General features: G+C 61.0%; 45 protein-coding genes, 1 pseudogene and 1 riboswitch (2 of these 47 running past the window's edge). Of the genes and pseudogenes, 33 read left to right on the top strand and 13 right to left on the bottom strand.

The genetic code is table 11. The features are described from left to right. The 4 genes and pseudogenes from putP to HDC30_RS14680 all read left to right on the top strand — a co-directional run. A protein-coding gene (gene putP / locus HDC30_RS14695; protein WP_027611355.1) for a sodium/proline symporter PutP crosses the window boundary here: on the top strand, positions 1-929 show its 3' portion. It extends 556 nt beyond the left edge of the window; only the last 929 of its 1,485 coding nucleotides appear in the window; its start codon lies beyond the left edge, outside the window; it ends in the stop codon at positions 927-929. A gap of 353 nt (positions 930-1,282) precedes the next feature. After that, positions 1,283-3,297: pseudogene (locus tag HDC30_RS14690) on the top strand (type VI secretion system tip protein VgrG). Further along, positions 3,287-3,991 (top strand): DUF4123 domain-containing protein, encoded by a 705-nt coding sequence (locus HDC30_RS14685; RefSeq protein WP_183783745.1) that lies wholly within the window; start codon positions 3,287-3,289, stop codon positions 3,989-3,991. The pseudogene HDC30_RS14690 and the gene HDC30_RS14685 overlap by 11 nt, the downstream one beginning before the upstream one ends. Before the next feature lie 320 nt (positions 3,992-4,311). Beyond that, complete coding sequence (locus HDC30_RS14680) at positions 4,312-5,151, top strand: 23S rRNA (adenine(2030)-N(6))-methyltransferase RlmJ (RefSeq protein ID WP_096794722.1); 840 nt, start codon at positions 4,312-4,314, stop codon at positions 5,149-5,151. 124 nt (positions 5,152-5,275) lie between these two features. Here HDC30_RS14680 and msrA read toward each other — a convergent pair whose 3' ends face one another. The 5 genes from msrA to aceE all read right to left on the bottom strand — a co-directional run bounded on the left by msrA (position 5,276) and on the right by aceE (position 15,324). Further along, positions 5,276-5,941 (bottom strand): peptide-methionine (S)-S-oxide reductase MsrA, encoded by a 666-nt coding sequence (gene msrA / locus HDC30_RS14675; protein WP_027611359.1) that lies wholly within the window; start codon positions 5,939-5,941, stop codon positions 5,276-5,278. 141 nt (positions 5,942-6,082) lie between these two features. Further along, positions 6,083-8,779 (bottom strand): bifunctional diguanylate cyclase/phosphodiesterase, encoded by a 2,697-nt coding sequence (locus HDC30_RS14670; protein ID WP_027611360.1) that lies wholly within the window; start codon positions 8,777-8,779, stop codon positions 6,083-6,085. 252 nt (positions 8,780-9,031) lie between these two features. After that, positions 9,032-10,429 (bottom strand): alkaline phosphatase D family protein, encoded by a 1,398-nt coding sequence (locus tag HDC30_RS14665; protein ID WP_183783743.1) that lies wholly within the window; start codon positions 10,427-10,429, stop codon positions 9,032-9,034. A gap of 279 nt (positions 10,430-10,708) precedes the next feature. After that, complete coding sequence (gene aceF, locus HDC30_RS14660; RefSeq protein ID WP_183783741.1) at positions 10,709-12,667, bottom strand: dihydrolipoyllysine-residue acetyltransferase; 1,959 nt, start codon at positions 12,665-12,667, stop codon at positions 10,709-10,711. Between the two features lie 11 nt (positions 12,668-12,678). Beyond that, entirely contained in the window at positions 12,679-15,324 is a 2,646-nt protein-coding gene (aceE, locus tag HDC30_RS14655) for a pyruvate dehydrogenase (acetyl-transferring), homodimeric type (RefSeq protein WP_003220999.1), read from the bottom strand. Positions 15,325-15,586: 262 nt separating this feature from the next. Between aceE and HDC30_RS29200 the strand changes: the two genes are divergently transcribed. The 17 genes from HDC30_RS29200 (at position 15,587) to HDC30_RS14575 (ending at position 34,814) form a co-directional block, all read left to right on the top strand. Next, entirely contained in the window at positions 15,587-15,712 is a 126-nt protein-coding gene (locus HDC30_RS29200; RefSeq protein ID WP_260319931.1) for a hypothetical protein, read from the top strand. Beyond that, positions 15,709-18,648 carry a bifunctional [glutamate--ammonia ligase]-adenylyl-L-tyrosine phosphorylase/[glutamate--ammonia-ligase] adenylyltransferase gene (gene glnE / locus HDC30_RS14650; RefSeq protein ID WP_183783739.1) on the top strand — a complete coding sequence of 980 codons (2,940 nt, stop codon included), beginning with the start codon at positions 15,709-15,711 and terminating at the stop codon, positions 18,646-18,648. The genes HDC30_RS29200 and glnE overlap by 4 nt, the downstream gene beginning before the upstream one ends. A 308-nt stretch (positions 18,649-18,956) precedes the next feature. Continuing rightward, on the top strand, positions 18,957-19,991 hold the full coding sequence (waaF, locus tag HDC30_RS14645) for a lipopolysaccharide heptosyltransferase II (RefSeq protein WP_047290935.1): 1,035 nt from the start codon (positions 18,957-18,959) through the stop codon (positions 19,989-19,991). A 1-nt stretch (position 19,992) separates the two neighbouring features. Beyond that, complete coding sequence (gene waaC, locus HDC30_RS14640; protein ID WP_183783738.1) at positions 19,993-21,054, top strand: lipopolysaccharide heptosyltransferase I; 1,062 nt, start codon at positions 19,993-19,995, stop codon at positions 21,052-21,054. After that, positions 21,054-22,175 (top strand): glycosyltransferase family 4 protein, encoded by a 1,122-nt coding sequence (locus HDC30_RS14635; RefSeq protein ID WP_183783736.1) that lies wholly within the window; start codon positions 21,054-21,056, stop codon positions 22,173-22,175. Before waaC ends, HDC30_RS14635 begins: the two co-directional genes overlap by 1 nt. After that, positions 22,176-22,982, top strand: coding sequence for a lipopolysaccharide core heptose(I) kinase RfaP (rfaP, locus tag HDC30_RS14630; RefSeq protein WP_098966890.1), 807 nt, complete (start codon positions 22,176-22,178; stop codon positions 22,980-22,982). It abuts the gene before it with no gap. Further along, a complete protein-coding gene (locus tag HDC30_RS14625; RefSeq protein ID WP_097087069.1) occupies positions 22,982-23,716 on the top strand; it encodes a lipopolysaccharide kinase InaA family protein in 735 nt (244 codons plus the stop codon). The genes rfaP and HDC30_RS14625 overlap by 1 nt, the downstream gene beginning before the upstream one ends. Next, positions 23,713-24,465 (top strand): lipopolysaccharide kinase InaA family protein, encoded by a 753-nt coding sequence (locus tag HDC30_RS14620; RefSeq protein WP_183783734.1) that lies wholly within the window; start codon positions 23,713-23,715, stop codon positions 24,463-24,465. The genes HDC30_RS14625 and HDC30_RS14620 overlap by 4 nt, the downstream gene beginning before the upstream one ends. After that, entirely contained in the window at positions 24,465-25,916 is a 1,452-nt protein-coding gene (locus HDC30_RS14615; protein WP_183783732.1) for a lipopolysaccharide kinase InaA family protein, read from the top strand. The genes HDC30_RS14620 and HDC30_RS14615 overlap by 1 nt, the downstream gene beginning before the upstream one ends. 213 nt (positions 25,917-26,129) lie before the next feature. Continuing rightward, a complete protein-coding gene (locus HDC30_RS14610; RefSeq protein ID WP_096794733.1) occupies positions 26,130-26,465 on the top strand; it encodes a YceK/YidQ family lipoprotein in 336 nt (111 codons plus the stop codon). Between the two features lie 6 nt (positions 26,466-26,471). Next, positions 26,472-27,326, top strand: coding sequence for a DUF3800 domain-containing protein (locus HDC30_RS14605; protein WP_150369514.1), 855 nt, complete (start codon positions 26,472-26,474; stop codon positions 27,324-27,326). A 225-nt stretch (positions 27,327-27,551) separates the two neighbouring features. Further along, positions 27,552-29,309 (top strand): carbamoyltransferase, encoded by a 1,758-nt coding sequence (locus tag HDC30_RS14600; protein ID WP_183783730.1) that lies wholly within the window; start codon positions 27,552-27,554, stop codon positions 29,307-29,309. Next, positions 29,293-30,423, top strand: coding sequence for a glycosyltransferase (locus tag HDC30_RS14595; RefSeq protein ID WP_027611372.1), 1,131 nt, complete (start codon positions 29,293-29,295; stop codon positions 30,421-30,423). The genes HDC30_RS14600 and HDC30_RS14595 overlap by 17 nt, the downstream gene beginning before the upstream one ends. Next, entirely contained in the window at positions 30,423-31,319 is an 897-nt protein-coding gene (locus HDC30_RS14590) for an antimicrobial resistance protein Mig-14 (RefSeq protein WP_183783728.1), read from the top strand. Before HDC30_RS14595 ends, HDC30_RS14590 begins: the two co-directional genes overlap by 1 nt. An 8-nt stretch (positions 31,320-31,327) precedes the next feature. Next, positions 31,328-32,764, top strand: coding sequence for a PIG-L deacetylase family protein (locus HDC30_RS14585; protein WP_096794736.1), 1,437 nt, complete (start codon positions 31,328-31,330; stop codon positions 32,762-32,764). After that, the gene (locus tag HDC30_RS14580) at positions 32,761-33,915 is read left to right on the top strand and encodes a glycosyltransferase family 4 protein (RefSeq protein ID WP_096794737.1); all 1,155 of its coding nucleotides are present in this window, start codon (positions 32,761-32,763) and stop codon (positions 33,913-33,915) included. The genes HDC30_RS14585 and HDC30_RS14580 overlap by 4 nt, the downstream gene beginning before the upstream one ends. A gap of 14 nt (positions 33,916-33,929) precedes the next feature. Continuing rightward, entirely contained in the window at positions 33,930-34,814 is an 885-nt protein-coding gene (locus tag HDC30_RS14575; RefSeq protein ID WP_027611376.1) for a glycosyltransferase, read from the top strand. 18 nt (positions 34,815-34,832) lie between these two features. Here the strand turns inward: HDC30_RS14575 and HDC30_RS14570 are convergent, their stop codons facing one another. Both HDC30_RS14570 and HDC30_RS14565 read right to left on the bottom strand, forming a co-directional pair. After that, the gene (locus tag HDC30_RS14570; protein ID WP_027611377.1) at positions 34,833-36,050 is read right to left on the bottom strand and encodes an acyltransferase; all 1,218 of its coding nucleotides are present in this window, start codon (positions 36,048-36,050) and stop codon (positions 34,833-34,835) included. Then, entirely contained in the window at positions 36,050-37,912 is a 1,863-nt protein-coding gene (locus tag HDC30_RS14565; RefSeq protein ID WP_097087081.1) for a bifunctional O-antigen ligase/aminoglycoside phosphotransferase family protein, read from the bottom strand. The genes HDC30_RS14570 and HDC30_RS14565 overlap by 1 nt, the downstream gene beginning before the upstream one ends. 153 nt (positions 37,913-38,065) lie before the next feature. On the opposite strand from HDC30_RS14565, the gene msbA reads away from it, so the two are divergent. The 4 genes from msbA to hldE all read left to right on the top strand — a co-directional run bounded on the left by msbA (position 38,066) and on the right by hldE (position 42,872). Beyond that, a complete protein-coding gene (gene msbA / locus HDC30_RS14560; RefSeq protein WP_027611379.1) occupies positions 38,066-39,868 on the top strand; it encodes a lipid A export permease/ATP-binding protein MsbA in 1,803 nt (600 codons plus the stop codon). A 171-nt stretch (positions 39,869-40,039) separates the two neighbouring features. Continuing rightward, positions 40,040-40,744, top strand: coding sequence for a sulfotransferase family 2 domain-containing protein (locus tag HDC30_RS14555; RefSeq protein WP_150369517.1), 705 nt, complete (start codon positions 40,040-40,042; stop codon positions 40,742-40,744). Further along, complete coding sequence (gene cysC, locus HDC30_RS14550; protein WP_150369518.1) at positions 40,737-41,348, top strand: adenylyl-sulfate kinase; 612 nt, start codon at positions 40,737-40,739, stop codon at positions 41,346-41,348. The genes HDC30_RS14555 and cysC overlap by 8 nt, the downstream gene beginning before the upstream one ends. A gap of 102 nt (positions 41,349-41,450) precedes the next feature. Continuing rightward, positions 41,451-42,872 (top strand): bifunctional D-glycero-beta-D-manno-heptose-7-phosphate kinase/D-glycero-beta-D-manno-heptose 1-phosphate adenylyltransferase HldE, encoded by a 1,422-nt coding sequence (gene hldE, locus HDC30_RS14545; RefSeq protein WP_103368225.1) that lies wholly within the window; start codon positions 41,451-41,453, stop codon positions 42,870-42,872. Between the two features lie 90 nt (positions 42,873-42,962). Here the strand turns inward: hldE and HDC30_RS14540 are convergent, their stop codons facing one another. The 4 genes from HDC30_RS14540 to HDC30_RS14525 form a co-directional block, all read right to left on the bottom strand. Beyond that, the gene (locus HDC30_RS14540; protein WP_027611383.1) at positions 42,963-43,931 is read right to left on the bottom strand and encodes a hypothetical protein; all 969 of its coding nucleotides are present in this window, start codon (positions 43,929-43,931) and stop codon (positions 42,963-42,965) included. Positions 43,932-43,962: 31 nt separating this feature from the next. Then, positions 43,963-44,775: an aldo/keto reductase gene (locus HDC30_RS14535; protein WP_183783726.1), complete on the bottom strand. Its 813-nt coding sequence runs from the start codon at positions 44,773-44,775 to the stop codon at positions 43,963-43,965. After that, positions 44,772-45,947: an FAD-binding oxidoreductase gene (locus HDC30_RS14530; protein ID WP_183783724.1), complete on the bottom strand. Its 1,176-nt coding sequence runs from the start codon at positions 45,945-45,947 to the stop codon at positions 44,772-44,774. The genes HDC30_RS14535 and HDC30_RS14530 overlap by 4 nt, the downstream gene beginning before the upstream one ends. Before the next feature lie 204 nt (positions 45,948-46,151). Then, positions 46,152-46,484, bottom strand: a complete 333-nt coding sequence (locus tag HDC30_RS14525) for a multidrug efflux SMR transporter (protein WP_003221050.1) — start codon at positions 46,482-46,484, stop codon at positions 46,152-46,154. 102 nt (positions 46,485-46,586) lie between these two features. On the opposite strand from HDC30_RS14525, the gene HDC30_RS14520 reads away from it, so the two are divergent. Continuing rightward, entirely contained in the window at positions 46,587-47,489 is a 903-nt protein-coding gene (locus HDC30_RS14520; protein ID WP_096794744.1) for a LysR family transcriptional regulator, read from the top strand. Positions 47,490-47,500: 11 nt separating this feature from the next. Then, entirely contained in the window at positions 47,501-48,775 is a 1,275-nt protein-coding gene (waaA, locus tag HDC30_RS14515) for a lipid IV(A) 3-deoxy-D-manno-octulosonic acid transferase (protein ID WP_183783722.1), read from the top strand. 168 nt (positions 48,776-48,943) lie between these two features. On the opposite strand, the gene HDC30_RS14510 is transcribed toward waaA, so the two are convergent. After that, a complete protein-coding gene (locus tag HDC30_RS14510; RefSeq protein ID WP_098966910.1) occupies positions 48,944-50,377 on the bottom strand; it encodes a TolC family outer membrane protein in 1,434 nt (477 codons plus the stop codon). A gap of 205 nt (positions 50,378-50,582) precedes the next feature. Next, positions 50,583-50,688, top strand: a riboswitch (TPP riboswitch). A 147-nt stretch (positions 50,689-50,835) separates the two neighbouring features. Between HDC30_RS14510 and thiC the strand changes: the two genes are divergently transcribed. Further along, complete coding sequence (gene thiC / locus HDC30_RS14505; protein ID WP_096794747.1) at positions 50,836-52,725, top strand: phosphomethylpyrimidine synthase ThiC; 1,890 nt, start codon at positions 50,836-50,838, stop codon at positions 52,723-52,725. Between the two features lie 201 nt (positions 52,726-52,926). Next, positions 52,927-54,219, top strand: a complete 1,293-nt coding sequence (cytX, locus tag HDC30_RS14500; protein ID WP_183783720.1) for a putative hydroxymethylpyrimidine transporter CytX — start codon at positions 52,927-52,929, stop codon at positions 54,217-54,219. On the opposite strand, the gene HDC30_RS14495 is transcribed toward cytX, so the two are convergent. Beyond that, complete coding sequence (locus HDC30_RS14495; RefSeq protein WP_096794749.1) at positions 54,188-54,934, bottom strand: RsiV family protein; 747 nt, start codon at positions 54,932-54,934, stop codon at positions 54,188-54,190. The two genes, cytX and HDC30_RS14495, sit on opposite strands and share 32 nt — an antisense overlap. Before the next feature lie 229 nt (positions 54,935-55,163). Between HDC30_RS14495 and HDC30_RS14490 the strand changes: the two genes are divergently transcribed. The 4 genes from HDC30_RS14490 to HDC30_RS14475 all read left to right on the top strand — a co-directional run. Next, positions 55,164-55,781, top strand: a complete 618-nt coding sequence (locus HDC30_RS14490) for an NUDIX domain-containing protein (RefSeq protein ID WP_027611392.1) — start codon at positions 55,164-55,166, stop codon at positions 55,779-55,781. Next, positions 55,772-56,224 carry a DUF1249 domain-containing protein gene (locus tag HDC30_RS14485; protein WP_007967395.1) on the top strand — a complete coding sequence of 151 codons (453 nt, stop codon included), beginning with the start codon at positions 55,772-55,774 and terminating at the stop codon, positions 56,222-56,224. The genes HDC30_RS14490 and HDC30_RS14485 overlap by 10 nt, the downstream gene beginning before the upstream one ends. A 99-nt stretch (positions 56,225-56,323) precedes the next feature. Beyond that, positions 56,324-57,139: a 3',5'-cyclic-AMP phosphodiesterase gene (gene cpdA, locus HDC30_RS14480; protein ID WP_183783718.1), complete on the top strand. Its 816-nt coding sequence runs from the start codon at positions 56,324-56,326 to the stop codon at positions 57,137-57,139. 241 nt (positions 57,140-57,380) lie between these two features. Next, positions 57,381-57,671, top strand: partial view of a YqiA/YcfP family alpha/beta fold hydrolase gene (locus tag HDC30_RS14475; RefSeq protein ID WP_096794752.1) — the start only. It continues 318 nt past the right edge of the window; only the first 291 of its 609 coding nucleotides appear in the window; the start codon lies at positions 57,381-57,383; the stop codon falls past the right edge of the window.

The following is a 57,671-nucleotide window of genomic DNA, read 5'->3' as shown; positions in this document are numbered from 1 at the left end:
CTGACACCGTACAAGCCACGCTGATGATCTTCGCGCTGCTGCTGACGCCGATCATCGTGCTGCTGGCCACCGGTGGTGTCGATACTACGTTCCTCGCCATCGAAGCTCAGGACCCGAGCAACTTCGACATGCTCAAGGGCACCACCTTCATCGGCATCATCTCGCTGATGGGCTGGGGTCTGGGTTACTTCGGTCAGCCGCACATCCTCGCGCGTTTCATGGCCGCTGACTCGGTGAAGTCGATTGCCAACGCCCGTCGCATCTCCATGACCTGGATGATCCTGTGCCTGGGCGGCACCGTCGCCGTGGGTTTCTTCGGTATCGCCTACTTCTCGGCGCACCCGGAAGTGGCCGGTCCAGTCACCGAGAACCACGAGCGGGTGTTCATCGAGCTGGCAAAAATTCTTTTCAACCCGTGGGTTGCCGGTGTCCTGCTGTCGGCGATTCTCGCCGCTGTGATGAGCACCCTGAGCTGCCAGCTGCTGGTTTGCTCGAGCGCCCTGACCGAAGACTTCTACAAAACCTTCCTGCGCAAATCCGCCTCCCAGGTTGAACTGGTCTGGGTCGGCCGCGCGATGGTGTTGCTGGTGGCGCTGATTGCTATCGCCATGGCCGCCAACCCGGAAAATCGCGTTCTGGGCCTGGTGTCCTACGCCTGGGCCGGTTTCGGTGCCGCGTTCGGTCCGGTGGTGCTGATCTCGGTGATCTGGAAGGACATGACCCGCAACGGCGCACTGGCCGGCATCTTGGTCGGCGCGATCACCGTAGTGGTCTGGAAGCATTTCGAACTGCTGGGTCTGTACGAAATCATCCCGGGCTTCATCTTCGCCAGCCTGGCGATCTACATCGTCAGCAAGCTCGGCGCGCCGACTGCTGGCATGGTGCAGCGCTTCCAGGCAGCGGAAAAAGATTTCCATCTGAACAAGTGATGCACTGAGCTGGGGCTCACCAGAAAACGGCCCGCTTCCTACAGGAGGTGGGCCGTTTTTTTATGCCTGTGATTTCTCGAGTCCTGTGGAGATCCAATGTGGGAGCGAGCCTGCTCGCGAATGCGATTGATCATTGAATGAATGTGTCGACTGACATGCCGCTTTCGCGAGCAGGCTCGCTCCCACAGGAGATCGGTGGTGAGTTTGAGAGGGTTGTCTGTAGTCGCATGCGCCGATTTTCGAAGGCTTTTTCGACAGGAAAAGTAGGGCAAATCTGATTTTCCCGTCACCCACCCAACACCTCTTGCCCCTCATGCAGAATCGCCCGCCCTCAATCTGCAGAGAGACATCGGATGTTCGCGCCTGCCAATCAACCGCGTTTCACGTTGACCCTCGAAGGCGCCCAAGTTGATCTCAAAGTCCTTGAGTTCACGGGCAAGGAAGCCATCAGCCAACCTTTCGTTTCGAGCTGGAACTGGTCAGTGAGCGTCCGGATCTGGACCTCGAAAGCCTGCTGCACCGTCAGGCGTTTCTGAGCTTCGATGCGGAAGGTTCCGGTGTCCATGGTCAGATTTATCAGGTCGGGCAGGGCGATTCCGGGAAACGTCTGACGCGCTACCACCTGAGCCTGGTGTCGCGTCTGACCTACCTCGGTCACCGCATCAACCAGCGGATTTTTCAGCATCAGACGGTTCCACAGATCGTCGCGCAGATCCTCAAGGATCACGCAATCCTGCGCGATGCCTTCGAGTTCCGCCTCGGCAGCGATTACCCGGTGCGGGAATATTGCGTGCAATACGCCGAGAGCGATCTGGCGTTCATCCAGCGCCTGTGTGCCGAGGTCGGCATTCATTACCACTTTCAGCACAGTCCCGAAGGCCATCTGTTGGTGTTCGGCGACGATCAAACGGTGTTTCCGCGCCTGGCCGAGCCGACGCTGTATCTGCCGGGCAGCGGCATGGCGTCGACGGCGCCGGCCATCAAGCGCTTCAATGTCCGAGTGGAAACCCGTACCAGCGTGGTGACCCGGCGCGACTACAACTTCGAAAAGCCGCGACTGCAACTGCAAAGCCGCAGCGACAGTGAGCAGCGCCCGGTGCTGGAGGACTATCACTTTCCCGGCCAATTCAACGATCGAGAAACCGGCAGGCAACTGGCGCAACGTACGCTGGAAAGGCATGTCGCCGACTACCGTCAGGCTGAGGGCATCAGCGACGTATCCGCACTGGTTTGCGGACATTTCCTGCAACTGAGCGAGCATCCGCGCCAGGACTGGAATGACCTTTGGCTGCTCACCGCCATCGAGCATCATGGCCGACAGCCGCAAGTGCTGGAGGAATCGGTGACCAGCGATGGGGAAACATTCCAGGGTTACCGTAATACCTTTCTTGCCACGCCGTGGGAGGTGTTCTTTCGCCCGGCGTTGGGGCCGGAAAAACCGCGCATGCCCGGTTATCAGCCTGCCGTGGTCACCGGGCCGCAAGACACGGAAATCCATTGCGACGAGTACGGCCGGGTCAAGGTGCAACTGGCCTGGGATCGTGACGGCGAGCTCAACGAGCATTCCAGTTGCTGGCTGCGCGTTGCCACGGGCTGGGCGCATGATCATTACGGCAGCGTGCTGATCCCGCGGGTCGGCATGGAAGTGCTGGTCGGTTTCATCGATGCCGATGCCGACAAACCGTTGGTGATGGGTTGCCTGCCAAACGCCGCAACTCCGCTGCCGCTGGACCTGCCCACCGACCAGACCCGCAGCATCTTCCGCAGCCAGAGCAGCCCCGGTGGTGGCGGTTACAACGAGCTGCGCATCGAGGACAAAAAGGGCGCCGAAGAAATCTACCTGCGCGCCCAGCGCAACTGGACGCAGCATGTCCTGCACGACCAGCAGGTGCAGGTCGACAACCAGCGCAGCATTGTCGTCACTGGCCTTGCCAGCCATGAACTCAAGGCTGACGAGCAGCGCATCACCCACGGCCAGCGCCAGACCGAAGTGAAACAGGACGATCACCTCACGGTTATTGGTGATCGGCATATTCGGGTGAGTAGTCAGGCAACCAGTGCGAGCGCACAAATTCACGTCAGTGCCGGGCAACAAGTGGTGATCGACGGTGGCGCGAGCGCGACGATTCAGGCCGGCGGGCAATGGATCAACATCGGTCCCGGCGGGATTTTCAGTAGCGTGCCGATTGTCGTGGGTGGGGCGCCAATGGCGGCGATGAGTGCAGCGCCGGGAGTGCCGGGATTGCCGGCAAAACTTGCAGCAGCACCAGCGGCCATGCTCACTGCTGCGCAAATCATGAGCTTTAAAGGTGATGCACCATTCTGCGAAGAATGCGAGCGCTGCAAGGACGGTGTCTGTGCTGCCTGAGTGCCTCACACCTGCAGAGTGGTTGGCGCGTGAACCGCTGAAACCTGCGGAGCAACTGTTCGCGATTTTCAGTAATGCCAGCGACGCCAGGCCTCCGCTGGTTGCACCGAGCCCGATCTGGGCGGACACGATCTACGCCGAGTGGGACGCGGTGATGCCCTTCGTGGGAATTGTCGCGGCAGGCAGTGAGCTTCTCGATTGGGTGACCTCTACCGAGTCTCGCGACTGGGGTTGGCTGGCGGTGTCTTCCGCGAGCCTTGAAGTGCTGGTCGAGCACTTTCGCAGCCTGACTCAGGTGCTGATGCCGGACGGCACAGCGGTGTTTTTCCGGTTTTGGGATGGGCGGTTTTTGTTGCCGATCCTGCAGTCCGATGAAGTGCAATCTGCGCAGTTGATACCGGTGATCTCGCGCGGCTTGATCAATGGACAGGCCGTGGATATCGGGGGCAGGGCGCAGGTTTCAGGGCGGGTGTTTCCCTGGTGGAAAGTACCGGGATCGGTCTTGGCCGCAACAGCTGATGACATTCGCATCGGCAATGCTGTGCAGTGGCTGAGCGAGGAGCATCCTGCCGTGTTCGAGGCCTTTCCCGAGCCGGTTTTACGTTGCAAGGTCAGGCAGTTTTTTCAGGTTTCAGCGTCGGAAGAAACGTCGCAATCGGCGTTATTGGACCATTTGCAGGACGAAGCAGAATGAAATTTCCGGGCGAAGTCCTCGGATCAGCGATGTTCGCATCCTGGGTTTTGATAAAGCTTTCGATGGGTTGTCGAGGCAACTGAACTGTGGCGAGGGGATTCATCCCTGATGGGCAGCGAAGCGGCCCCAAGACCTGTCATCGCGGAGCAACAGATACAACATGTTGACAGAATAGGGGGCTGCTGCGCAGCCCATCGGGGATGAATCCCCTCGCCACAGGTATTGGGCCGAATCTTAAGGTGTAAGAGGGCCACTCGGCCGCCAACCCCTGACTTGCCGCCCGGTAAAAGGTAAACTTTACGGCCCTCGCAGGAGCAGCCATGAATTATCGTCACGCCTTCCATGCCGGCAATCACGCCGATGTGTTCAAACACCTGACCTTGACCCGCCTCATCGCCCTGATGTCGCGCAAGGAGCAACCGTTTGCCTATCTCGATACGCACGCCGGTATCGGTCTGTATGACTTGCAGGGTGATCAGGCCAACCGTACCGGCGAGTATCTGGAAGGCATTGCGCGTTTGTGGGATCAGCCGGATCTGCCGGCGCTGACCGCCGACTACATGAAGGTGCTGCACGAGATGAACCCGGATGGCCAGTTGCGCTACTACCCGGGTTCGCCGGAGCTGGCGCGGCGTCTGACCCGACCGCAGGACCGGGTGATGCTCAACGAGAAGCATCCGGAAGACGGCGTGCAGCTCAAAGAGAACATGTCCGGCGACCGTCGGGTCAAGGTGCATCTGGGCGAGGGCTGGCATGTGGCGCGGGCGATGCTGCCGGTGCAGGAGAAGCGTGCGGTGATGTTGATCGATCCGCCGTTCGAGCAGCTCGACGAGATGCAAAAGTGTGCGGCGTCGCTGAAAGAAGCGATTGGCCGGATGCGCCAAACCGTGGCGGCGATCTGGTACCCGGTAAAGGACCAGCGTGCGCTGCGACGTTTCTATCAGGATCTGGCTGGTACCGGTGCGCCGAAGTTGCTGCGCGTGGAACTGCTGGTGCATCCGCTGGATACGCCGAACAGCCTCAACGGCTCGGGGATGGCGATTGCCAATCCGCCGTGGGGGCTGGAGGAAGAATTGCGTGAGCTGCTGCCGTGGTTGTCGAAGAAGCTTGGGCAGACCCAGGGTGGGTGGCAGATGGATTGGTTGATCGCCGAAAGCTGATCAACTGTTTTAGCGGTGTCTGAACGGACGCCTTCGCGGGCAAGCCCGCTCCCACATAGTACTGCGCCATTTTGAAGTCGGCGCTAAACCTGTGGGAGCGGGCTTGCCCGCGATGCTTTGGGGTTCAGTTACCCGCCAGGCTCGGTGGCATGCACACGCCGGTGCCGCCAATCCCGCAATAGCCCTCAGGGTTCTTCGCCAGATATTGCTGGTGATACGCCTCGGCGAAGTACACGGTAGGCGCCTGCTCGATCTCGGTGCTGATTTCGCCCAGACCCGCCTTCGACAGTTCAGCCTGATACACCGCTTTGCTCTTCAGCGCAGCGTCCAGTTGCTCTGGCGAGGTGGCGTAGATCACCGAACGGTACTGAGTGCCGATGTCGTTGCCCTGACGCATGCCCTGCGTCGGGTTGTGCAGCTCCCAGAACATCGCCAGCAGCTCTTCGTAGCTGACTTTGTCCTTGTCATACACCACCAGCACTACTTCGGCGTGGCCGGTCAGGCCCGAGCAGACTTCTTCGTAGGTCGGGTTCGGCGTGTAGCCGCCGGCGTAGCCGACCACGGTGCTGACCACGCCTTCGCGCTGCCAGAAGCGGCGCTCCGCCCCCCAGAAGCAACCCAGACCGAAGATCGCAAAGTCGACGTCCTGGAAAAACGGGCCGAGCAGCGGAGTTTCTTCGAAGACGAAATGCTTTTCAGGCAGGGTCATCGCGGTTTCGCGGCCGGGCAGCGCTTGTTCTTTGGTCGGTAGCACGTTTTTGTTCACCAGAATTTCCGAGCGCAGAACCATGATCGTTCCTCTCAGTCAGGATGGGATGTAAAAAGTCAGACCGTCAGTGTGCCGAATGATGCCGGATTTCGCACTATTCAAATGTGGGCGCGAGCAAGCCCGCTCCCACAAGGGGAGTTCATCGACAGGGTATCTTTGGGTCTAGAGGCAGAGCGGGCCGCGCGGGTAGCGCTTGAGCGCCTGAATCAGCTCAGCGCCGGGGATCGGCCGGTCGAACAGGTAGCCCTGGCCGACGTCGCAGCGGTGGCGACGCAAAAACGCCAGTTGCTCGGCGGTCTCGATGCCTTCGGCCACGACTTTGAGTTTCAGGTTGTGGGCCATGGCGATCACCGCGGAGGTGATTTCCATGTCGTCCTGGTTGTCGGGGATTTCGTGGATGAAGCTGCGATCGATCTTGATGATGTCGATCGGGAATTTCTTCAGGTAGCTGAGCGACGAGTAACCGGTGCCGAAGTCGTCCATGGCCAGGGTCAGGCCCAGACGCTTGAGTTGATCGAGCTGCAAGTGAGTGTCTTCAGTGGCTTCCAGCAGCAGACCTTCGGTCAGCTCCAGTTCGAGCAGATTGGCCGGCAGCGCTTCTTCCTTGAGGATGTTGGCGATGGACGCGACCAGATCCGGGTCGGAGAACTGCTTCGGCGAAAGGTTGATCGCCACCTGCAGATTGCCCAGGCCAGCGGCGGTCAGGGCCTTGCTCATGCGGCAGGCCTGACGCGCGATCCACTTGCCGATCGGAATGATCAGACCGGTTTCTTCGGCGACGCTGATGAACTGGTCGGGGCGGATCATCCCGCGCTCCGGGTGGTTCCAGCGCAGCAGCGCTTCCATGCCCAGCAGACGACCGCTGCGCAGGCACAGCTTGGGCTGGTAGAACACGTCCAGCTCGTTCTGGGTCAGGGCGCGGCGCAGGTTGTTCTCGACGAACAGCTTGTAACTGGCCTCGGCGTTGAGTGCTTCGGTAAACACCTGCACCTGGTGTTTGCCGTTGGCCTTGGCCTTGTGCAGGGCCAGACCGGCGTTGCGCATCAGGGTCTGCGGATCGCGACCATGCAGCGGCGCACAGGCCAGGCCCACGGAGCCGGTGACACTGATCAACTGGTTGTCGACGAACATCGGTTTGTCGAGGGTCGCCAGTAATTGGTTGGCGATCTGTTGGCCGGTGGCGAGGTCGGTGTCGTCGAGCAGCACGGCGAATTCGTTACTGGCGAAGCGCGCGAGGCTGCCACTCGGGCTGAGGCTGTTGCGCAGGCGCCGGGCGAGGCTGATCAACAACTTGTCACCGGTCTGGTGCCCGAGGCTGTCGTTGATCCGTTTGAAGTTGTCGATGTCCACCAGCAGCAGGCTGATCGGCGTATCGCTGTCGCGGGCGAAGCGTTCGTCCAGATTGCGGATAAACGCCGGGCGGTTGCCAAGGTTGGTCAGGTTGTCGGTGTAGGCCAGACGCTCGATGCGCTGTTGTGCCAGTTTGGTCTGGGTGATGTCTTCGTAGATGCCGATGTAGTGCGTCAGCTCACGGTTGTCGCCATACACCTTGGAAATCGACAACTGGCCCCAGTACGGTTCGAGGTTTTTGCGCCGGCTCTTGAATTCGCCCTGCCAGCTGTTGCTCTTGGCCAGCGCCGAGGGTGCGTCGAACAGCAGCTCGCTGAGGTTTTCCAGCGCCGGCAGCTCCGACAGGCGCTGGCCGTGGACTTCCTCGGTGGAGTACTGGGTGATCGCGGTGAAGCTCGGGTTGACGTACTCGACCACGCCGTCGCAATTGACCAGCAGAAAGGCGTTGGCACTTTGCTCAACCGCACGCTGGAACAGGTGCAGGGCGCTGGTGGCGGTGCGGCGGTTGTGGTTGTTGATGACCTGGGCGAACTGGTCGGCCAGCTCACCGGCAAAGGCGATTTCGTCGGACTGCCAGGCGCGGGTGACGCCGGTCTGCTCCAGACAGAGCACGCCGACCACCTGGCCGTCGACGCGGATGCTGGCGTCGAGCATGGCGTTGACGTCACGCGGGCGCAGAGCTTCGGCCATCTCGCGGGTTCGTGGGTCGCGCATCGCATTATGCGCGTCGATGGCGCGGCTGCCGTGCAGCGCTTCCATGTAGTCGGGGAAACCGCTGATGTCGATCACCTCCGGCAGGATGTATTCCTGCGTCGCGCGGTGATACGCGGAAATCGGCACCAGCAGATTGCCTTCGAGGTTCCACAGGCTGGCGCAGTCGATTTCATAGATGTCGCAGGCGCAGCGGGTGATCAGTTCGGCGGCTTCCTGCAGCGAGTTGTGGCTGCTGTAGCGCTGGCGGGCGAGCAGCAGAATCAGATCCTGCTGGGCGCGCACGCGATCGAGGTGCTGCAGCTGTTCCTGCTGGGCACGTTGGTTGAGTTCGAGGGCGATCTGCAGGCGCGAGTTCTGGGTTTCGAGGTCAACGGACGGCAGCGTCGGCGCTTCGTCGAACACGTTATCGACTGCCAGCAGATAACCGCGCAGCAAGTGTCGATTGTGCTGTTTATAGGCTTCGCCGAGTTCGAGGATGCTAAGCACGCCCGCAGCGGTGTGCAGGGTGTAGCGCACCAGATAATGCGGGCTGTCGCGCAGTTGCTGCTGGATCGCGTCGTGCAACTGATAGCGCGCTTCAGGCTCCATCAGGCTGGCATACGGTGAACCGACCAGTGCACAGAGCTCAACGGCCGGCTGGCCGAACTGGCGTTCGCAGTTGGGATCGAGAAACAGCATCGCCCAACTGGCTTCATTCAAGCGCTCGAAACGCAGCATGCCGAGCCGCGAGGGCACAGGCAACTGCGTCACTACCTCGGCCGCCATACGGCTGGCGGCATCGGGTTGGCTCTTCATGAAGGAACTCGCTTGGAAATATGCTGAACGCGCCGGGCTCGCGCCCTCTTTACTGTTGCCTGCGGCAAGGTTGCATCATTGCGGCACCGACTGACAAGAGAGATGAAGGCCAAGTGCTATAAGAATGTGTCGGCCGCTCGGGGCATTTCTCCAGTGGGTGGTTGAAAAGAGCAAAAGATCGCAGCCTGCGGCAGCGCCTGCAGGGATATACGATGTCCTTCAGGAGCTGCCGAAGGCTGCGATCTTTTAGATTCAACGTAATTTCAGGCTGAGCGATTGCAACTTCTTGCCATCTCGATCATGGTAATTGATCAAAATCTGATCAGCCTCGACCACTGCATGGGCGAAGTTGTCTTCGCTGACCACAGTGCTGGTCAACTCATGTTGATAGTCACCCGCCGCAGTGCGTACCAGTGGCTGATCAAGGATGAACGTCGACGCCGTGGCATAGGGCAAAAGTTTGCTGTTACACAACGGCGAGGAGACGATGGTGTGGACTTCGAAGTCCGGGTCTTCGCTATGGGTCAGGCGCGAGGTCAGCGAGCCGTGCACGTCGCCCGAGACGAATACGACATTCCTGATCTGTCGGGTGCGAATGGTTTCCAGCAGACGCAGGCGCTGCTCCGGGAAGGCTTTCCAGGCATCGTCGCCGTGCAGTTTGCGATCCGGATAGAACATCACGCTGGTGACCACGAATTTGACCCGTGCCTTGCTGTTGCTCAGCCAGGCGACCAGGGCCTGTTCCTGCTCGCTGTCCAGGATGCGTCGATCATCAGCAGCCAGGTTGCGCCGAGTGCGGCTATCAGTGACAAACCATTCAATATCGCCATCGCTGAACTGATACCAGTAATGCGCCAGTTTTGAATGATCAATCTCGCCATCAACTGTTAGTTCATGCGCCGGACTATGACTGGCTTGATACAACTCATACGCCGCCATTGCATTGCGATATAACTCATGATCGGACTTGCTGGCGTTCGCCGGCCAGTTGTCTTCAATTTCGTGATCGTCGAGGATCATGTAAGTCGAAGTGCCGGACATCAGCCGCTGAATATTCGGTTGCGAGAAGGCCGCGCGGTATTTATCGAGGATGTCCTTGTACTCGCGATCCGGGGCAATCAGGTTGAGGTCGTCGACATAGATCTGGTCTCCGGTCATCAGGGTGGCGCTGATCGGCGGCTCGGCGCCTTCGATCAACTGATTGATCGAGGCGAATATACGGTCGCCAATTTGGGGCATGGAAGCAATGCCGGCGGTCATGCGCAAGTAGCGACAGGAGCCGATGATATAAGCGCGTGGCTGCGCGGCGTCGCTGGCACGGGTGCGAAAGCGGTAGATCTCGCGCGGCCATTGCAAAGGCAATTCGGCGATGCTCTCGACGGTATGCACCGGGCTCATGGGGCTGAACCAGCCCACTTGGTATTCATATTCGCAATGGCTCTCCAGGTCATTCAATGAAAAGACCTGGCAAAAATCGCGCAAAGCACTTAAACGGGAAAAAAGGCTATTTGACCATTGATTGCTGTCGCGCTTTCGATAACGCAGGCCGGCAAATGTGGTGGCGTTGTTTTGCGAGTCGCCGCGCATGAAGATGCGTGCGTGATTAGTTGTTGTATGGCCAATAATCGGGCCGACAGTTGCTTTTAACATGTTCGAATCCGTTCGAATTGATACTTGAATAACGGTCAGTGTTTAGCAAGTTATTCGTTTAACTTGTGCCGCCAAGGTTAGTTGTCGGCGGATAAAAAATATCGGCGCGAAGTGGACTGGGCTCGTGGCTTAAGTAGACCGAAGTTGTAGGAATAAAAGCGTTGTAACTTTTCTTCGGGCAAAAAAAGCCCCGTCAAACTGACGGGGTTGAGGTACGAGCGTGTGGCGCTCGAAAACGTGGAACGCAATCGGCCCTCCGTTGCCGGAGGGCCGAACGCTTTACAGCAGGATGGTGCGGATGTCGCCCAGCAGGCTGCCCAGACGCTGGGTGAAGCGTGCAGCAGCAGCGCCGTTGATCACGCGGTGATCGTAGGACAGCGACAGTGGCAGCATCAGTTTCGGCTGGAAGGCTTTGCCGTCCCAGACTGGCTGAATGGTTGCCTTGGAAACACCGAGGATCGCCACTTCCGGCGCGTTGACGATCGGCGTGAAGCCGGTGCCGCCAATGTGGCCGAGGCTGGAAATGGTGAAGCAGGCGCCTTGCATCTCGTCCGAAGAGAGCTTCTTGGTACGGGCTTTTTCAGCCAGCGAAGCAGCTTCTGCGGCCAGTTGCAGCAGGCTCTTCTGGTCGACGTTCTTGATGACCGGTACCAGCAGGCCATCCGGGGTGTCGACCGCGAAACCGATGTTGACGTACTTCTTGCGAATGATCGCCTTGCCGCTTGGCGCCAGCGAACTGTTGAAGTCCGGCAGCTCCTTGAGCAGGTGCGCGCAGGTCTTGAGCAGCAGCGGCAGAATGGTCAGCTTGACGCCGGCCTTCTCCGCGACGGCTTTTTGCGCAACACGGAAGGCTTCCAGCTCGGTGATATCCGCCGAGTCGAATTGCGTCACGTGCGGCACGTTCAGCCAGCTGCGGTGCAGGTTGGCGGCGCCGACCTGCATCAGACGGGTCATCGGCACTTCTTCGATTTCACCGAAGCGGCTGAAATCCACGACCGGGATCGGCGGGATGCCCGCGCCACCGGTTGCGCCGCCAGCGGCCGGTGCTTCCTTGGCCTTCTGCATCATCGCCTTGACGTAAACCTGCACGTCTTCCTTGAGGATGCGACCGTGCGGACCGCTGGCGCCAACGGCGCTCAGCTCGACGCCGAACTCGCGGGCCAGTTGACGCACGGCCGGGCCGGCGTGAACTTTGGCACCAGGCTTGGCCGGAGCAGCAACCGGAGCGGCAGCAGCAGGTGCAGCGGCAGCCGGAGCAGCAGCGGCCGGTGCCGGAGCACTTGACGCGGCGGCAGCTGGAGCCGGGGCAGCAGCAGGGGCTGCGCCTTTGACTTTCAGCTTGAGGATCAGGTCGCCGGTACCGACTTCATCGTCCAGCTTGATGGAAATGCTTTCCACCACGCCAGCGGCAGGCGATGGGATTTCCATGCTTGCCTTGTCGGATTCGAGGGTGATCAGCGACTGGTCGGCTTCAACGCTGTCACCCGCCTTGACCAACACTTCGATGATCTTGGCCTTGCCGGCCGAACCGATGTCCGGAACGTGGATGTCCTGAACGCTGTCAGCCACTGGAGCAGCCGGGGCTGCCGCAGGAGCAGGCGCAGCGGCAGCGGCCGGCGCAGCAGCCTGAGCCGGAGCGGCCGCAGCCGGGGCCGCAGCACCCGCCACTTCCAGATCCAGAATCAGGTCGCCAGTGCCGACTTCGTCGTTGAGCTTGACGCTGATGGCCTTGACCACGCCCGCGGCAGGCGACGGGATTTCCATGCTCGCCTTGTCGGATTCCAGGGTGATCAAAGATTGATCAGCCTCGACGGTGTCGCCGACCTTGACCTGGATCTCGATGATCTGCGCCTTGCCCGAGGAACCGATGTCCGGCACGTGCACTTGCTGCACCGAAGCGGCAGCAGGGGCAGCGGCTGGCGCGGCAGCAGCAGGAGCGGCAGCCGGTTTGGCTTCAGCTTTTGCAGCCGGTGCAGCAGCAGGGGCAGGGGCCGCTTGCGCGGCGCCCTCGACTTCCAGCTCAAGCAGTTCGTCGCCTTCTTTCAGACGGTCGCCCAGCTTGACTTTCAGGCTTTTGATGACGCCGGCTTTCGGGGCCGGCACTTCCATGCTGGCCTTGTCCGATTCCAGGGTCAGGATGCTCTGGTCGGCTTCGATACGGTCGCCGACCTTCACAAACAGTTCAATTACTTCACCTTCACCGCTGCCGATGTCAGGTACGCGAATGAGTTCGCTCACAAAATGTCTCCTCAGCAGTCCAGTGGGTTGCGTTTTTCCGGGTCGATGCCGAACTTGACGATGGCCTCGGCCACGACTTTAGGTTCGATATCACCACGGTCAGCCAGTGCTTCCAGGGCTGCCAACACCACGAAATGACGGTCGACTTCGAAGAAATGACGCAGTTTCTTGCGGCTGTCGCTGCGGCCGAAACCGTCGGTGCCCAGGACTTTGAATTCCTTGGACGGTACCCACTGACGGATCTGCTCGGCGAACAGCTTCATGTAGTCGGTAGAGGCAATGACCGGACCCTTACGGCCGCTCAGGCACTCTTCAACGTAGCTCTGCTTGGGCTTCTGGCCAGGCTTCAGACGGTTGCTGCGCTCTACGGCCAGGCCGTCGCGACGCAGTTCGTTGAAGCTGGTGACGCTCCATACGTCGGCGCCGATGTTGAACTCTTCACGCAGGATCTTCGCCGCTTCACGCACTTCACGCAGGATGGTGCCGGAGCCCATCAGCTGTACGTGATGCGCTGCATCGCGGGTGTCTTCTTCGAGCAGGTACATGCCTTTCTTGATGCCTTCTTCGGCACCGGCCGGCATGGCTGGCTGCTGGTACGACTCGTTCATCACGGTGATGTAGTAGAAGATGTCCTGTTGTTCTTCGGTCATCTTCTTCATGCCGTCCTGAATGATCACCGCCAGCTCGTAGCCGTAGGTCGGATCGTAGGTGCGGCAGTTCGGGATGGTCGCGGCCAGCAGGTGGCTGTGACCGTCTTCGTGCTGCAGGCCTTCACCGTTCAGGGTGGTACGGCCGGCGGTGCCGCCGATCAGGAAACCACGGGTACGGCTGTCGCCAGCGGCCCAGGCCAGGTCACCGATACGCTGGAAGCCGAACATCGAGTAGAAGATGTAGAACGGCAGCATCGGCTGGTTGTGGCTGGAGTACGAAGTACCGGCAGCGATGAAGGAGCTCATGGCGCCTGCTTCGTTGATGCCTTCTTCAAGGATCTGACCTTTCTGGTCTTCCTTGTAGAACATCACCTGGTCTTTATCGACTGGCTCGTAGAGCTGGCCGACGGAGGAGTAGATGCCCAGTTGGCGGAACATGCCTTCCATACCGAAGGTACGGGCTTCGTCCGGGATGATTGGCACGATGCGCGGGCCGATTTCCTTGTCCTTGACCAGTTGCGCGAGGATCCGCACGAAGGCCATGGTGGTGGAAATTTCACGGTCGCCCGAACCATCGAGGATGGCTTTCAGGGTGTCCAGGTCCGGAGTCGGTACGCTGAAGCTCTGCGCGCGGCGCTGCGGTACGAAACCGCCCAGTGCGGCACGGCGCTCGCTCAGGTAGCGGGCTTCGGCGCTGTTTGGCTCTGGCTTGAAGAACGGCAGGTTCTCCAGCTCTTCGTCCTTGACCGGGATGTCGAAGCGATCGCGGAACAACTTCAGGCTGTCGACGTCGACTTTCTTGGTGTTGTGCGCAGTGTTTTTCGCTTCGCCGGCACCGGTGCCATAACCCTTGATGGTCTTGGCGAGGATGACGGTTGGTTGTTCTTTGTGGTTGACCGCTTCGTGGTACGCCGCATAGACCTTGTACGGGTCGTGGCCGCCACGGTTGAGTTTCCAGATCTCGTCGTCGGACAGGTCGGCAACCATCGCCTTGAGTTCAGGCGTGTTGAAGAAGTGCTCGCGAACGAACGCACCGTCTTTGGCTTTGTAGTTCTGGTACTCGCCGTCGATGACTTCGTCCATGCGACGTTGCAGGATGCCGTCGACGTCTTTGGCCAGCAGTGGGTCCCAGAAACGGCCCCAGATGACTTTGGTCACGTTCCACTGTGCACCGCGGAACACGCCTTCGAGTTCCTGGATGATCTTGCCGTTGCCGCGAACCGGGCCGTCGAGGCGCTGCAGGTTGCAGTTGATGACGAAGATCAGGTTGTCCAGCTTCTCGCGGCCGGCCAGGGAGATCGCACCGAGGGATTCCGGCTCGTCGCACTCGCCGTCGCCCAGGAAGCACCAGACTTTCTGTTTGCCCGGCTGGATGAAGCCGCGGTGTTCCAGGTACTTCATGAAGCGTGCCTGGTAGATCGCCTGGATCGGACCCAGACCCATGGATACGGTCGGGAACTGCCAGAAGTCAGGCATCAGCCAAGGGTGCGGGTAGGACGACAGGCCCTGACCGTCGACTTCCTGGCGGAAGTTGTTCATCTGGTCTTCGGTGATGCGGCCTTCCATGAACGCACGGGCGTAAACGCCTGGCGAGGTGTGGCCCTGGAAGTAGATCAGGTCGCCGCCGTGTTCGTCGGTCGGGGCCTGGAAGAAGTAGTTGAAGCCGATGTCATACAGGGTCGCGCTGGAGGCGAAGCTGGAGATGTGACCACCCAGGTCAGAATCTTTCAGGTTCGTACGCATTACCATGGCCATCGCGTTCCAGCGCACCAGCGAGCGAATGCGGCGTTCCATGAACAGGTCGCCAGGCATGCGTGCTTCGTGGGTTACCGGGATGGTGTTGCGGTAAGGCGTGGTGATGGCGTAAGGGAGCTGCGAACCGCTGCGGGTCGCCAGTTCACCCATACGGGTCATCAGATAGTGAGCACGGTCTTCGCCTTCTTTGTCGAGAACCGATTCCAGGGCGTCCAGCCATTCCTGGGTTTCGACGGGATCGAGGTCTTGCATGGCTTGCTCCAGGGCGGAAAGGCTTCCAGAATCGGTTGCCTGAGTTTGCGACTGGCCTTGTGGGCAGACGATTTAAAATTCTTGGATTGCCGACAGGTTGTTCCGGCGGCGTGTAGTTTTACTACAAATCTTTGAGCATTTCAGCCTTTCGCCTGTATAGACGAGTAGTAAAACTACAGAGGAAAGGCTTGTGGCCTCCGACTGCGTTGTGAGAATAATCGTTAAGGTTGGTCGATTGCCATCCGAAAAAGGTGAAAGTTTGATGCTGAATGCCAAAGAAGAAGAAATTTCAGCTATTTCTAACTTTTGTTCGACAGTCCTTCGCGTAGCGGGTTTTCATCAAACACTACAAGCGGCCATTTACACGCCGATCAAGGATAGACCATGACCCTGCCCGTGCTCGCTGAACTCCCCGCCATTCTCCTGCCGTTGGTCACTCGATCCGAGCAGTCGTTCCGTGCGGCCGTCGCCGCGCTGGAAGACGATCACGGCTTCTCCAATTGGACCCCGGAACGCTGGGCGCAATTCGCCCGCGTCAGTGCCGCCAGCGATTTCGTTATTGAACAGAGCGTTCGTGACCCTTTGATGTTGTTGTCACTGGTGCAGTCCGGCGAACTTGATCGGCCGTTCGCACCGGGTGAATTGTGTGCGCAGATTGCCGCCGCTGTGAACACCGCGCAAAGCGAAGACGAACTCGGGCGTGTCCTGCGTCGCCAGCGCGCTCGGCATCAAGTGCGGATCATCTGGCGTGACCTGAACCGCCAGGCCGATCTGGTGCAGACCTGCCGCGACCTGTCGGACATGGCCGACGCCACCATCGACCAGGCCTACCAATGGCTGTACAGCCGCCATTGCCAGCAGTTCGGTACGCCGACCGGCCGGCGCAGCGGCTTGCCGCAGCAGATGGTCATCCTCGGCATGGGCAAGCTCGGCGCGGTCGAGCTGAACCTGTCGTCGGACATCGACCTGATCTTCGCCTACCCCGAGGGTGGCGAAACCGTCGGCGTGAAACGCGCGCTGGATAATCAGGAATTCTTCATTCGTCTCGGTCAGCGCCTGATCAAGGCCCTCGACCCGATGACCGTCGACGGCTTCGTGTTCCGCGTCGACATGCGCCTGCGCCCGTACGGTTCGTCCGGCGCGCTGGTGCTGAGCTTCAATGCACTGGAGCAGTATTACCAGGATCAGGGCCGCGACTGGGAACGCTACGCAATGATCAAGGCGCGGGTGGTGGCCGGTGATCAAGCGGCGGGCGCACAGTTGCTCGACATGCTGCGCCCGTTCGTTTACCGCCGTTACCTGGACTTCTCGGCGATCGAAGCGCTGCGCACCATGAAGCAACTGATCCAGCAGGAAGTGCGGCGCAAGGGCATGGCCGACAACATCAAACTCGGCTCCGGCGGGATCCGCGAGGTCGAGTTCATCGCCCAGGCCTTCCAGTTGATCCACGGCGGGCGCGACCTCAGCCTGCAACAGCGTCCTCTATTAAAGGTGCTGAGCACGCTGGAAGGGCAGGGCTACCTGCCACCGGCGGTGATCAGCGAGCTGCGCGAAGGCTATGAATTCCTGCGCTACACCGAGCACGCGATCCAGGCGATTGCCGACCGCCAGACCCAGATGTTGCCGGACGGCGCTCAGGATCAGGCGCGTATCGCGTTCATGCTCGGTTTTGCCGATTGGGCAGCTTTCCACGAAAAACTGATGTTCTGGCGCGGTCGCGTGGCCTGGCACTTCGCGCAGGTGATCGCCGATCCCGATGAAGAAGAGGGCGCCGACTGCGAAGTGGTGGTCGGCGGTGAGTGGTTGCCGCTGTGGGAAGAGGCGCAGGATGAAGAGGCCGCTTGCCGGCAACTGGAAGAGGGCGGCTTCAAGGACGCGAGCAAAGCGCTGAAAGCTCTGGCCAGTTTGCGTGGCAGTCCGCAATTGCGCGCGATGCAGCGGCTGGGTCGCGAGCGTCTCGATGCGTTTATTCCGCGCCTGCTGGCGCAGGCGGTGGAGCATGACAACCCGGATCTGGTGCTGGAACGAGTGTTGCCACTGGTCGAAGCCGTGGCCCGACGCTCGGCTTATTTAGTGTTGCTGACGGAAAACCCCGGCGCCCTGCGGCGCTTGCTGACGCTGTGTGCGGCCAGTCCGTGGATCGCCGAACAGATCACCCGTTTCCCGCTGCTGCTCGACGAATTGCTCAACGAAGGCCGGCTGTTCAAGCCGCCCCTGGCGCCGGAACTGGCCGCCGAGCTGCGCGAGCGCCTGACGCGGATCCCCGAAGACGACCTCGAACAGCAGATGGAAGCCCTGCGTCACTTCAAACTGGCGCACCGCTTGCGCGTCGCCGCCTCGGAAATCGCCGGCAGTCTGCCGTTGATGAAAGTCAGCGATTACCTGACCTGGCTCGCCGAAGCGATTCTTGAGCAAGTGCTGGCGTTGGCCTGGCGTCAGACGGTGACCAAGTACGGCACGCCGCTGCGCACTGATGGCACCCTGTGCGATCCCGGCTTCATCATTGTCGGTTACGGGAAAGTCGGCGGGCTGGAACTGGGGCATGGTTCGGACCTGGACCTGGTGTTCATCCATGACGGCGATCCGCAGGCGGAAACCGACGGGCCGAAGCCGATCGATGGCGCGCAGTTCTTCACCCGTCTGGGGCAGCGGATCATTCACTTACTGACGGCGCAGACCAACTCCGGTCAGCTGTACGAGGTGGATATGCGTTTGCGCCCGTCCGGCGCGTCGGGGCTGTTGGTCAGCTCGCTCGGGGCGTTTGAGCGCTATCAGGAAAACGAAGCCTGGACCTGGGAGCATCAGGCGCTGGTGCGGGCGCGGGTGCTGGTCGGCAGTCAGGATGTCGGCCAGGCCTTCGAGAAAGTCCGCGCGCAGGTTTTGGGCAAGGCGCGGGATCTGGCGAAGCTGCAACAGGAAGTCAGCGAGATGCGCGCCAAGATGCGCGATAACCTCGGCAGCAAGAGCACGGCGGCCGGCACCGCGGCAAATGCCTTCGAGGCCACGGCGCCGTTCGACCTCAAGCAGGACGCCGGAGGTATCGTCGATATTGAATTTATGGTGCAATACGCGGCCCTGGCGTGGTCGCACAGCCACCCGCCATTGCTGCGCTGGACCGATAACATCCGCATTCTGGAAGAGCTGGAACACGAAGGGCTGATGCCTGCCGAAGATGCCAGCCTGTTGCGCGAGGCCTATAAAGCCTACCGCTCCGCCGCCCACCGGCAAGCCTTGCAGAAGGACGCCGGGGTGATTGCAGGCGACCAGTTTGTCGAGGAGCGCCGGCAGGTATTGCGGATCTGGAAAGAGATGGGGCTAAGCTGAAGCGCGCCAGTGAAGGCAATGAGATTCAAAAGGTGGGAGCGAGCCTGCTCGCGAAGGCGGTCGGTCGGCCAGCATGGATGTTGAATGTGCTGGCCCCTTCGCGAGCAGGCTCGCTCCCACAGTGATCTGCGGTGAGTCGCAGATATGTGAACAGAGGCAAAACCATGTGGGAGCGAGCCTGCTCGCGATAGCGGAGTGACAGTCGACAGTCATGTTGAAGGTAATGACCCATCGCAAGCAGCGCCGCTCCCTCAGTGATTCTCGAGGCGGGGAGGCATTGGCCTCCCCGGTTCGTTTATGGAAACCACATGAATATTCTGATCGTTGGGCCCAGTTGGGTCGGTGACATGGTGATGGCGCAGACACTGTTTCAGTGTCTCAAGCAGCGCCACCCGCAATGCGAAATCGACGTGCTGGCCCCCGAGTGGAGCCGGCCGATCCTTGAGCGCATGCCTGAAGTGCGCAAGGCCTTGAGCTTTCCGCTCGGCCATGGCGCTCTGGAACTGGCGACGCGTCGACGAATCGGCAAGTCCCTAGCCGGCCAGTACGATCAGGCGATCCTGCTGCCGAACTCGCTGAAATCGGCGCTGGTGCCGTTTTTCGCCGGCATCAAGCAGCGTACCGGCTGGCGTGGCGAATTCCGCTACGGCCTGCTCAATGACGTGCGCACGCTGGATAAAGAACGTTATCCGCTGATGATCGAGCGCTTCATGGCGCTGGCTTACGAGCCGAACGCCGAGCTGCCAAAGCCTTATCCGCGTCCGAGCCTGCAAATCGATCCGGTGACCCGCGAAGCGGCGCTGGCCAAGTTCGGCCTGACTCTGGACCGTCCGGTGTTGGCCCTGTGCCCCGGCGCCGAGTTCGGCGAATCCAAGCGCTGGCCGTCCGAGCACTACGCCAAGGTCGCCGAAGCGCGGATTCGCGAAGGCTGGCAGGTGTGGCTGTTCGGCTCGAAAAACGACCACGCGGTAGGCGAAGACATTCGCGCGCGGCTGATTCCCGGCCTGCGTGAGGAATCAGTCAACCTCAGCGGCGGTACCTCGCTGGCCGAGGCCATCGACCTGCTGTCCTGTGCCGACTCGGTGGTGTCCAACGATTCCGGCCTGATGCATGTCGCTGCGGCGCTGAACCGTCCGCTGGTGGCGGTCTACGGCTCTACGTCACCGGGGTTCACCCCGCCGCTGGCCGAGCACGTCGAAATCGTTCGTTTGGGACTCGATTGCAGCCCGTGCTTCGACCGTACCTGCCGGTTCGGCCATTACAACTGCCTGCGCCAGCTGATGCCGGACGCGGTCAACGATGCCTTGCAGAAACTGCAGGGCTCCGTGGTCGAGGTTCATTAAGTTGCGGGTATTGCTGATCAAGACTTCATCGCTGGGCGACGTGATTCACGCGTTGCCGGCGCTGACCGACGCGGCCCGGGCCATTCCCGGGATCAAGTTCGACTGGGTGGTGGAAGAAGGCTTCGCCGAGATCCCGACCTGGCACCCGGCCGTCGGCAAGGTGATTCCGGTGGCGATCCGCCGCTGGCGCAAAAACCTCTGGCAGACCATCAAGAGCGGCGAGTGGAAGCACTTCAAGCAGTCCGTTCGAGCGAACAAATATGACCTGGTGATCGACGCTCAGGGCCTGCTGAAAAGCGCCTGGCTGACCCGCTACGTCAAAGCCCCGGTGGCCGGCCTCGACAAAGGCTCGGCGCGCGAGCCGATCGCTGCACGTTTCTACGACCGCAAACTGGCGGTGGCCCGTGGGCAACACGCCGTCGAACGGGTGCGTCAGTTGTTCGCCATCGCCCTTGGTTATGACCTGCCCAAAGGGTTGGGCGACTACGGCCTCAACGTCGAGCGTCTGGTGGAATTGCCGCGCAAGAGCGCGTTCGTGGTGTTCCTGCACGGCACCACGTGGGACACCAAACACTGGCCGGAAGCCTACTGGCGCGAGCTGACCGAGCGGGTCGGCTATCTGGGCGTCGGGGTCAAACTGCCGTGGGGCAACCCGCTGGAGAAGGCCCGTGCCGAACGGATTGCCGCCGGTTTCAAACACGCCGAAGTGCTGCCGAAGCTGAATCTGGCCGGGGTCGGCAAAGTGCTGGCCGGCGCCCAGGCCTGCGTCGCGGTGGACACCGGCCTCGGCCATCTGGCGGCCGCGCTGGACGTGCCGACGATTTCCCTGTTCGGCCCGACCAACCCGGGCCTGACCGGCGCCTACGGCAAGGTGCAGATTCACATGGCCAGTGATTTCCCCTGCGCCCCTTGCCTGCAAAAGAAATGCACTTACCAACCGACCGCGCAGGATGCCCGCCAGTTTGACCTGAAACGCGAGCAGCCCCTGTGCTTCACGCGTGTGAATCCCGAGCGTGTCGCCAGCCGTCTGAGCACGTTGTTAATGGCTGAGGAGCTGCGCTGATGCAATTGGCTTTTGTTCTGTACAAATATTTCCCGTTCGGTGGCTTGCAGCGCGACTTCATGCGCATCGCCCTCGAATGCCAGAAGCGCGGCCATCAGATCCGTGTCTATACGCTGATCTGGGAAGGCGACGTGCCGCCCGGTTTCGAAGTGCTGGTGGCGCCGGTCAAGGCGTTCTTCAATCATCGGCGCAACGAAAAACTCACGGCGTGGATGGAAGCGGATCTGGCCAAGCGTCCGGTGGACCGCTTGATCGGCTTCAACAAGATGCCGGGGCTGGACGTCTACTACGCCGCCGACGGCTGCTTCGAAGACAAGGCGCAGAACCTGCGCCATTCGCTGTACCGCCGCTGGGGCCGCTACCGCCACTTCGCCGAGTACGAGCGCGCGGTGTTCGCCAAAGACGCGAAAACCGAAGTGCTGATGATTTCCGAAGTGCAGCAGCCGCTGTTCATCAAGCACTACGACACGCCGCTGGAGCGCTTCCACCTGCTGCCACCGGGTATCGCCCAGGATCGTCGCCGGCCGGCGGATGCCGACCAGATTCGCGCCGGTTTCCGCGCCGAATTCAACCTCAGGGACGACGAACTGCTGCTGGTGCAGATCGGCTCCGGGTTCAAGACCAAGGGCGTCGATCGCAGCCTCAAGGCGCTGGCTGCACTGCCCGCCGAGCTGAAGAAGCGCACCCGGCTGTTTGTAATCGGCCAGGATGACCCCAAATTGTTCCAGATGCAGAGTACGACTTTGGGCCTGGGCGACAACGTGACCTTCCTCAAGGGTCGCAGCGATATTCCGCGGTTCCTGCTCGGCGCCGACCTGTTGATCCACCCGGCGTACAACGAAAACACCGGCACAGTATTGCTCGAAGCGCTGGTCGCCGGGTTGCCGGTGCTGGTCAGCGCGGTCTGCGGTTACGCCCATTACATTGCCGAGGCGGACGCCGGGCGAGTGCTGGACGAGCCGTTCGATCAGGCGCAACTGACGCAGTACCTGACTGACATGTTGAATGACGACGCTGCACGCGCGGCCTGGAGCCGCAATGGTCTGGCTTTCGCCGAGACGGCCGACCTCTACAGCATGCCGCAGCACGCGGCCGATGTGATTCTGGCGGAGCACGCTTAAATGAAGTTGATGCTGGCTGAACCGTTCAAGAGCCTTTGGGCCGGGCGCGACCCGTTCGCCGAAGTCGAAGGCTTGCAGGGCGAAGTCTACCGCGAGCTGGAAGCTCGACGGACTCTGCGCACGGAAGTCGACGGCAACGGATTTTTCGTCAAGATCCACCGGGGCATCGGCTGGGGCGAGATTTTCAAGAACCTGCTGACCGCCAAGCTGCCGGTGCTTGGCGCAGGTCAGGAGTGGAAGGCAATCCAGCGTCTGCAGGAAGTCGGCGTGCCGACCATGACCGCCGTGGCTTACGGCGAGAAGGGCAGCAACCCGGCCGATCAGCATTCGTTCATCGTCACCGAAGAGCTGGCGCCGACCATCAGCCTCGAAGACTTCAGCATCGATTGGGTCAAGAACCCGCCGCAGCCGAAACTCAAGCGCGCGCTGATCGCTGAAGTGGCGCGCATGACCGGCATGATGCACCGCGCCGGGGTCAACCACCGCGACTGCTACATCTGCCACTTTCTGTTGCACACCGACAAGCCGATCACCCCGGACGATTTCAAGCTCTCGGTGATCGACCTGCACCGCGCCCAGACTCGCCCAAGAATTACTCAACGCTGGCGCAACAAGGACCTGGCCGCGCTGTATTTCTCGGCACTGGACATCGGCCTGACCCGACGCGACAAGCTGCGTTTCCTCAAAGGCTACTTCCAGCAGCCGCTACGCCAGATCCTCGCCGAAGAAGCGCCGTTGCTCAGCTGGCTCGAAGGCAAGGCCAACAAGCTTTATGCGCGCAAACAGCGTTACGGGGATGCGCTCTGATGGCGGGTTGGACGCTTGAACCGCAATACAGCGAACTGGCCGAAGATTTCGGCAGCCTCGAAGCGGTGTTTGCCCTGCAGGGCGAACGTCTGACCCGTGATCCGCTGTCCGAAGTCATCCGCGTGCAGCGCAACGGCGTGAATTACTACGTCAAACGCTACGTCGGCGCCGGTAAAGGCTTGCGCCGTTACCTGGGTAAGCCACGGGTGAAGATGGAGTGGCAGAACCTCAAGCGCTTCGCCAAGTGGGGTATTCCCACCGCCGAAGTGGTGGCCTGGGGCCTGGAGCGACGTGGCGCGGCCTATGCCCGTGGCGCGATGATCACCCGCGAGCTGCCGCGCACCGAAGACCTGTCGGCGCTGGCCGAACGCAACGATCCGAAACTCAAGGATCGTCTGTGGGTCGATGGCATCAGCCGCCAACTGGCCGGCTACACCCGAACCATGCACGACCACCGCTTTACCCATAACGATCTGAAATGGCGCAACCTGCTGATCGACGATCAGGCGCAGCTGTTTCTGATCGACTGCCCGAACGGCGATTTCTGGCGCGGCTTCTGGCTCAAGTACCGGATCACCAAGGATCTGGCCTGTCTCGACAAGGTGGCCAAGTATCACCTGTCGAACACCCAGCGCCTGCGCTTCTACCTGCAATACCGCGGACGTGATCGGCTGAATGCCGCCGACAAGAAACGGATTCGCCATGTGGTGAGATTTTTCGAGGGACGCGAATGACTGATTTCCTGGCCGCTGAAGACCGGGCGCTGCTTGAGCGTCATGGCCTCGGCACTTTCGACGCGCTCTGGGCCAAACAGCTCGAAGCCGTGGACGAACCGAACACCGATGGCGGTGGCTGGAGCAGCGTGTTTCGCCTGGAGCTGGAAGGGCAGGCCTACTACCTCAAGCGCCAGAGCAACTACCTGACCCGCACCCTGCATGCGCCGTTCGGCGAGCCGAGTTTCGCCCGCGAGTTTCGCAATATCAGCCGCTACAACAAGTTGGGGATCCCGGCGCTGCAAGCGGCGTTCTTCGGTGCGCGCAAGGTCAAGGGCGAAGTCCAGGCGATCCTGCTGACTCGTGCCCTCGACGGCTGGGATGATCTCGACTCGTTGCTGCAACGCTGGTCCGAGCTGAGCACCGCGCAGCAATCGGCCATTCTCCAGGCCTGTGGACAACTGGCGCGCCGGCTGCACGGCGTGCGTCAGGTACACGGCTGCTTTTATCCGAAACACATCTTTTTGCAGGCTGATGGCGACGCGTATAAGGCGCAGTTGATCGACCTGGAAAAGACCCGACCCCTGCTGTTCGGCATGCGCGACCGGGTCAAGGATCTGGAGCCGCTGCTGCGTCGCGCCCCGGAATGGAGCGAAGCGCAATTGCGCGAGTTGCTCGCGGCCTATCTCGATCAGCCAGTCGACAGTTCGCTGGTCGACAGCTGGGTGACGCGCCTGACTGCGCGGCGCAGTCGCAAGGAGACCCGTTGATGCGCTTGTCCGAACTGAAAAACGCCGGACGTGCGCCGAGTCTGCCGCTGACGATCAGCCTGGCCGACGCGGCCGGTCCTGCGGATTTGCAGTTGTTGAGCTTGCTGCGGGTGCTGCCGGGGCAGCGCTATGTCGGTGCCGGGGTCTGGCGCGGGCGGCCGGTGCTGGCCAAATTACTGGTGGGCAGCAAGGCGGCGCGGCATTTTCAGCGCGAACTGGCGGGCGTCAAGTTGCTCGCCGAACAAGGTCTGACCACGCCACTGTTGCTGGCTGATGGCTTGCAGGACGGCGAGGGTGGCTGGCTGTTGTTCGAATTTCTCGAAGGTGCCGAAAGCCTCGGTGAGGCCTGGCAGAAAGTCGAATCGCTGCCAGTGCTGGCGGACGAACAATCGGCGGTACTCGCCGAGGCGCTGGGCGCTATCGGTCAACTGCATGGCAAAGGCCTGTGGCAGGAAGATCTGCACCTCGACAACCTGCTGCGCCAGGGCGGTCAGTTGTACCTGATCGATGGCGCCGGGATCTGCGCCGAGACCGCTGGCCAGCCGCTGTCGCGGCAGAAAGTGCTGGAAAACCTCGGGGTGTTTTTCGCCCAGTTGCCCAAGTCGCTGGAGCCGTTCACCGAAGAATTGCTGGTGTATTACCTGCTGAGCAACAGCGAGCACGCGTTGCCGCTGGAAGCCTTGCAGAAGCAGATCGCCAAGGTGCGCGCCTGGCGCCTGAAGGATTACCTGATCAAGGTGGGCCGCGAGTGCACGTTGTTCAGTGTGCAGCGCGGTGCGTTCGGCTTGCGGGCGATCCGTCGCGAGGAAGAAGCGGCGATGCTCCCGGTGCTGGATCAGGCCGATGCGCTGCTCGATCAGGGCCATCTGTACAAGACCGGCGGCGCGGCGAGTGTCGGCAAGGTCGAAGTGGCCGGGCGTACGCTGGTGATCAAGCGCTACAACATCAAAGGCTTTGCGCACTGGCTCAAGCGCTTCTGGCGCCCGAGCCGCGCGTGGCATTCGTGGCGTGAAGGCAATCGCCTGGCGTTCCTCGGCATCGCCACGCCGAAACCGCTGGCGGTGCTGGAAAAGCGTTTTTTATGGTTGCGCAGCCGTGCTTATCTGGTGACCGAGTTCCTGCCGGGGCCGGACATCATCGAGCGCTTTGCGCCGTATGTGGAAAGCGGTGCGGCGCCGGAATCCGAGTTGCAGGCGCTGGATCAATTGTTCGCACGGTTGATTGCCGAGCGCATCAGCCATGGCGACTTCAAGGGGCATAACCTGTTCTGGCAGGAAGATCGCTGGGCGTTGATCGACCTGGATTCGATGTGTCAGCACGGCTCTGTCGGAAGTTTCGCAGCGGCCTATGCGCGGGATCGGGCACGGTTCATGCGCAACTGGCCCGAGAGCAGCGCGCTGTATCAGGTGATCGATCAGCGGTTGCCCAAGGACATCTCCAGCGCGGCCTGAGCCGCCTTCGCCAGTAGGCTGGCTCCCACATGGGATAGCATTCCCCTGTAGGAGTGAGCCTGCTCGCAACAGGGCTTTAAAGCCCCAAAAAACTCCCGTTGAGCAATAGCGGACAAACTGCACTGACTTGTCCTACAGCTTCTCCAGAAGCCATGAACTGTGCCCGCTCCAGCCCCGATGCTAGCTTGCCCTGACCACTTCGGAGGGCAAGACTTGACCATCAAAAACGCTTTAACACTCAGCACCTGCGCATGGCTTTTATCCGGCTGCGGCACCGCCGCCTCGGTCCTGCAAATGGACGCTGACGTCGCCCGCGACATGCGCAAACAGAAAACCTACTGCCAATCGATTCCACGGATCTACAGCGGTCTGGCGTTCGACTTCTGTGTGCTCCACGCGCCCCCTGACCCCTCCGGCGTCCTGGTGCCATTCGTGTTGCTGGACCTGCCATTGTCCGGGGTGCTGGATACGGTGGTGTTGCCGTATACGATTTATCAACAGGTCGTGGATGGCAATATCGGCATCTATTGGCGAACAGATCGCGGGTAACTTTTTTTGCAATTTTCTCTGTTTGAAAACCAGAGCGAGTCGCAAGCGATTGTTGAAGCGGCAGCGCTCTTGTATCCGTCCGGGAGATACAGCGACTACATCGTCTATGTTGATGAAAGCGGTGATCAAGGGATGCAGAAGCTGGATCCCTATTACCCTATATTCGTGCTTGCTTTTTGCGTCTTTCAAAAAAGGCATTACTGCGAAAAGGTCATTCCGGCTGTCCAGAAATTCAAGTTCAACCATATGGGGCACGATCTGATCGTGCTGCATGAGCTGGAGATTCGAAAAGAAAAAGGAGCGTTCTCCAGCCTGTTCACTTCGAGAGTGCACAAGCATGCCTTTCTCGACGAATTGACCGGCATTATCGAGGCCATCAATTTTGTCCTGATCAGTTGCGTTATCGACAAGGCCTTGCTGCGCGAAAAGCAGGCATCTGCGGACAACCCCTACCACTTGGCTCTCGGCTTCTGTCTGGAAACGCTGCATGAGTTTTTGCAGGAAAAGCATCAACATAAAGTGTTAACGCATGTGATTTTCGAGCGGCGAGGCAAGCGGGAGGATAACGAGCTTGAGCTGGAGTTTCGCAGGGTTTGTGGCGGGTCTAACCGATTGGGGGTTCAACTGCCGTTTGACATCGTCTTCGCCACAAAACAAGTCAATTCCACCGGATTGCAGCTGGCTGATCTTGTTGCAAGGCCGATCGGCATGAGTGTTTTGAGGGCGGGTCAGGAAAATCGCGCGTTTGATGTGCTCAGGCGCAAGTTCTATTGCAGCGGTGGGCGGAATAAAGTTGGGAAAGGTTTCGAGAATTGGGGGTTGAAGGTTTTCCCTCCCCCAGAAAGCGAAAAGCCCCGGTGATCTCACCGAGGCATTAGCGCCGACCGGGATCCCCCAGCCCATTTGCACGGAAGTCTATGTTGAGAGGCTCGGGAGTGTCAACGCAAAGGCCGGCCAGTTCCGCTAGAGGCTTGTCGGCGCTTTTACGCTATAATCCCGCCCTTTAGCTGTCTCTCGCCCGGTGCGAGGGCACATCAATTTTCAAGGCGCATCGCGCCTGAATGCAGACTAAAGAGGCTAGACCCTGTGGCATTGACGATTCTTGGCCTGTCCGGCGCCCTTAGCCATGACCCTTCAGCCGCCTTGTACATCGACGGCAAGCTGGTGGCGGCGGCTGAAGAAGAGCGCTTCGTCCGCGATAAGCATGCAAAGAACCGCATGCCCTACGAATCGGCGAAGTTCTGCCTGGAACAGGCCGGTATCAAGCCGTCCGACGTTGACGTGGTGGCGATTCCGTTCGCCCCGATCAGCCTGTTCGGCAAGGCCCGCTGGCACTACGCCAAGCGCTACTGGTACGCGCCGGATCGCGCCCTCGATGCGATCCTGATGGGCAACCGTCGCTACAAGCGCTATCGCAACAAGATCGTCTGGTGCCTGGAGCAACTGGGTTTTGATCCGAAGAAGATCAAGATCGAGCCGGTCGAGCACCACCTCGCTCACGCCTCCAGCGCCTACCACTGCTCGGGTTTCAAAGAGAAAACCGCGATCCTCGGCATCGACGGCAAGGGCGAGTACGCCACGACCTTCTTCGGTTATGGCGAAAACGGCAAGATCCACAAGATCAAGGAATTCTTCGATCCGGACTCCCTCGGCGGCCTGTACGGCGCGATCACCGAGTTCCTCGGTTTCGAGATGCTCGACGGCGAGTTCAAGGTCATGGGCATGGCGCCGTACGGCGACGCCAGCAAATATGACTTCTCGCGTCTGGCCTCGTTCGAGAACGGCGAACTGGTGATCAACACCGACTACGCCAACGTGATCGGCCTGCGTCGCTATAAAGAGAAGGGCAAAGGCTTCTACTTCTCGCCGAAGCTGATCGAGTGGCTGGGTCCGAAGCGTGAAGGCGATATCGCCGACGAACCGTACATCCACTACGCCGCCAGCATGCAAGCGCTGTTCGAGAAACTGGCGTTGCAGATGATCGATTACTACCTGGGCGATGTGCTCAAGGAAACCGGCAAGCTGGCCTTCGCCGGTGGCTGCGCGCTGAACGTCAAGCTGAACCAGAAAGTCATCGCCCGCGATGACATCAAGGAACTGTTCGTCCAGCCTGCGTCCGGCGATGCCGGCACCGCGGTCGGCGCAGCAGCCTATGTGTCCCACGCCCGTGGCGTGCCGGTCGAGAAGATGGAACACGTCTACCTCGGCCCGTCGTACAGCAACGAAGACGTGATCGCCGCGTGCGCCCGTCACGAGAACAAGCCGACCTGGCGCAAGCTCGACAACATGCCGGAGCAGATCGCCAAAATCATGGTCGATGGCAACCCGGTGGCCTGGTTCCAGGGCCGCATGGAATTCGGTCCGCGTGCGCTCGGTGGTCGTTCGATCATCGGTTGCCCGAGCGTGGCCGGTGTGGCTGACCGCATCAACCACCAGATCAAGTTCCGCGAGCGCTGGAGGCCTTTCTGCCCGTCGATGCTCGACACCGTTGCACCGCAGATGATCAAGATCGATCACCCGGCGCCGTTCATGACCTTCACTTTCGAAGTGGCGGAAGAGTGGAAGACCCGCGTGCCGGAAGTTGTTCACGAAGACGGCACTTCCCGGGCCCAGGTCCTCAAGCGCGAATACAACCCGCGCTACTACGACATGATGAAGGCGCTGGAAAACCTCACCGGCAACGGCGTGTCGCTGAACACCTCGCTGAACCGTCGTGGTGAACCGATGATCTGCTCGCCGACCGACGCCCTGAACATGTTCTTCGGCTCCGATCTGCAGTACCTGATCATGGAAGACATTCTGGTGGTCAAAGAGGGCGCAAACGCTTATGACTCGCTCGGCTGAACGCCATGTGCTGCAGTTCTGTCACGGCTATGACGGGCCGTTCCTCGACTGCGCACGGCAGTACGCCAGCCTGTTCGCGGGCACCGGTTATCGGGTGACCACGGTCTTTCTGACCGGGGCCGCCGATAGCGAGGTGGCCGCAGCGTGTGCTTCCGATGAAGTGTTGTTCATGGAATACAGCTCCAAGGCCATTCGTGGCCTGAAGCTGGGCGCCATCGGTGATCTGCGCAAGATCGCCGCTTCACGCAATTTCAGTTTCTGCATCGCCCATCGCTTCAAGCCGATCTACATCGCCTTGCTCGGCACGTCGCTGCCGGTGATTGGCGTGCACCACGCGTTTGACGATTACAAACGTGGCACGCGCAAGCTGTTCGCGCACATTTTCCGCAAGCGTTTGAGTCTGCTCGGCGTCTCCGATGCCGTGCGCGACGACATGCGGCGCTGCCTGCCGAAATGGCCGTCCACTCGCATCCAGACCTTGTACAACCGCATCGATGTGCCGGCCTTGCAGGCCAGTCAGGTGTCGGCCCGCGAGGCCCGCGAGACCCTCGGTCTGGCGGCGGATGCGTTCATTGTCGGCAACGTCGGACGGCTGCACCCGGACAAGGATCAGGCCACCTTGCTGCACGGTTTTGCCGCGGCGTTACCCGGTCTGCCGGGCAACAGTCAGCTGGTGATTCTCGGCAAGGGCCGTCTGGAACAGGATCTCAAGGAGCTGGCGCGCGAACTGGGCATCGGTGATCGGGTGTTGTTTCTCGGTCAGGTGCCGGACGCGCGCAATTACTTCCGCGCCTTCGATGTGTTTGCCCTGAGCTCCGATCACGAACCGTTCGGCATGGTGCTGCTGGAGGCCATGGCGGCCGGCGTGCCTTTGCTCGCCACGGCCTGTGGCGGGGCCAAGGAAGTGGTCGAAGGTGTGGGGATTCTGTTCCCGCTGGGCGATGCCGAACACCTTGCACAAGGCCTGCAACATTTGGCCGGTATGGATGATCAGCAACGCCGGCAGTGCGCCGAGCTGATGCTCGATCGCCTGCGTGAGCGTTTCTCCGACCGTGCGGTGCGCGACACCTTCTGGCGTCTGCCGCAAGTTACCGATCTGGCACCGAGGGGCTGATGCTCAACCGATTTCAAGGCTGGCGCGAACGTGGCTGGTCGCCCGTTGACGCCTCCACCTATGCCACCGTCTGGCAGCGTTTTGGCGGCAGCGTCGCGACACATCCTATGGTGGTCGAACGTCTGGCGGATCTGGCCGGCATCCCGGTGCGTTATCTGGCGTGGGAGCAGGACGGCGAAGTCAAAGCGGCGATCCCGACCTGGGGCCGCGATCTGGCATTGTCCAAAGACGTGCTCAAGCGCAATGGCAAGAAAGGTCTGTTCGACCTCGGCAATGCCGAGCTGATCCTGCCGGCCGCGGTCGATGCCCAGGCACCCCTGCGCCATCGCGCACGCTATCTGTCGGTGCTCAACGAAAACCGCTTCAGCGGCCTCAAGTTGCAGACCGAACAATTGGCCATGGCCCGCACCCCTGAAGAGCTGTCGAAGAAGTTTCGCTACAACCAGCGCCGCGAACTGCGCCTGCTGGAAGAGGCGGGCGGCGTGGTACGTCCGGTTGCCGAGTTCTCCAGTGCCGAACTGGCGGCGATCTACTGTGATCTGTTCCAGCGCCGCTGGGGCTTCCCGGCCACCGGCGCGGCGCGCATGGCCGAAGTCATCGAGCTGCTGCGCGAACTGCTGATTGGCTCGGTGATTTTTCTCAACGATGCGCCGATCGCCATTCAACTGGTGTACCGCGTCGAAGCGCCGGAGTGGATCAGCGTCGAGTACATCAACGGCGGCGTCGACCCCGAAACCCGCGAATTCAGCCCCGGTAGCGTGTTGAGCTTCCTCAATACGCAAAGTGCCTGGGAACACGCGCGCGCCCTGAACAAGCCGCTGCGGTTTTCCTTCGGTCGCGCCGACCGTGAATACAAGGATCGCTGGTGCAATCCTGTGCCGGTGTTCACCGTATGAGTCAGCCCATGAGCCGCAAACAGCAACTGCTCAAGCGTCATCGTCGCAATAAACGCATTACCTTGCTGATCGCCCTGAGCGTGTTGATCGCGCTCGGTGTGCTGGTCGCGTGGTGGTTGCCGCTGGTGCTCGCGGTGGTTGGCTGGGTCGCCCATGAAGCGTGGTTTGCCGATCACCTGTTCTATTCGCCGAAAGACGATTATCAGTACAGCTTTCCGCCGTTTACACCGCAGCCGAAGGTGCATTTGAGCGGCGAGCAATTGCGCCTGGATGAAGGTGTGATGCTGGTCGACGAAGCGACGTTGATCCTCGCGGTAAAGGTCAAAAGCACTTGGCTGGGACGCTTCTTTGATCCGCGCGTCGAACTGCTCGGCGGGACGCATCCGGATGCGCAAACCTTCGAGCGCGGGGTCAATGGCCTGCGTTACCTGAACCTCAGCGGTCAGGCGCAAGCTCTGGCGCAAGGCCAGTTGCGCTTGCGCGGGCGCTTCTGCCGAGTGACAGGTGAGCCGCTGCTGTGGGCGCTGGAGCAACCGGACTACCGCCGTCAGCGGGTGATGGTGATCGCCCCGCACGCCGACGATGCCGAGTTGGCTGCCTATGGCTTGTACAGTCAGGCCGACGAAGCCTGGATCGTCACCCTGACCGCAGGTGAGATCGAAGCCGAACACTATCAACAGATGGGCATGAACAAGGTCGAGGCCGCGCGGCTCAAGGGCCGTCTGCGTGCCTGGGACAGCCTCGCCGTGCCGCGTTGGGCCGGTGTGCCGCAGGAACACTGCGTGCAACTCGGTTACTTTTGCCTGCAACTGGCGGCGATGCAGGCCGCGCCGAATCAGGCGGTGGGCTCGCGCGAAGCCGACCTGAACGACACGCGCCTGTTTCGCCAGTTGAATCCGTTCACTCTGCCGGGCGATGCCGACGGCGCGCCGACCTGGAACAACCTGCTGGCCGACCTGCGTGAAGTGCTGTTGCGCGCGCGTCCAGAGGTGATCGTGCTGCCGCATCCGACCCTCGATCCGCACCCTGACCATATCTGCGCCCAGCAAGCGATTTTGCAGGCGCTCCAAGGCCTCGACTGGCAGCCGACGCTGCTCGGTTACGCCAACCACTTGCACGACAACGACCGCTGGCCGATGGGCAACACCGGGCAGGGCATTGCCTTGCCGCCGGCCTTCGATTCGGCGGTGCCGATGCAGCCGCTGTGCCTGCCACTGTCCATCGAGCTGCAACGGGACAAGGCCATGGCGCTGGGCATGATGCATGACCTGCAGCCGCCGGCACCGTTCAAGCGTCGCCTGCGCCGGGTTATCCAGCGTGTGCTCGCCGGGCGGGCTGGGTCGGTGTACGGCGAAAACGAATTTTTTCGAAAAGCAGTCAGGCGCCAGGAGTTGTTCTGGCTACTGAAGCACGGTGAGACAGGCGTCCAGCGGGGAGAGTCATGAGTCAACGGTTCAAGGTGTTGCAGCTGCAACCCGACTACAACGTCAAAGCCCATGACTTTGCCGACCTCGCCGAGCAGATCGTCAAGGCGCTGCCGAGCGATCGCTATGAGATCACCGCGGCTTTCCTGCGCGGCAAACCGGGGCCGGGCGAGCCGGTGAGCCGGGCCGACCATTCGGTGTACTTCGAGTTTTCCGACAAGTCGCTCAAGGGCATGCGCCTGCGGGCGATGTGGCAGTTGTACAAGTTCTGCCGCCGGGAAAAGTTCGACGTGGTGATCTGCAACCGCTTCAAACCGGTGAACATGATGCTGGCGCTCAACCGCTGGTTGAAGGTGCCGCTGTGCATTGGCATCTCCCACGGTTTCGGCGAGTACGATCGCTTTTACCGGCGTCGTCAGACTCAGCGTCTGATCGATCGGCACTGGCGCTTCGTCGGCGTGTCGCCGGCGGTCAAACAGTACCTGCTCGATTGCGATTGCGGCTTTACCGACCAGAACACCTACGCCATTACCAATGCCATCGACATCGAGCAGGCCGAGGGCTTGCAGCACAGCCGCGAAAAAGCTCGCGAGTTGTTGGGTCTCGACCCGAATGTGCGTTTGATCGGTGCGTTGGGGCGGCTGGTGTCGGTCAAGGGCCACACCTATCTGCTGCAAGCCTTTGCCGCACTGAAGGACAAATACCCGAACACCCAGTTGGCGATCATCGGTGCCGGGCGCTTGCAGGCACCGCTGGCTGCCGAGATCGAGCAACTGGGCCTGAGCGGTCGCGCGCACCTGCTGGGCTTCAAGGAAAACGCTCTGCAATACGTGCGTGCGTTCGACATCTGGACCATGCCGTCGCTGGCCGAAGGCCTGGGCCTGGCCTTGCTCGAAGGCATGAGCGGCCATTTGCCGGTGATCGCTTCGAACGTGCCGGCAATGTTGCCGCTGATCGAAGGTGCCGGTGGTCTGGCGATCACGCCCAAGGACGTGCCGAGTCTGGTCGCCGCGCTGGATAACTATCTGGCGCTGTCGGACGACGAGCTCAAGGCCAAGGGCGAACAGGCCTACCGTTATCTGCAGGAACAACACGACATCGAGGTGTTCCGTCAGGAATATCTGGACCTGATCGATTCCGGCCTGGAGCAGGCCCGCAAGGAGCAGCCGTGAGCGAAGAACAAGTCATGAGCGAAGCCAACGCCCTCGTCACCGTGATCATCGCCTCGTACAACCACGGCCCGTACATTGAGGAAAGCATCCTCAGTGTCCTCAACCAGAGCTACAAGAACATCGAGTTGCTGGTGGTCGATGACGGTTCGAAGGACGACAGCGTCGAGCGCATCAGCGCGTTGCAGGCGCAGTACGGCTTCGATTTCCGTGTGCAGCAGAATCAGGGCCTGACCAATACCCTCAACGGCGCTATCGCCCGTTCGAAGGGCAGCCTGATTGTGCCGTTCGGCTCCGACGACATCATGTACCCCGAACGTATTGCCACCCAGGTGGCGTACATGGACGGCAAGCCTGAAGTCGGGATCTGTGCCGGCAATATCGAGCTGATGCACGCCGACGGCAGTCTTTACCCGGAGAAACGTCAGCGCCGCGACGTGCCGTTTCGCCGCCTCGATTTCGACGACATGTTTCTTGAACGCAAGCCGTATCCGCCAGCACCGACGTTGATGATCCGTCGTGAGGCGCTGGAGAAGGTGGGAGGGTTCGATCCGACGATTCGTCTTGAAGACCTGTACATCGAACTGAAGGTGACCCGTGCTGGCTACTTCATCGACGGTTTGAACGTGGTGATGGCGCGCTACCGCAAGCACGCCACCAACTCGTACAAGAATCATCGCTTCATGATCGAGAACATCCTGCGCACTTATGCGCTGTTCAGCGATCATCCGCTGTACGACGAAGTGCGCTTCAAGGCGCTGAACTCGATGTTCCTCAAGACCGCCAATCGCAATCGCAAGCTGGCAAGGGAGCTGCTGGCGCAGATCCCGTTCAAGGCCTGGAACAAGAAGACCTGGCGCGGACTGGGGCGTCTGCTCTTTTCCCCGCTGGAAAAGGACTGAGGCAGCGGTCGCTCGCGCTCAGCGGGCGACCTTCTCCGGCAAGCGCTTTTCGCCCTTCTGACGCTGGCGCAGCCAATGCACAACCTTCTTGCCGGCAGCCATGCCCGGCTGCTCGATATAGAGGAACGTCGCGCTGCTGATCAGAATCAGCAAGCAGGTGCAGACGGCCACCAGGGGCAGGTACACCGCCGTTTCCCGCGCATCGATATTCAGCAGCAGCGGCAGCCGTTGCACCATCAGCCACAGCACGAACCCGTGCAGCAGATAGGTGCTGTAGCTGATCTCGCCGAGCCAGCGAATGCTGCGTGGTTTCAGCGCGCCGAACAGATTATTGCCGGACGCGACGATCACGAAAAACAGTCCCAGCAGAAACAGCGGTGCAGTCTTGAATGCCCGACTGAACGCGGTGAACGCAATCACCAGCGCGAGCACGGCGATGATGCTCGCCAGGCGTGACTGGCTCCATGCCACGAGCGCCGGCCGGCGAATCCAGTAGGCGGCGGCGATGCCACCGAGGAAGCTCGCCAGAAAGTGTTTCTTCAGCGAATGTTCCCAGCCGATGACCTGGTACAGCGTGTAGATGCCGATCAGGCACAGCACCACCTGCAACCAGCTGCCGCGGTAGATGAACACCAGCCCGGCCAATGGCAACGCCATGTAGAAAAACACCTCATAGGCCAGCGTCCAGGTGACGTTGGATATCAGCATGCCGGAGTGGCGGTACTGGTTGATGTCCGGGCGGTCGAACGTCAGCCAGGCGAGGATCTGTTTGAACAGCTCCAGGCCAGGCTCCTTCATTTGCCAGCCCTGCAAGTGGAAGATCGAGACGAACACCAGCAGCATCAGCGGCAGATAAAGCGGATACAGGCGAAATACCCGTGACACGCCGAAGGCCAGCCAGTCATGGTTGCGTCCCTGCGCGAGCAGGCGGCTCCAGAACAGAAAACCGGTGATCATGAAGAACAGCGCGACGCTGCCCTGACCGAGCATCGAATAGAAGTTGCTCGGCGGAAAGTCGATCACCCCGGTGCGCAAGAAGATCCAGGTAATGACCGAGTGGTGCACGAACACACCAAACGCCAGATAGCCACGCAGGCCGTCGATGCTGGCATATCGACTTTCGCCGGAATGCTGCAGGTGCCGAGCGATTTTCGGCACCGCGCGCAACAGCAGGGCGGAAGTGACGATTGCCAGCAGATAGGCTGCCAGCGCGATAAGCGGATTGGTTTCGATCATCAATGAACCCGAGCCGGGGTGTTGCCGGCCAGCACTTGCCTGTGCAGATTTTCAACCGCGGATTTAGACGCCGTCATGGCGTACCCCTGGAGCAACGCATCGAGGTGATCCTCGAACAGCCAGCGTTTGTCGACAGTGTAACGTTGCATATGACGCAAATTGCGTTGGCGCAGGGAAAGACTGAGCGGGGTAGGGTAGATGCGCAGGTCGGCCAGATCGATCAAGCCGAACTCGCCGTCTTCCAGTACCAGTACGTTGCCCAGGTGCAGCGAGCGGAAATAAACGCCTTTCTCGTGCAGTTGCGCCATGAATTTGCCAAAGCGCTCCACCAGCGCCTGGCGCACCGCAGGAGCGGTAATGCTCTGCAACACCTGACGCAGCGTGTGCCCCGGCAACGGCGCGTAATGCACAGCGCTGCTGCCATCGTCGAGACGGTACAGATTCAATATTTGCGGGGTCGGGATGCCCATCTGACGCAGTTGTTCGCTGTTGACCGCGAAACGTTCGGAGTAGGGATTGAAGCTGCCGGAGGTGTACCAGCGGCGACGGCGGAACAGCTTGAGGAAACTGCCGTCGGTCAGGCGCAGGACTTTCGGGCCGAGGCCATCTTCTTCAATGATCTGGGCCGTGCTGCTCATGTGCTCCAGGTCAGCGGTCGCAAGCTTTTGCACCGGCTGGGTCAACAGGCGCCGCGCGCGTTGATTGATGCTCAGCGCCGCGATCAGTGCCAGCGGGATCCACAACAGGAACCAGTGTTCCTTGGGCCGCGAAATGATCCCGCCGCCTTCGGTCAGCCCGGCGCCGATACCGAATACCAGCCAGGTCGAGGCAATGATCAGCAGTGGCTGCACACGCTGGCGCCAACTGCTCAGCAGGCCCCACAGCAGGAAGAACAGCCAGGGCAGCAAGCCGATGATGCCGACGTAATACAGCACACCCAGGATAAAGCTGTGCGGCTCCTGAAAGCTGATGCCGTTACCGGGGTCTACGGCAAGGCTGGCACTGTAGCCATGACCGATCCATGGATGATCGGCAATCATGTGCAGTACCTTCTGCCAGATTTCCAGACGATAGGAGTCGCCACGTTCGGTGATCATCTGCGAAAACTGCGTAATGACTGCTACGCCGCTCAGGACCAGCGCGATCAGTAACCCCACCGAGCGCTTGTTCCAGCAGATGAAACACAGCCACAGCGCCGCCATGGTCAGTGCCACCAACGGCGTCCGGGAACCGGTGCCGATCACCGCCATGAACATGATTGCCATCGCCGGCAAGCTGAGCCACATCATCTGGCGACGTTTGCAGGTCATGGTCACGCTCAGCCAGTAGGCGCTGAAGAAGCCGAACAGGTGCGAGCTGAGCAACGGGTTATCGAAGGCACCACCGCCGATCAGGCGCATGCCCGGCTCATAAACCCGGGCGAACATGAACAGGAAAATGGTCGTGGCAATCAGCGCGACCAACGCGGCGCCGAACAGCAAGGGTTGCAGGATGTCGCTGCGGTAGCGCACCAGCAGGTAGCAGCCGGCAAACAGCAGCAAGGTATGCAGTGGCGGCTTGAACATTCCGCCGAGCGGCTCCCCGCCCGGCCCCCAGGCGAGGCTGAGCAACGCCCAGGCGGCGAACAGCAGGGCCGCGATGAAAATCGGCTCGCGCAGCAGCTCCTTGAGTTCGCGCGGGCGCAGGCACAGCGCGATCAGTGTCGGAATACTGAACAGGCCATAGAACAACTTGTGATGCAGACTTCGACCCGGCAAGAAGAACAGCGCGCACAGGAGCAGGAAATAACCGGTGGGAAGAATCCACAGGCTAATGAAATCGAAAATCCGATTGGACGTACTGCTGAAGCCGCGAAGTTGCATGCTGTGAGATTCATTCCTGAGGTTGATCGACCATTCGAGTGATGGCTATTTGATGCAGAAGAGGTGCATAACAATAACAGCCTTTCGCCGATTGCCAGAACCCTGAAGAAGCTGTGCTAAAGTCAGCGTCCTTTTTATCGACTTTCGCGTGATATGACCGATTCCAGTCCCGCCGCAAGCCCATCGAGCTTGAAAATCTACTTCCGCCTGCTCGGCTATGTCCGGCCGTACATCAGTCTGTTCCTGATCAGCATCGTCGGCTTTCTGATTTTCGCCTCGACGCAACCGATGCTTGGCTACATCCTCAAGTACTTTGTCGATGGCCTGTCCAACCCTGAAGCGGTGCTGTTTCCTTCCGTGCCCTACCTGCGTGACCTGCAACTGCTGCAGGCCGTGCCGCTGTTGATCATCCTGATCGCCGCGTGGCAGGGGCTGGGCTCCTATCTGGGCAACTATTTCCTGGCCAAGGTTTCTCTCGGGCTGGTGCATGACTTGCGTGTGCAGTTGTTCAACAACCTGTTGGTGCTGCCTAACCGCTATTTCGACAAGCATAACTCCGGTCATCTGATTTCGCGTATCACCTTCAACGTGACGATGGTCACGGGGGCGGCAACAGATGCGATCAAGGTCGTAATCCGTGAAGGCATGACGGTGATCTTCCTGTTTGCCTCGCTGTTGTTCATGAACTGGAAGCTGACGCTGGTGATGGTGGCGATCCTGCCGCTGATCGCCGTAATGGTGCGCACCGCCAGCAAAAAATTCCGCAAGCAGAGCAAGAAGATCCAGCTGGCGATGGGCGATGTCACGCATGTGGCTTCGGAAACCATCCAGGGTTATCGCGTGGTTCGCAGCTTCGGCGGCGAGGCCTATGAAGAAAAGCGCTTCCTCGATGCCAGCCAGGGCAACACCGACAAGCAACTGCGCATGACTCGCACGGGTGCGATCTATACGCCGATGCTGCAACTGGTGATCTACACCGCCATGGCCGTGCTGATGTTCCTGGTGCTGTACCTGCGCGGTGACGCCTCGGCCGGTGACATGGTCGCCTACATCACGCTGGCGGGCCTGCTGCCCAAGCCGATCCGTCAATTGTCCGAAGTCAGCTCGACCATTCAGAAAGGCGTGGCCGGTGCCGAGAGCATTTTCGAGCAGCTGGATGTCGAGCCGGAAGTCGATACCGGCACCGTCGAGCGCGATGCGGTGAGTGGCCGTCTGGACGTGCGCAACCTCAGCTTCACCTACCCTGGCACCGAACGCCAGGTGCTGGACGACATCAGTTTCTCGGTCCAGCCAGGGCAGATGGTCGCACTGGTCGGGCGTTCGGGCAGCGGCAAGTCGACGCTGGCCAACCTGATTCCGCGTTTCTATCACCACGACAAGGGCGAAATCCTCATCGACGATGTGGAAGTCGAACAGTACAAACTGCTCAACCTGCGTCGTCACATCGCTCAGGTGACTCAGCACGTCACTCTGTTCAGCGACACCGTGGCCAACAACATCGCTTATGGCGATCTGGCCGGTGCGCCGCGTGAAGACATTGAAAAAGCCGCGCGTGATGCCTACGCGATGGACTTCATTTCGCAGTTGCCGCAAGGCCTGGACACTCAGGTCGGCGAGAACGGCGTCTTGCTTTCCGGTGGCCAGCGTCAGCGTCTGGCGATTGCCCGTGCGTTGCTGAAGAATGCACCGCTGCTGATTCTCGACGAGGCCACCTCGGCACTCGACACCGAGTCCGAACGGCACATTCAGGCGGCACTGGATCAGGTGATGAAGGGGCGTACCACGCTGGTGATCGCTCACCGTCTGTCGACCATCGAGAAGGCCGACCTGATTCTGGTCATGGATCAGGGGCGCATCGTCGAGCGCGGCACCCACGACCAGTTGCTGGCGCAAAATGGTTACTACGCGCGCCTCAACGCCATGGGCCTCGATGCCCCGGCCGAAGATATCGCCTGACTCCAGGCCCTGCCCTGTGGGAGCGAGCCTGCTCGCTCCCACAGTCGTTTGTATCCAGACCTTTACCCTTCTTGACCAAACCGGAATAAAACCGGGCACCGCGCTTGTTAAGGTTCCTCAACGAACTCTGACTTCCATCGAGGGGGCCATCCCCGTCGCGCGGGTGCTTTCATGCTGCAACGCTATCTCTGGAAACTGCTGCCCAAGCCACAGCGGGCTTTTCTGCTCGGGCGCCTGTCGGTGGTCGATCGGCAGGTGGTGAACAAGTCGATGTCGGCCAACCTGACGTTTCCTCAGGCCTTCCAGCAGCGCTCCTGCCTGTTTATCCATGTTCCGAAATGCGCCGGCAGCAGCGTTTGCACGGCGCTGTTCGACGGCTGGCGACCCGGGCACTTGCCGCTGTATTGGTATGAAGAGCAGTTTCCCGAGCAGTTCGCCAACACCTTCAAGTTCGCTTTTGTTCGCGACCCGCTGGAGCGTGCCTATTCGGCCTACGCCTTTTTGCGTGGCAACGAGTTGAGTGCGCGTGACCATATGGCGCAACGGCTGGTGCGGCAGTACCGGGATTTCGACGATTTTGTCGCGCGCTGGCTGCATCCGGAAACGATTGCCCGGCAATTGCACTTTGCCGCGCAGACCGACTTTCTGACGGACTCGCTGGGGCATCTGGCGCTGGACTTCATCGGTTATCAGGAACACCTGACGCGGGATTTTCGTCTGGTTTGCGAACAGTTGGGGCTGACTGGCGAGTTGCCTCACGTCAACGGCTCGCGGGAACGGCAATCGATGCCGGCGCGCGAGTTCTGCTCGGTGCGCACCCGGCGTCTGGTACGTCGGGTTTATCAGCGTGATTACGAGTTGCTCGGGTATGAATAAGTCCCTGTCACTGCCGCTACAGACGCTCGCCATTCGGCCTTACGGTCTGGCGCTCTCGCACCAGGCCCGGGCAGCGCTCAAGGCACAACACCCACGCTGCGTGTGGTTGACCGGATTTTCCGGCGCCGGCAAGTCAACCCTGGCCAATGCCCTCGAACTGCACCTGCATGCGTCGGGTTTGCACACCTTTTTGCTCGATGGCGACAATGTGCGCAATGGCCTGTGCCGCGACCTGGGCATGAGCGATCTCTGCCGCCGGGAAAACATCCGGCGTATGGCCGAGGTGGCGCGGTTGATGGTCGACGCCGGACTGATTGTGATCGTTGCGGCCATTTCGCCGTTCCGCGCCGAACGCGACGCCGCGCGCAGGCTGTTTGCCCAGGATGAATTCATTGAAGTGCACGTCAGCACTTCATTGGAAGTCTGCGCCCGTCGCGATCCGAAAGGGTTGTATCAGGCCGTGCGGGAAGGCCGGATCACGCACTTTACGGGCGTGGACAGTCCTTACGAAGCGCCATTGGCAGCCGAGTGGCAAATCGACACCGAGGCGCTGGAATTGTCCGAAGCCTGTGGACAACTGGCGGCACTGGTGCTCAAAAAATGAGCAAAGTAACGGACTGTTTCATCCTGTTGCAGGCTGCACGCAAGCCTGCGCCAACCCTGTGTTAATATCGCGCCCCTGTTCATTTTGTATGTGGGTTGCTCCATGAAGTTGTCCATGCCGCGATTCGATCAAGCCCCAGTCTTGGTGGTCGGCGATGTCATGCTCGACCGTTACTGGCATGGTGGAACCTCACGGATTTCCCCTGAGGCACCGGTACCGGTCGTAAAAGTCGAGCAAATCGAAGACCGCCCGGGCGGTGCTGCCAACGTTGCCTTGAACATTGCCGCGCTGGGCGCGCCGGCGTCACTGGTCGGTGTGACCGGCGACGACGAAGCCGCCGACAGCCTGAGCAACAGTCTCAAGGGCGCGGGCGTGCGTGCCCTGTTCCAGCGCATTGCGCATCAGCCGACCATCGTCAAACTGCGGGTCATGAGCCGGCACCAGCAGTTGCTGCGTATCGACTTTGAAGAACCGTTTGCCACCGATGCGCTGGCCCTGGCCTCGCAGGTCGATGATCTGCTCGAAGGCATCAAGGTGCTGGTGCTGTCGGACTACGGCAAAGGCGCGCTGAAAAACCATCAGGCCCTGATTCAGGCGGCCCGTGCCAAAGGCATTCCGGTGCTGGCCGATCCCAAAGGCAAGGATTTTTCGATCTACCGTGGTGCGAGCCTGATCACGCCGAACCTCAGTGAATTCGAAGCCATCGTCGGCGGTTGCGCCGATGAGCACGAACTGGTGAGCAAGGGCGCGGCCCTGATGCACGATCTCGAACTCGGCGCGCTGCTGGTCACTCGCGGTGAACACGGCATGACCCTGCTGCGTCCGGAGCATCCGGCGCTGCACTTGCCGGCCCGTGCCCGTGAAGTGTTCGACGTGACCGGTGCCGGCGACACGGTGATTTCCACCCTGGCGGCGGCGATCGCTGCCGGTGAAGAACTGCCGCACGCGGTGGCGCTGGCCAATCTGGCGGCGGGCATCGTGGTCGGCAAACTCGGTACTGCGGCGATCAGCGCCCCGGAACTGCGCCGCGCGATTCAGCGTGAAGAAGGTTCGGAGCGTGGGGTGCTAGGTCTGGAACAGCTGGTGCTGGCAGTGGCCGATGCCCGTGCGCATAACGAGCGCATCGTCTTCACCAACGGCTGCTTCGACATTCTGCATGCCGGGCACGTGACCTACCTCGAGCAGGCGCGCGCCCAGGGCGACCGTCTGATCGTGGCGATCAATGATGACGCCTCGGTCAGCCGCCTGAAGGGGCCGGGACGTCCGATCAACAGTGTCGACCGACGCATGGCGGTACTCGCCGGCCTCGGTGCGGTGGACTGGGTGATCAGTTTCCCGGAAGGCACCCCGGAAAACCTGCTGCGCGAGGTCAAGCCGGATGTGCTGGTCAAGGGCGGTGATTACGGTATCGACCAGGTTGTTGGTGCCGATATCGTCAAGGCTTACGGCGGCACGGTGAAAGTGCTGGGTCTGGTGGAAAACAGTTCGACCACTGCGATCGTGGAGAAAATCCGCGGTAACTGATTCAAGCTAAAAAGATCGCCGCCTGCGACAGCGCCTACATTGGAATGCGTTTCCCTGTAGGAGCTGCCGCAGGCGGCGATCTTTTGCTTTTCAGGAACTGACTTTCTTGCGCGGTACGATCTTCTTCAGCAATTGCCTGGCCTTGCCGCGCAACCGCGCCAGTCCCGTGGGTTTCTCCGGCGGGGTCAGGCCTTGTTGGCGTAACCAGTCCTTCCAGCGAATCCGCTCGTCACGCACCAGCCAGCCATCCTGTCTGGCAAAACTTTCGGCCAGATACAAACCGCGCGTGCCCGCCGGAGACAGCTGACCTTTCTTCAAGGTATACAGCTCGGCCAGCGGTTCGCCGTCCTGCAACGGCATCAGGTACAAATCCGGGCGCTTGCGGTCCAGTCGCGCCACCAGTTGATCACCTTCCAGGCGTTCATCGACGTGAAACAGACTCAGGGATTTGGCTTCCTTGGGCACGTCCAGGCGCAAGTCGTAGATCAGTTGCAGCGATGCGGTCGGCAGATGCACGTAGGCCCGTGGTCGTTCGAGCAATTGCAGATTGGCGCAGCGCACCGGCCGCGCCGAGCCGGACTGCGGCGTCAGGCGAAACGGCAGGGCCTCGCGATAATGCAGGGCGGAGGCGTAGGGGGCGGGTAGCCAGGTGTCGTTGAAGCGTCCGCCGAGCCAGCCTTCCGGGGTTTCCAGCAGGCACTCTTCGGCAATTTCCTGAATCGCCGTGTGCAGCGGGATGTTCAGTTCTTGAGCAGGCACGTAACCGGAAATCAGCTTGAGCACGACGTCCCCGCGATCCTGCCGACGCTGGCGCACCAGCACCCAGTAATCGCGATTCTGCCAGTGCAGCGTCAGGCGCACCGAGACCCCAAGGTTGGCCAGTTCCACCGCAAAACGCTCGGCATCCGCCACGCTCACCGGTTTGCGCCGCTGCAGGGTCTGGGCGAAATTCAGCGGCATGCCGACGCTCTGATACGTCAGGCCTTCGGGCGTGGCCTCGACGAACAGCGGCAGCGTCTTGAAGTTGCTCGGGTTCTTTCTGATGAGCGTGCGCGGCATGTCGGCTCCTGCTTAAGGCCGCGGGGCGGCGTCAGTGACCACGGAGGACCTGGGCAACGGTCGCAACGTTATGGGCGAGGTGCAGCGGATTGATCGTCCCGACAATAGCACTGGCCACGCCGGGCTGCTGGAACAACAACTCGAAGCTGGCGCGCACCGGATCCACGCCCGGACTCAGGCATACATGGCCGCTGGCCAGGGCTTTTTTCACCAGAATGGCTTTGCCGTGGGCAGCAGCATAGTCAATGACTGCCTTCTCGTTCTGTTCGTTCAGATTGTAGGTGACCATCGCGCAGTCCCCTTGCTCCAGCGCCTTGAGTCCACCTTCGACGGTTTTGCCGGAGAAGCCGAACCCGCGAATCTTGCCCTCGGCCTTGAGTGCAGCGAGGGTAGCGTAGACCTCTTCGTGTTCGAGGATGGCCATGTCGTTGCCGTCGGAGTGCACCAGCACCAGGTCGATAAAATCGGTTTCAAGACGTTGCAGGCTGCGCTCGACCGACATCCGCGTATGCGCCGCACTGAAGTCATGGCGCGACAGGCCGTCGGCAAACTCTTCACCGACCTTGCTGACGATTACCCAGTCCTGCCGCTGGCCGCGCAGCAGCGGGCCGAGGCGTTCTTCGCTGCGACCGTAGGCCGGGGCGGTGTCGATCAGGTTGATGCCCAATTCGCGTGCCTGCCTGAGCAGCATGCGCGCGGCATCGTCATCGGGAATCTGAAAACCGTTGGGGTATTTCACCCCTTGGTCGCGGCCCAGTTTGACCGTGCCCAGGCCCAGCGGCGAGACCGTCAGGCCGGTGCTGCCCAGTGGGCGGTGGAGGTCGTGCAGGTTCGCGATAGTCATGGCAGCAGTTGCTCCCAGGCTGGAACGCCCATCGGTGGTTTTGGCAACGCCGGCAAAGGTTCGGCGGCTTGTGGCTGAATGCCGTCGCGCTCCAGCGCAGCGATGACCCGGTCGGCGAAGTCCGGCGCCAGTGCGAGTTTGGTCGGCCAGCCCACCAGCAAGCGCCCCTCTTCGGCGAGGAAGGCGTTGTCCGGGCGGGTCAGGCCGGTTTGCAGGGGCTCGGCGCGGTCGACGCGCAAGGTCGCCCATTGCGTGGTGCTGAGGTCGATCCACGGCAACAGCTGTGCGATCTCCTTTTGCGCCGTGGCGATCTGTTCGGCAGGTTCGCGGGCCACGCCATCGCTTTCGGCAATGTCGCCGCCCAGGTACCAGACCCAGTTGCCGTCAGCGGCCGGGTGGGTGGTGACGGTGATGCGCGGCTTGGTGCCGCCGCCCAGGCAGTGAGCGTACAGCGGCTTCAGGCTTGGGCCTTTGGCGATGATCATGTGCAGCGGTCGGCGTTGCATCTGCGGATGGGTCAGGCCCAGGTCTTCCAGCAATCGGGCAGTGCCGGCGCCGGCACTGAGGACGATGCGCTGGGCGCGGATTTCACGACCGTCGACTTTCAGGCCGACCAACACACCGGCTTCCAGCAGCGGCTCGATGGTTTGCCCGGCGAGCAGACCGTCGCCGGCCAGATCGGCCAGGCGCTGGATCAGGCTCGGCACGTCAACCACCAGTTCGGCGAGGCGATAGACCTTGCCCTTGAAGTGCTTGTCTTGCAGGGCCGGCGGCAGTTGATCGCCCTTGACCTGATCGACCCGGCCACGCACGGCCTTGCTGGCGAAGAAACTGGTGAGGTTGCCGGCGAGGGTGCCGGGCGACCACAGGTAATGCGCTTCGGACAACAGGCGCACGCCGGACAGGTCCAGCTCGCCGTTGCCGGCCAGCGCTTCACGCCAGCGGCGCGGCATGTCGGCGATGGCTTCCGAGGCGCCGGTCAGCGCACCGTGCAACGCATATTTGGCGCCGCCGTGAATGATGCCCTGGGACTTCACGCTCTGCCCGCCGCCGAGACTGGCGCTTTCCACCAGCACGGTCGAAAAACCCTGACGGCGCAGACGCGCGTTCAGCCAGAGGCCGGCGACACCAGCGCCGACAATCAGAACGTCGGTGGAAATAACGGATGGCATGCAGCGACCTCAGTGTTCAAGACGAGGGCGCAGTATACAGACTCGGGAAAGAGCGGGATTTGTCGATGATCAACAGGGCAGATGCAAAACCAAATGTGGGAGCGGGCTTGCTCGCGAATGCGGTGTGTCAGTTAACAGAAATGTTGTTGCCACACCGCCTTCGCGAGCAAGCCCGCTCCCACAGGGGATTTGCGTTACTGCAAATCAGTGCCCGGCAGTCTTGGAGAACAGCTGGATGACCACCACGCCGAGCACGATCAGCGCCATTCCGAGCATCGCCGGCACGTCCAGCTTCTGCCCATAAATGAACAGCGCTGCGACGCTGACCATGACGATGCCCATGCCCGCCCACACGGCGTAGGCGACTCCCACCGGCACGGTGCGCACCACCAGCGTCAGCATCCAGAAGGCGATCCCGTAGCCGACGATCACCAGAATCAGCGGCAGCGGGGTGCTCAAGCCTTTGACCGCTTTCATCGAAACGGTGGCGATCACTTCGGCGCAAATGGCGATGGCCAGAAAGGCGTAGGCGTTCATGTGTAGATCCTCATGTAAAACGTTGCTTGCTGAGGCGGCATTCTAGTCGCTCGCCAGATGGGGTAAAGTCATTACCTATCTGTTTTTAAGATGGGCTGCAGCATGAATACCCTGTGGAATCTGGAACAATTGCGCGCCTTCGTCAGCGTCGCCGAACAGCGCTCGTTTTCTGCCGTGGCGCGCCAGCAACGCAAGGCGCAGTCGGCGATCAGCAGTGCGATTGCCATGCTGGAGGACGATTTGGGCGTCAGCCTGTTCGAGCGTAGCAGTGGTCGCTCACCCAGGCTCACCGAAGCGGGCGAAGCCTTGCTCGAAGAAGCCCGGGAAGTGCTGCGCCAATGCGAGCGCCTCAATGGTCGGGCGATGGCGATGATGCGCGGTCAGGAAGCGCAGCTTCGGGTGGCTCAGGATGAAGCCATGCCGTATCAGGCACTGGTGGAAAGCTTCGATGCGCTGGCCGAGCAATTTCCCAGCCTCGAAGTGCAACTGACCAGCGCCGCCCAGGGTGAGGTCGCCCGCAAACTGGTCGAGCGTCGCGCCGATCTGGGCCTGCTGTTCTATCACGACGAAATTCCCGAAGCGCTGGAGCGTCGGGTACTGGGCCGGGTGGAAATGGTAACGGTCTGCGGGATCAACCATCCGCTGGCAACGCAGTCCTACGTCACTTGCCAGCAACTGGCGCAGCATCGGCAGCTGCTGATGTCGACGCAGACCAGCGTCTACCCCGGCAACGAACCGGCCAGCCCGCAAGTCTGGCGCGCTGACAGTTTCTATGTGATGGCCGAATGGCTGGTGCGGGATCTGGGCTGGGCCTGGCTGCCCCGGCATGTGGTGCAGTATTCGGCTTATCAGGGCCTGATGGTCGAACTGGACAGCGAATGGACCCCGCCGGCGTTGGTGGTGGAGCTGGTCTGGCGTCGGGATGAACCCCTCGGCCCGGCTGCGCGCTGGCTGGCCGAACGTTTTGCCGTGCACTTGCGGGCGATTGGCGACAAAAGTCGATAAACTCCGCCGCCATGAATAGAACTCTCTACACCGCGCTGTTTTACCTGGGGCTGCCATTGGTGGCGATTCGGCTGTGGCTGCGCTCGCGCAAGGCCCCGGCATATGCCAAACGGATTGGCGAGCGCTTCTCTTACGGGATGCCACCACTGCAACCCGGCGGGATCTGGGTGCACGCGGTGTCTGTGGGCGAAAGCATTGCCGCCGCGCCGATGATTCGCGCCTTGCTGCAGCGTTATCCACAGCTGCCGATCACCGTGACCTGCATGACGCCGACCGGATCGGAACGGATTCAGGCGTTGTTCGCCGGCGAACCGCGCATCCAGCATTGCTATCTGCCCTACGACTTGCCGTGCGCAGCGGCGCGTTTTCTTGATCACGCCAAACCGAAACTGGCGGTGATCATGGAAACCGAACTGTGGCCCAACCACATTCATCAGTGCGCCAAGCGCGGGATTCCGGTGGCGCTGGCCAACGGCCGGTTGTCCGAACGATCGGCCCGGGGCTATGGCCGTTTCACTAAGCTGACCGCGCCGATGCTCGCTGAAATGAGTTTTTTCGCGGTGCAGACCGAGGCTGAAGCCCAGCGCTTCCGCGATCTCGGCGCGCGTCCGCAGACGGTCGAGGTCACTGGCTCGATCAAGTTCGACCTGACCATCGACCCGCAATTGCTGCAGCGCGCCCATGAGTTGCGCGGCCAATGGCAGGCGCTGGAGCGCCCGGTGTGGATCGCTGCGAGTACCCACGAAGGCGAAGACGAAGTGGTGCTCGACGCCCATCGCCGACTGTTGGCGAACTACCCGAATGCATTGCTGATCCTGGTGCCGCGCCATCCCGAGCGCTTCAACTCGGTGTTCGAATTGTGCCAGCGTGAAGGCTTTGCCACGGTGCGCCGTTCCACCGGTGCCAACGTCGAAGCGGACACTTCAGTGCTGCTTGGCGACACCATGGGCGAGCTGCTGTTTCTCTACGCGCTGGCTGACAGTGCTTTCGTCGGCGGCAGCCTGGTGCCCAACGGCGGGCACAATCTGTTGGAGCCGGCGGCCCTGGCCAAACCGGTACTCAGCGGCCCGCACGTGTTCAACTTCCTCGACATCGCCGCGCAGTTGCGCGAAGCCGGCGCGCTGGCCGAAGTGGATGATGCCGAAGGGCTGGCGGTGGAAGTGCAGCGCTTGTTCGAATTGCCGCGCGATGCCCAGCGCATGGCCGAGGCCGGGCTGGCGGTGATGCGGCGTAATCAGGGTGCGCTGCAGCGGTTGCTGGATGGCTTGGGCCGGTTGATCAAATAGTCGCCCGGAACATTTATTGTGGTGAGGGGATTCATCCCCGATCGGCTGCGCAGCAGTCGTTAACCCTGCTTGCCATATCTGACTGAATCACCGCGGTGAATGGTTTTGGGGCTGCTACGCACCCCATCGGGGATAAATCCCCTCGCCACAGGGGATTTTCCAGATTGTTTAGGGCCGGGCCTTGAGCTGTGCTTCGGCTGCCTTGGCCAGATCCGGTGGCAAGAAGTCCTTGTCCGGGTTGTAGTCGGCCTTCAGATAGCGCGCCAGGTCTTGCAAGTCACCCGGATTCAACGTTCCTGCCGCCTGCTTCAAGCGCAGGTTGTCGAGGATGTAGTCGTAGCGGGTGTTGTTGTAGTTGCGCACCGAGGTGTACAGCTGGCGCTGGGCGTCGAGCACGTCGACGATGTTGCGCGTACCCACCTGATAACCGATTTCCGTGGCTTCCACCGCGCTCTGGTTGGAGATGATCGACTGGCGGCGCGCCTGCACCTGCTCGACATCGGTGTTCACCGCGCGGTGCAGGTTGCGGGTGTTTTCCACCACCTGCCGACGCAGGGATTCGCGCTGTTGCTCGCTCTGATCCAGTTGCGCATAGGACTGTCGCACTTGCGAACTGGTCAGCCCGCCGCTGTAGATCGGAATGTTCAGTTGCAGGCCCAGGGTGCTTTGCTCGACGTTGCCACTGTACGGCGTACCGAAGGCGTTCGGGTTGGCGAAACCGAGGGCGTCGTTGTCACCCTTTTCGTATTTGGCCACGGCATCGAGGGTCGGCAGGTGACCGGCCTTGCGCTGTTTTAGGGTCTGTTCGGCGGAGCTGACCGCAAAGTTGCTCGCCAGCAGATTGAGGTTCTGTTTGCCCGCCGTGTCGACCCAGGCCTTGGCGTCGTTTGGCGCCGGCGGCAGGATCGGCAGCGTGTGGACGATGCCCTGAATCGAGTTGTACTGACGGTTGGTCAGGGTGATCAGCGCTTCGAACGCATCGTCAACCTGACGCTGCGCAACGATACGGTTGGCGCGCGCGGTGTCGTAACTGGCCTGCGATTGCAGGACATCGGTCTTGTCCGACAGGCCGACATCGAAACGCTCGTTGGACTGGTCGAGCTGACGCTTGAACGCGGCTTCTTCAGCCTTGGTCGAGGCCAGGTTGTCCTGACTGCGCAGCACGTTGAAGTAGCTTTCGGCCGATTGCAGAATCAGGTTCTGTTCGGTGGCCGAGAGTTGCAGGGCGGCTTGTTCGTTGACGTCCTTGGCGGCCTGGTACTGGAACCAGCGGTCGGCGCGGAACAACGGCTGGGCCAGGGTCGCCTGATAGGAATGCGCGCTGCGATTGGCAATGGCTGAAGGCTGGTCGATCGAGGTGCGCACATTCGCCACTTCGGCGCCGCCAGACAAGTTCGGCAGCAAGCCGGCACGGGCCTGCGGCACTACTTCCTTTTGCGCTCCGTACTGGGCGCGGGCGGCGGCCAGATCGGCGTTGTTGTCGACGGCTTCCTGATAGACGCTGACCAGATCGGTCTTGGTCGACAAGGGCGCTTCTGCTGCCCAGGCCATTGCGTTGGACGCACAAGACACGGCAAGAGCCAGTGAAAGTTTGCGCAGCATGAGGCGATCCCTAGCAAAAATATTACGGAAATAATGTGCGCGCCAAGGCTACGGCGCGGCCCCGGCAGCGTCAAGGCGCGCAGGGCACAGCGAGTGTAGTTGCGCAATCGTGCGGCAACAATCCTGCAAGTCCCGGTAATTGCGCCATTCATCATGGTGTTTGCCGCGGTGTTGGCGTTCTTTGCCGGTTGTGTCTAGACTGGCCGGGTTCTTGTCGGGGTGCCTTGCTATGAGGCTGAGATCGAATAATTTCGGATCCCGTTGAACCTGATCAGGTTAGCGCCTGCGTAGGGAACAAGATTTCTCGTCACCCGGCGAGTCCTCTTGTGCTTCGTCCGGGATATTGTTCGACAATCGAACGCTCGACGACGATGCACAGCACCAGTCCTGGTGCGTCCGTGCCTTTCAGGTTCTGCTCCGACAATCCATTTGCCTGGATGCTGTCTGGAGAGCCCGTGATGACTACAAAAGCAAAAAACGCGATCAACCTGAGTGACTCGGCCAAGGTCGATGAGCAGTCGGTTCAGCCGTTCACCCGTTCGCAAAAAGTCTACGTTCAGGGCTCGCGCCCGGACATCCGCGTGCCGATGCGCGAAATCACCCTCGATGTGACGCCGACCGATTTCGGCGGCGAAATCAACGCGCCGGTCACCGTCTACGACACCTCGGGCCCTTACACCGATCCGAACGTGGTGATAGACGTGCGCAAAGGTCTGGGCGACGTGCGTTCGGCGTGGATCGATGACCGTGGCGACACCGAGCGTTTGCCAGGCCTGAGTTCCAACTTCGGTCAGGAGCGCCTCGCCGACCCTGAACTGACCAAACTGCGTTTCGCTCATGTCAACAACCCGCGCCGGGCCAAGGCAGGGGCCAACGTCAGCCAGATGCACTACGCGCGCAAAGGCATCATCACCGCCGAGATGGAATACGTCGCCATCCGCGAAAACATGAAGCTGCAAGAGGCCCGCGCCGCTGGCCTGTTGACCCAGCAACACGCCGGCCACAGCTTCGGCGCGAGCATCCCGAAAGAAATCACCGCTGAATTCGTCCGCGAAGAAATCGCCCGTGGCCGCGCGATCATTCCGGCCAACATCAACCACGTCGAACTGGAACCGATGATCATCGGCCGTAATTTCCTGGTGAAGATCAACGGCAACATCGGCAACAGCGCCCTGGGTTCGTCCATCGAAGAAGAAGTGGCGAAACTGACCTGGGGCATTCGCTGGGGTTCGGACACCGTGATGGACTTGTCCACCGGCAAACACATTCACGAAACCCGCGAATGGATCATCCGCAACTCGCCGGTGCCGATCGGTACCGTACCGATCTATCAGGCGCTGGAGAAGGTCAACGGCGTCGCTGAAGACCTGACCTGGGAGCTGTTCCGCGACACGCTGATCGAACAGGCAGAGCAGGGCGTCGACTACTTCACCATCCACGCCGGCGTGCTGTTGCGCTACGTGCCGCTGACCGCCAAGCGCGTGACCGGCATCGTTTCCCGCGGCGGTTCGATCATGGCCAAGTGGTGCCTGGCGCACCACAAAGAGAACTTCCTTTACACCCACTTCGACGAAATCTGCGAAATCATGAAGGCCTACGACGTCAGCTTCTCGCTGGGCGATGGCCTGCGTCCGGGCTCGATTGCCGACGCCAACGACGAAGCGCAATTCGGCGAGCTGGAGACCCTCGGCGAGCTGACCAAGATCGCCTGGAAACACGACGTGCAGTGCATGATCGAAGGCCCGGGCCACGTGCCGATGCAGTTGATCAAAGAGAACATGGACAAGCAGCTGGAGTGCTGCGACGAGGCGCCGTTCTATACCCTCGGCCCGCTGACCACCGATATTGCGCCGGGTTACGACCATATCACCTCGGGTATCGGTGCGGCGATGATCGGCTGGTTCGGTTGCGCCATGCTCTGCTACGTGACGCCGAAGGAACACCTCGGCTTGCCGAACAAGGATGACGTGAAGACCGGGATCATCACCTACAAGATCGCCGCCCACGCAGCGGACCTGGCCAAAGGGCATCCGGGCGCGCAGATTCGCGACAACGCCTTGAGCAAGGCGCGTTTCGAATTCCGTTGGGAAGACCAGTTCAACCTCGGTCTCGATCCGGACACCGCGCGTTCGTATCACGACGAAACCCTGCCGAAGGACTCGGCCAAGGTCGCGCACTTCTGCTCGATGTGCGGGCCGAAATTCTGCTCGATGAAGATCACTCAGGAAGTCCGTGAATACGCGGCCAACCAGCGGATCGACGCGGTCGACGTGGACGTCGCCCAGGGTCTTGCGGAGCAGGCCGAGCGGTTCAAGAAGGAAGGCAGTCAGCTCTATAAAAAAGTCTGATCCCTGACTGATCTTTTGTGGTGAGGGGATTTATCCCCGATCGACTGCGCAGCAGTCGCAATTTTGAGAACCGGGTCCTTCAGATGTACCGCATTCTCAGGTTTTGGGGCTGCTTCGCAGCCCATCGGGGATGAATCCCCTCGCCACAAGTGGGCCAGCTTGATCACACACAAAAACAAATGTCCCTCTGAGATAACACCCTTGAGCATTCAACCCGGCACTTATTCCCCCGACCTCGCCGTACCCGCCGACAAGCGAGTATTCGGCGGTCGCGATCTGTTTTCCCTGTGGTTTTCCCTCGGCATCGGCCTGATGGTATTACAAACCGGTGCCTTGCTCGCGCCGGGTCTGGGCCTTTCCGGTTCGCTGCTGGCGATTTTCCTCGGCACGCTGGTTGGCGTGCTGCTGCTGGCCGCTGTCGGCGTGATCGGCAGCGACACCGGTCTGTCGTCGATGGCCGCACTGAAACTGAGCCTCGGCCACAAAGGCGCGAGCCTGCCGGCGCTGCTCAACCTGCTGCAACTGATCGGTTGGGGCTCGTTCGAAATCATCGTCATGCGCGACGCCGCCAGCCTGCTCGGCACACGCGCGTTCAGCGAAGGTTCGCTGTGGGCCAGCCCGATGCTCTGGACCTTGTGCTTCGGCGCGCTGGCGACTTTGCTCGCGGTCAGCGGGCCGCTGACGTTCGTGCGCAAGATCCTGCGTAAATGGGGTATCTGGCTGATCCTGGCGGCGTGCATCTGGCTGACCTGGAATCTGTTCGCCAAGGCTGATCTGGCGGCACTCTGGGCGCGTGCCGGGGACGGTTCGATGCCGTTCGCCGTGGGCTTCGACATTGCCATCGCCATGCCGTTGTCGTGGCTGCCGCTGATCGCCGATTACTCGCGTTTCGGCAAGCGTGCGAAGAACGTCTTCGGCGGCACCGCCATCGGTTTCTTCATCGGCAATTTCTGGCTGATGAGCCTAGGCGTGGCCTACACCCTGGCGTTTGCGCCGAGTGGTGAAGTCAATGCGTTACTGCTGGCACTGGCCGGGGCCGGTCTGGGCATTCCGCTGTTGCTGATTCTGCTGGATGAGTCGGAAAACGCTTTCGCCGACATTCATTCGGCAGCGGTGTCGAGCGGGATTCTGTTGCGCTTGAAAGTCGAGCATCTGGCCTTGGCCATCGGCGTGATCTGCACCCTGATTGCACTGCTGGCGCCATTGGCGCAGTACCAGAACTTCCTGCTGTTGATCGGTTCGGTGTTCGCGCCGCTGTTCGGCGTGGTGCTGGTCGATCACTTCATCCTGCGCAAGCGCAGTGCTCAGGTGGCGTCAGCCGCATTGCGCTGGCCGGCGCTGTTGGCGTGGCTGGGCGGGATCAGCACCTACCACTTGCTGGCGAATCTGTATCCGGATGTCGGCGCGACCCTGCCGGCACTGGTGCTGGCAGGGCTGTTGCAACTGGTGCTCGGTCGGGCGTTCAGTTACGGCCCGGAAACAGCTCGGGTTTGAGAATGCCGTTCAGACGCGGGTAAGGGATCTTCAGTTCGACGTGGCCCAGCGCGTAAGGCGCGATGGTGCTCACGTCGTACTTGAGGATCACGCCACCGTAGGTCAGCGCCACGTTCGGGGTTTTGACGAACGGCCAGCTCTTCACGAAATCCGCTTCCTGATCGAGCTTGGTGCTGATCAGCCAGCTGTTGTGCGCCACTTGCGCCGCTTTCCAGAACGCCTCTTCCTGACCCGGCAGCAACATGTCCGACAGGTTCAGCACTTTATGCTGCTGGCGCGAGTAGTTGATGAAGCCGCGACCCGGCGTGCCATGGGCGCCGCCGGTGTCGAGGTAGCTCGACAGTTCGATGATCACCAAGCCGTCATGCTGCTCGCGTACCTTGGCCTGCAAATAGCTGCTGTTGCGCGGGCCGGCGTTGCGCAGGAATTGATCACGATAGGCAGCCAGGGTTGGCGCCACCGCTGTGTTCTGCTCGGTGCGGGTCATTTGCAGCAGGCGTTTTTCGATAATGCCGTCCAGCGCAGGCTCGGCCGCGAAGTGCACGGTATCGATATTCACCAGCGGGCAGTCCGGGTTGGAACAGCCGGGTTTCAGGGTTTCCGACGCATCGCGGGTGGTTTCCAGCGGCGTGCGGTAGTTGGGCTGGAACAGGTTGGCGCAGGCGCCCAGGGTCAGGGCGATGGCGGCCACGGAGGCAATTTTGAAAAGCGACATGGGCGTCCTTTCTGAAACAGGGGAAGGCAAAAAGTTATCCGCTTCGACTCTCGCCGAAGCAGTCAGTTCGCCACTAAGCTAATTAGAGTGGGTTTCGCCTCCACCGTCCATCCCGCTGACGGTAAAGGGGCTGCATCAATCATCGCGGGCGCGTTAGGATGGCGCGAAGTCGAGGCCGCCAGTAACCAAAAGCAGCCTCGTATTGGATTTGCAGCAAGAGAGGATGCTCATGACAGATTTTGCCAACGCCACTCCGGCCACCGTCGATGTCGTAAAGCGCGAGCGCTGCTACGAGGGCTTCTACAAGCTCGACCGTTTGCACCTGCGCCATGAGCTGTTCGCCGGGGGCATGAGCCGCGAGATCAACCGCGAAGTCTTCGTGCGTCACGATGCCGTGTGCCTGCTGCCTTACGACCCAAAGCGCGATGAAGTGGTGCTGCTCGAGCAGTTTCGCGTCGGTGCCATGGGCAAGACCGACAACCCGTGGCTGGTTGAACTGGTCGCCGGTCTGATCGACAAGGCCGAAGTGCCGGAAGAAGTTGCTCACCGCGAGGCGCAGGAGGAAGCTGGGCTGGACATCAAGGCCCTGTGGCCGATGACCAAATATTTTCCGTCGCCGGGCGGCAGCAACGAATTCGTGCATTTGTACCTGGGGCACTGCAGCACCGAAGGCGTAGGCGGCCTGCATGGGCTGGAGGAAGAAGCAGAAGACATCCGCGTCACGGTCTGGGCCTTTGAAGATGCCTTGCAGGCCGTCCGTGACGGACGCATTGCCAACGCGGCGAGCATCATCGCCTTGCAATGGCTGGCGCTGAACCGCGCCGAAGTGAGGGGGTTATGGTCGTAAACAAGCTGCGCGATCGCTATCGAGTCGACCTCGCCGGGCTGCAAGCCGCCTGCGAGGCCAACTACGCGCGCCTGATGCGACTGGTGCCGGACATGCGCAACGACCCCGAGGCGCGGCGGATCGCCGTGACCCAGGGCGAGCAGATGCTCGGCGTACTGGCCCTCGAAGTGCTGCAGACTTGCCCCTACACCACCACTTTGCAGGTGCGTCAGGAACACAGTTTGCCGTGGCTGCCGGTGCCGCAACTGGAAGTGCAGGTCTATCACGACGCGCGCATGGCCGAGGTGATCAGCGCCGAACATGCACGACGCTTTCGCGGCATCTATCCTTACCCGAACGCCGCGATGCATCAGCCGGATGAAAAGGCCCAGCTCAATCTGTTCCTGGGGGAATGGCTGAGCCATTGTCTGGCCCTGGGGCACGAGTACGAAGTCGTACGCTAGTTGTGAACTGCGTCCGGTTCGCCGGTTTCCCCTTTGCGTCATCCCCCAGCATAATTGCGGCACTCAACCGATTCCGTGCTTTTGCCCTGGGAGAACGCCTTGCCGAGCGTATCCACATTGACCACCGCCGATCCGGCGTTGCTGGTGCAGTTATCCGACAGTCATCTGTTCGCCGAGGCGGGCGGCACACTGCTGGGCATGAACACCCGCGAGAGCCTGCAAAAGGTCATCGAACTGGTGCTCAGGCAGCAACCTCGGATCGACTTGATTCTGGCCACGGGGGACCTTTCCCAGGATGGCACTCTGGAGTCGTATCAGCAGTTTCGTGAAATGACGGCGCAGATCGATGCGCCGGCGCGCTGGATTCCCGGCAATCACGATGAGCCGCAAATCATGGCTCAGGCCGCGGTGCAAAGTGCATTGCTGGAGTCAGTGGTCGATGTCGGCAACTGGCGCGTGACCTTGCTCGACTCGGCGGTGCCGGGCTCTGTGCCGGGGTATCTGCAGGATGATCAGTTGCAACTGCTGGCGCGCTCGCTGAGCGAAGCGCCAGAGCGCCATCATCTGGTGTGTTTCCACCATCATCCGGTGCCGGTGGGTTGTGCCTGGGCGGAGCCGATCGGTTTGCGCAATCCCGAAGCATTCTTCGACGTGCTTGATCGTTTTCCTCAGGCTCGCGCGGTGCTGTGGGGGCATGTGCATCAGGAGATCGACCGCGAACGCAACGGCGTACGGCTGATGGCCTCGCCTTCGACCTGCATTCAGTTCGAGCCCGGCAGTCACGACTTCAAGGTCGGCGAACAGGCGCCGGGCTATCGCTGGTTGCGGCTGTTGCCGGACGGGCGGCTGGAAACCGGCGTCGAGCGCGTTACCGACTTCGAATTCACCGTCGATTACGGCTCCGAAGGTTACTGATTTCGATCAAGAGCCCCTCACCCCAGCCCTCTCCCGGAGGGAGAGGGAGCTGACCGAGGTGTCTGGCGTTATCCATCGACCTGAAAGAATGTGTCGATTATGGATTCGCTGAAACTCGCTCAAGTCGGTGTAGCTCTTGAATATCCCCCATTCAGTCCCCTCTCCCTCCGGGAGAGGGCTAGGGTGAGGGGCTTTCTCCCTGTAAACTCCGCTATCTTTCGCCGACACCCAGGGAGCTCAAATGTCCGGTTCGATCCTCTATATCCACGGTTTCAACAGCGCGCCGGCCTCGAAAAAGGCCTGTCAGCTGGTCGAGGTGATGGAACGGCTGGGTTTGAGCGACCAATTGCGTGTCCCGGCGCTGCATCACCACCCGCGTGAAGCCATCGGTCAGTTGCAGCAGGCGATTGCCGAGCTGGGCCGGCCGTTGCTGGTGGGAAGCTCACTCGGCGGCTACTATGCGACTCACCTGGCTGAGCGCCACGGCTTGAAAGCCCTGCTGGTCAACCCGGCGGTCAGCCCGCACCGGATG

This window comes from Pseudomonas sp. JAI115, assembly GCF_014200835.1.
GTDB classification, from domain to species: domain Bacteria; phylum Pseudomonadota; class Gammaproteobacteria; order Pseudomonadales; family Pseudomonadaceae; genus Aquipseudomonas; species Aquipseudomonas putida_A.
Note: the sequence above shows the minus strand (reverse complement) of the source record. Positions and strands in the feature narration are given on the sequence as shown.

Excerpts from the sequence above, each read along its gene's own strand:
- HDC30_RS14680 (WP_096794722.1), top strand. The coding sequence starts at position 4,312 with ATGAATTATCGTCACGCCTTCCATGCCGGCAATCACGCCGATGTGTTC.
- msrA (WP_027611359.1), bottom strand. The coding sequence starts at position 5,941 with ATGGTTCTGCGCTCGGAAATTCTGGTGAACAAAAACGTGCTACCGACC.
- HDC30_RS14670 (WP_027611360.1), bottom strand. The coding sequence starts at position 8,779 with ATGAAGAGCCAACCCGATGCCGCCAGCCGTATGGCGGCCGAGGTAGTG.
- HDC30_RS14665 (WP_183783743.1), bottom strand. The coding sequence starts at position 10,429 with ATGTTAAAAGCAACTGTCGGCCCGATTATTGGCCATACAACAACTAAT.
- aceE (WP_003220999.1), bottom strand. The coding sequence starts at position 15,324 with ATGCAAGACCTCGATCCCGTCGAAACCCAGGAATGGCTGGACGCCCTG.
- HDC30_RS29200 (WP_260319931.1), top strand. The coding sequence starts at position 15,587 with ATGCTGAATGCCAAAGAAGAAGAAATTTCAGCTATTTCTAACTTTTGT.
- glnE (WP_183783739.1), top strand. The coding sequence starts at position 15,709 with ATGACCCTGCCCGTGCTCGCTGAACTCCCCGCCATTCTCCTGCCGTTG.
- waaF (WP_047290935.1), top strand. The coding sequence starts at position 18,957 with ATGAATATTCTGATCGTTGGGCCCAGTTGGGTCGGTGACATGGTGATG.
- HDC30_RS14635 (WP_183783736.1), top strand. The coding sequence starts at position 21,054 with ATGCAATTGGCTTTTGTTCTGTACAAATATTTCCCGTTCGGTGGCTTG.
- rfaP (WP_098966890.1), top strand. The coding sequence starts at position 22,176 with ATGAAGTTGATGCTGGCTGAACCGTTCAAGAGCCTTTGGGCCGGGCGC.
- HDC30_RS14625 (WP_097087069.1), top strand. The coding sequence starts at position 22,982 with ATGGCGGGTTGGACGCTTGAACCGCAATACAGCGAACTGGCCGAAGAT.
- HDC30_RS14620 (WP_183783734.1), top strand. The coding sequence starts at position 23,713 with ATGACTGATTTCCTGGCCGCTGAAGACCGGGCGCTGCTTGAGCGTCAT.
- HDC30_RS14615 (WP_183783732.1), top strand. The coding sequence starts at position 24,465 with ATGCGCTTGTCCGAACTGAAAAACGCCGGACGTGCGCCGAGTCTGCCG.
- HDC30_RS14595 (WP_027611372.1), top strand. The coding sequence starts at position 29,293 with ATGACTCGCTCGGCTGAACGCCATGTGCTGCAGTTCTGTCACGGCTAT.
- HDC30_RS14590 (WP_183783728.1), top strand. The coding sequence starts at position 30,423 with ATGCTCAACCGATTTCAAGGCTGGCGCGAACGTGGCTGGTCGCCCGTT.
- HDC30_RS14585 (WP_096794736.1), top strand. The coding sequence starts at position 31,328 with ATGAGCCGCAAACAGCAACTGCTCAAGCGTCATCGTCGCAATAAACGC.
- HDC30_RS14580 (WP_096794737.1), top strand. The coding sequence starts at position 32,761 with ATGAGTCAACGGTTCAAGGTGTTGCAGCTGCAACCCGACTACAACGTC.
- HDC30_RS14575 (WP_027611376.1), top strand. The coding sequence starts at position 33,930 with ATGAGCGAAGCCAACGCCCTCGTCACCGTGATCATCGCCTCGTACAAC.
- HDC30_RS14570 (WP_027611377.1), bottom strand. The coding sequence starts at position 36,050 with ATGATCGAAACCAATCCGCTTATCGCGCTGGCAGCCTATCTGCTGGCA.
- HDC30_RS14565 (WP_097087081.1), bottom strand. The coding sequence starts at position 37,912 with ATGCAACTTCGCGGCTTCAGCAGTACGTCCAATCGGATTTTCGATTTC.
- msbA (WP_027611379.1), top strand. The coding sequence starts at position 38,066 with ATGACCGATTCCAGTCCCGCCGCAAGCCCATCGAGCTTGAAAATCTAC.
- HDC30_RS14555 (WP_150369517.1), top strand. The coding sequence starts at position 40,040 with ATGCTGCAACGCTATCTCTGGAAACTGCTGCCCAAGCCACAGCGGGCT.
- cysC (WP_150369518.1), top strand. The coding sequence starts at position 40,737 with ATGAATAAGTCCCTGTCACTGCCGCTACAGACGCTCGCCATTCGGCCT.
- hldE (WP_103368225.1), top strand. The coding sequence starts at position 41,451 with ATGAAGTTGTCCATGCCGCGATTCGATCAAGCCCCAGTCTTGGTGGTC.
- HDC30_RS14540 (WP_027611383.1), bottom strand. The coding sequence starts at position 43,931 with ATGCCGCGCACGCTCATCAGAAAGAACCCGAGCAACTTCAAGACGCTG.
- HDC30_RS14535 (WP_183783726.1), bottom strand. The coding sequence starts at position 44,775 with ATGACTATCGCGAACCTGCACGACCTCCACCGCCCACTGGGCAGCACC.
- HDC30_RS14530 (WP_183783724.1), bottom strand. The coding sequence starts at position 45,947 with ATGCCATCCGTTATTTCCACCGACGTTCTGATTGTCGGCGCTGGTGTC.
- HDC30_RS14525 (WP_003221050.1), bottom strand. The coding sequence starts at position 46,484 with ATGAACGCCTACGCCTTTCTGGCCATCGCCATTTGCGCCGAAGTGATC.
- HDC30_RS14520 (WP_096794744.1), top strand. The coding sequence starts at position 46,587 with ATGAATACCCTGTGGAATCTGGAACAATTGCGCGCCTTCGTCAGCGTC.
- waaA (WP_183783722.1), top strand. The coding sequence starts at position 47,501 with ATGAATAGAACTCTCTACACCGCGCTGTTTTACCTGGGGCTGCCATTG.
- HDC30_RS14510 (WP_098966910.1), bottom strand. The coding sequence starts at position 50,377 with ATGCTGCGCAAACTTTCACTGGCTCTTGCCGTGTCTTGTGCGTCCAAC.
- thiC (WP_096794747.1), top strand. The coding sequence starts at position 50,836 with ATGACTACAAAAGCAAAAAACGCGATCAACCTGAGTGACTCGGCCAAG.
- HDC30_RS14495 (WP_096794749.1), bottom strand. The coding sequence starts at position 54,934 with ATGTCGCTTTTCAAAATTGCCTCCGTGGCCGCCATCGCCCTGACCCTG.
- HDC30_RS14490 (WP_027611392.1), top strand. The coding sequence starts at position 55,164 with ATGACAGATTTTGCCAACGCCACTCCGGCCACCGTCGATGTCGTAAAG.
- HDC30_RS14485 (WP_007967395.1), top strand. The coding sequence starts at position 55,772 with ATGGTCGTAAACAAGCTGCGCGATCGCTATCGAGTCGACCTCGCCGGG.